The following is a 57,671-nucleotide window of genomic DNA, read 5'->3' as shown; positions in this document are numbered from 1 at the left end:
ATGAACGTACGTCTTGACTGGCCGATACCACTCAAGAGATGTGGCATCTGCTCAAGCAAGAGCGCTTCATCGTCATTTAATTCGATCGGCGGATTGTCGGTGCAGTCAGGGGCCATAGCCTGTTCCTTCATCGAGAGCGTTTGATTGCATGCCCACCCGGCATGTTCGCAAGGCCGCAATTTAACCCGCCGGCTGCTGCACGTCGTAACGCTACGGCGAATGGCTACATGAGCCAGATCGATAAATAAGAAAAAGCTGGAACGCTAAGCGAACAAGCATCAGGATCGCGTTTGCCTCTGTCCCCCTTGTTTTACCAAAGCAACAACCGCGCAGGCAGTCACTCTGGTTACAGCGCTTAGTTACAACTTGCAACATTCATGCACTGGATCGATAAATGCGCAAAACCCCCTACGTCGACCTGCTTGCCCTGATCGCAGTGGCTCACGAACGCAGCTTCACGCGCGCAGCGGCCCGGCTCCAGGTTTCACAATCAATGCTCAGCCACACCATCGGCAAGCTCGAAGAGCATCTGGGCGTTCGCCTGCTGACCCGCACCACACGCAGCGTGTCAGTGACCGAAGCCGGCCAACGCCTGCTTGATGGCGTGCAGCCCAGATTGCAGGCCATCGAAGCCCAGTTGCGCTTGATCGCTCAGTCCGGGCAGATCGTGGCCGGCACCTTGCGCATAGGGGCGACCGAGCACGCCATCGACACCCTACTCTGGCCCAGGCTGTCGCCGCTGCTGGCCGCCCATCCGCAACTGAGCATCGAACTGTATGCCGATAACAGGACTGTCGAAAACGAGGCACGTTATGACTTCACTGTGCGCTTGGGCGATGAACCGCCCAAGGACAACACGGCGGTGCGTATAGGTCCCAACCTACCGATGGCGCTGGTGTGCGCGCCCGCTTGCAGGGTCGGTCGGTCCCTGCCGGACACGGCGCACGAGCTGGCCGGTCAGCCGTGCATTGCCTTACGCGCAGGCCCCGGCGGCCCCCGACCAGGTTGGGTATTGAACCAGGCCGGACAATCTTTGCGGATCGAGATCGAGGCACGCCTGAGCTTCGACAGCTTCAATCAGGTGCTGCGCGCCGCACTGGCAGGTCACGGACTGGCGTATGTGCCACTGGATCTTGCCCAGGCTCATCTGGATTCAGGCGCCTTACTGGCGGTAATGAGGCATGGCTGGCATGCACCAGGCGGGTACCACCTTTACTCGACGCAGCGTGGTGAAGCGTCCCCCCTCACTCACCTGTTGATCCAGACCCTGCAGTACAACGGCTGAAGACACACCTGTTGCATCGCCGGTGGCTTACCGGCATCATTTGATAACAATTTTCATTACCTTTTAAGCCATGACGCCACTCGCTTCCACTGCCACGCCTCTCAGTGCCCGCAACCGTGTGCTGCATCAATTATTTGGCGATCATCATAACTGGCTGTTGGGGCGGTTGCGGGCGCGGCTGGGCTGCCGGGAAGAAGCCGCCGACATGGCGGCGGAAACCTTTGCCCAAGTGGTGGCTGCACCTGACCTGCAGGCCATCCGCGAGCCGCGGGCCTTGTTGACGACCATCGCCAAGCGCCTGGTGTTTGCTTCCTGGCGCCGCCGTGACCTGGAACGCGCCTACCTTGAAACCCTCGCGCAGCAGCCTTTTACCTATGCCCCTTCGGCCGAGGAACAGGCCCAGGCCCTGCAAGCCTTGTGCGCGCTGGACAGCCTTCTGGAAGGCTTGTCACCCATGGGCCGCAGTGCGTTCCTGTACAGCCAGCTGGATGGCCTGACCTACGCCGAAATCGGCCAGCGCCTGGGCATTTCTGCGCCGCGTGTGCATGCCTATGTGGTCAAGGCGCTGGGCCTGTGCTACCTGGCGCTGGAACCGGCATGAGCGCAGGCCATTTGCCGCAGGCAGTGGCCGAAGCCATCGAATGGCTGGCACTGCAACGCTCAGGGCACATGACCGCCGTCGAGCAGCAGCACTTCGAGCAGTGGTTGCACGCCAATGCCGACAACCGCCAGGCCTGGCAGCGTCTGGAGCAACGCCTGGGCCAGGCGTTCAGCCAGGCGCCCGAGCAATCACGCGAGCTGTTGCTGCGGGCCGGGGCCGGGCGTCGGCACCTGCTGCGCGGGGCGCTGGGTATCGCCGGGCTCGGTCTGGGTGCGGCATGGCTACACAGCCAGGGGCTATGGCCGCACCTGGCCGCCGATCTGCACACCGGGGTGGCGCAGCGCCGGCCGTTCACCCTCGTCGATGGCAGCCGGGTACTGCTCAATGCCGGCAGCCGGGTCGATCTGGATTTCAAGGCGCAGCAACGCACGCTGATCCTGCATGAGGGCGCCTTGAATATCGAAGTGGCCGCCGACCCGGTGCGGCCGCTGGTGGTGCGCACCCGCTTTGGTGAAGCCCGGGCGCTGGGCACGCAGTTCAGCGTCGCCCTGGATCAGCGCGGGGCGCAGGTGTGGGTGCAGTCCTCAAGGGTGCAGGTCTCGGTGGCCCATGCAGCGCCACTTGAACTGCGCACTGGCCAGGGGGCCTGGCTCGATGGCCACAACGTGCGTCGGCTGGACCCAAGCCAGGCCCGCGCTGCCGCCTGGGAAGACGGCCTGCTGGAAGTGCATGATCAATCGTTGGACACGGTCATCCAGGCCTTGCGCCCTTACCGCCACGGCTGGATGCGGATCACGCCCGAGGCCGGCGCCTTGCGCGTTTCCGGGGTGTTCCGGCTCGACGACAGCGAACAGACCCTGCGCACCTTGCAGGAGGTGCTGCCCATCAGCGTCCGGCAACCCCTGGGTTGGTGGACGCATATCGACCTGCGCGCACAATAATTTTTGCAGCCCGTTAATAAACACCCCGCTCGCGCCACAAGGCTGGTATCGACTGACCTCATGAAGACCGCCGCCATGCTTGTGCCCCTGCGCTTGACCCTTTCTCCCCTGGCCCTGGCCTTGAGCCTGACCGCACTCGACAGCGTGGCCGAACCGGCGCCGGCACCCGCCATGCGCCAGCAACTGCTCGATTTTGACCTGCCGCCTGCCGCGCTGGACGCGACCCTGACCGCCATTGCCCGGCAAAGCGGCCGGGGCATCGCCTTCAGTGCGGGGCTGACCCGTGGCCTGAAGGCTTCGGCATTGCGTGGTCGCTACAGCGCCGAGCAGGCCGTGCAACAAGTGCTGCAGGGTTTGCCGTTGCAGTTGAGCCTTACCCCCGGCGGCACCTTGAGCGTCGAGCCGCGACGTGAAGCCAGCGTGCAACTGGCGCCCATCGATATCCAGGGCGCAAGCCCTGCACAAGACGCCTGGGGTCCGGCCTACAGCCGCGTGGCCACCCACAGTGCCAGCGCCACCAAAACCGATACGCCGCTGATGGAAACCCCGCAGTCGATCTCGGTGATCACTCGTGAAGCGCTGATCGAGCGCCAGCACAGCAGCCTGGCCGACGTGCTCAACTACACCCCAGGCGTGGTCGCCCAGCCCAATGGCTACAGCCGCGTGGCCGACGACTACCGCCTGCGCGGCTTCGACATCGGCCCGCGCACCGGCGGCGTGTTGCGCGACGGCATGAAAATGCAGAGCACCCAGTTCGAAGGCGGCCAGGAGCCCTATGGCCTGGAGCGGGTCGAGGTGCTCAAGGGTGCTTCCTCGGTGCTGTACGGCCAGTTGGCGCCCGGCGGCCTGATCAATACCGTCAGCAAGCGCCCGACCCTCGGCCCGCTGCATGAAATCAACCTGGAATACGGCAATCACCAGCGCCGCCAGGTGTCCACCGACCACAGCGGTGCGCTGGACGACGAAGGCCGTTTCAGCTATCGCCTGACAGCGCTGCAGCGTGACAGCGGCACCGCCTTTGATGCCATCGACGACGACAAAACCTATATTGCTCCGGCACTGGCCTGGCAAATCGCCGACGACACGCGCCTGACCCTGTTGGCCACCGCGCAACGCACCCGCACCACCCTGACCCCGCCGATGCGCTATGACCTGACGGTGTACAGCCCCAACCCGGGCTACAAGGTGCCGTACGACCTGTTTGCCGGCGAGCCGGATTACGACGATTACGACGGTACCGTGCACACCGCCGGCTACCTGTTCGAGCACCGCTTCAACGAGCACCTGCAACTGCGCCAGGCGGTGCGTTACTTCGAGTCACGCGTCGACTACGACTACATCACCCTCAACACCAGCCGCATCAGCGGGCCGAACCTGTCGCAACTGTCGCGCAGCTATAACAGCCGCGAAGACCTGGCCACCGGCTGGACCAGCGACAACAGCCTGCAACTGGACCTGGACGCCGGCCGTTGGCAACACACCGTCCTGGCGGGCCTGGACTACTACCGCAAGACCTACGATAGCCACCGCTACAGCGGCAATGCCCCGGCGCTGGACCTTGCCAACCCGGTGTACGGCAACCTGCCGCAGGTCGATCGCAGCATTGATCGCGGTTCGGACCTGCATGCGCGGCAACTGGGCCTGTACCTGCAGGAGCAGGCAAAATTCGACCAGCACTGGGTGGGTTTGCTGGGCCTGCGCCAGGACTGGGCCGACAGCACCACGCGCACCTACCGCGACGGCGCCCGGACCACCACGGACGACAGCCAGCTCACCGGCAGAGTAGGCCTGGTGTACCTGACCGACAACGGCGTGGCGGCCTATGTGAGTTACAGCCAGTCGTTCCTGCCGGCCAGCGGCAGCGGCAGCGATGGCAAGGCCTTCAAGCCCACCGAGGGCGAACAGTACGAGATCGGCCTGCGTTACCAGCCCGCAGACCGCGAGCTGCTGATCAGTGCGGCGCTATACCAATTGACGCAAAGCAATGTCACCAGTTCGATTCCAGGCTCGGACTTCGACGAGCAGACCGGCAAGGAGCGCAGCACAGGCCTTGAAATCGAGGCCAAGGGGCAACTGAGCGAAAACCTGGGGTTCAGCGCCGGCTACGCCTACACCGACGCCCATGTCATCGCCGACAACGACGCGCAGCTGGAGGGCTCACGCATCGAAGGCACGCCTTACCACAGCGCCTCGTTGTGGCTGGACTACCGCCTGGCAGCGCTGGGCCTGCGCGACGTCAGCGTCGGCGCCGGCGCACGCTACAACGGCACCACCCACACCCTGCCCAGCATCAGCGACCGCAAGATTGCCGCCTACACCCTGTTCGATGCGCGCATCAGCTACGCACTGGACGCGCACTGGCAACTCAGCGCCCGCGCGCAGAACCTGACCAACGAGCGTTATATGTACTGCGCCAACTCCTGCCGCTATGGCGACGAGCGCAGCCTGGTGGGCGCCGTCAGCTATAACTGGTAGCACTCACGGTCACGCTGCCAACGCGGGGCTGGCTGTAGGAGCGCGCTTGCCCGCGACCGAGTGCGCTAGCGCTCGCAAAATCTCGTAAACGCTGAAAATCTACAGCGAATGACCGCAAAATCTCGGAAACGCTGAAAATTTACGACTGCTACGCACTCGGTCGCGGTGGTCCGGCATTCCGGCAAGCGCGCTCCTACCTGGCCCCATGTCTGCTGCACCACGGCATACCGCCTTGGCGCGGCGCCAAGGCGGCAGGTGGTTACGCACTGGACGCGCACTGGCAACTCAGCGCCCGCGCGCAGAACCTGACCAACGAACGCTATATGTACTGTGCCAACTCCTGCCGCTATGGCGACGAGCGCAGCCTGGTGGGCGCCGTCAGCTATAACTGGTAGCGCTCACGGGCACGCTGCCAACGCAGGCTGGCTGTAGGAGCGCGCTTGCCCGCGACCGGCTGCGTTAGCAGTCGTAAATTTGTGGCGTTTCCAAGATTTTGCGGTCATTCGCTGTAGATTTTCAGCGTTGCGAAAATTTTGCGAGCGCTTCGCACTCGGTCGCGGGCAAGCGCGCTCCTACCTGGCCCCATGTCTGCTGCACGACAGCGCGGTGTCAGCGACACAGGATACCCAATAAGGCATTAAGTCAGATCCTGAACTGCCCCAATAACTGCTGCAGGCGATGGCCGATGGTGTGCAGCGCCTCACTGGTCTGGACACCGGTACGGGTCTGTTCGGCGACGCTGTCGATGGCGTCGGCAATCTGATGCACGCTGTGGTTGATCTCGTGGGCCACCGCGGTCTGCTCTTGGGCCGCGCCGGCAATGTGTGCGTTCATTTCGTTGATAGTGCCGATCAGCCCGACGATGGTGCCCAACGCCTGGCCGGCCTGGGCCGCCTGGGTGCTGGCGCCCTGCCCGGCGTCGCTGGACTGCTGCATCGAGCCCACCACGCTGGCGGTGGTCCGCTCCAGGGTTTCGAGGGTGGCCTGGATTTGCTGGGTGCTGCGCTGGGTGTGGCTGGCCAGTGCACGCACCTCATCGGCCACCACGGCAAAGCCGCGCCCCGCGTCCCCGGCCCGGGCGGCCTCGATGGCGGCATTGAGCGCCAGCAGGTTGGTCTGGTCGGCAATCGAGCGGATCACATCCAGCACGGTGACGATGGCCGCCACATCGTTCTGCAAACTGTGCAGCGAGCCGCCGGCCTCGGACAGGCTGGCGGTCAGCGCCTGAATGCGGGTATGGCTGTCGTCCACCACCTGGCGGGCGTAGCGCGATTGCTGGTCGGTTTCCAGGGCCGCACCCGAGGCACTGCGCGCACTGGCCGCCACTTGCAAGGCGGCAGTCGACATCTGGTTGATCGCAGCGGCCACCTGCTCGGCTTCCTGACGCTGCACGGTCATGGCCTGGTCCATCCGCGCGCTCTGCCCGGCCACCTCGCCCACCGCCTGGTCCAGTTGCCCGGCCATGGCGACGATCTGGCTGACCAGCCCGTGAATCTTGTCGACAAAGGCATTGAACGACACCGCCAGTTGACCCAGCTCATCACGGCCGGTGACCGGCAGGCGGCGGGTCAGGTCGCCTTCGCCGGCAGCGATTTCATCCAGGTGCGCACGCATGCGCATCAAGGGCCGCAAGCTGTTGTTGGTCAGCCAGAGCGCCAGGGTCGCAATGACCAGCAGCAATACCAGCGCGGCAAGCGCCACCCCGGTCACCAGGCTGCGCACCCGCTCGGCCATGTGTTCGCGGACTTCGGCGACCTGGCTTTCGATACGGTCCAGATTCACCGCCGTGACCACCACCATGTCCCATTTGGCCAGGTAGAAACTGTAGGCGAGCTTGGGCACCACCTGATCGGTGTTGACCAGGGCCCCGGCATAATTGACGTAATGTTGCTGGTTCTTGGCCGCCGCAACCATGTCGCGGTTGAGGTACACGCCGTTGCGGTCCTTGCGCTCGCTCATGTTGACGCCAACACCCTCGCGGCTGTCGCCGCGAAACAGGCGCACCACCTGGCTGTCGTAGCCAATGAAGTAGCCGTCGTCGCCGTACTTGATCTTTGACAGCCGGGCAATGGCCTGCGCCCGGCTGGCCCGGTCACCCTCGGCGGCCGGTTCGTACAGGTCGGCCACGGCGGTGCGGGCGATGCTGGCGTAGTCCTTGAGCTGCGCCCGGCTTTGCTCAAGCAGCCGCTCACGGGTTTCAAGCACATCCTGTTCGGCGCGCTCCATCAGCGTGGAACGGATGGCGACACCGATCAGCAGGGCAAAAAACAGCACCGGCAATACGGTCAGCAGCAGTATTTTCGATTTGAATGACACCGTTTGCGCTCTCTGTCCAGGCGGATGAATACTTGCTCCCTGCCGGGCACGCACCGCGGTGCATGCCCTGGACTGCGCTCTACCAGAGGGCAATGTCGTAGGTCAGGTAAAGCCGGTTGCTGTCGCGTCCGCGCGAGAAGTCGGAGCGGTAGACGTAGTTGCGCAACTTCACGCCCAGCCCCTTGAAGCTGCCGGACGGCACGACGTAGGCCAGCTCGGCATCGCGCTCCCATTCCTTGACGGTGGTGTTGGACTTGCCGTCATTGCCGCTCAGGTAACGGGTCGAGAAGGTCAGGCCCGGCACGCCCAGTTGCTTGAAGTCGTAGGCATAGCCGAGCATCCAGGTTTTCTCGTCTTCCTCGATGAACTTGCCGATGCCGACGTTGCTGAAGGAGTACACCGTGGCGCCGCTGATATACGGCAGGCCGGCATCGCCACTCAGGGCCTGGTAACCGGCGTTGAAGGTGTGGCCGAGCAAGGCGTACGACAACTGGCCGCTGAGCATGTGGTTGTCGACCTTGCCATCGTAGGCCGCGCCGGTGTCATTGCTCTGGAAGTAGCGCAGGTCGCTGGTCAGCACCCCGGCGCCCAACGGCAGGTCATGCTGGATGCCCGCAAAGTGCTGCCGGTAGAAGTTTTCCAGCTCGCCGAAGAAATAACTCAGGCGTACGGTCTTGCCCAGCTTGTACTCGGCGCCGGCATAGCTGAAGTCATCCGTATGGGCACCGCTGTAGCCATCGGGCCTCAAGCCCACACTGTCACTGGAATCACGCAGTTTGAAGCGATCAAGATGGCCGCCCGACAGGGTCAGGTTCTCGATGTCGGTGCTGCTGACGCTGGCGCCCTGGTAGGTTTGCGGCAACAGGCGTGCATCGTTGTAAATCAGCACCGGCGTGCGCGGCAGCAAGGTGCCGTACTTGACCGTGGTTTTGGCAAATCGGGCCTTGGCGGTCATGCCGGCACTGGAAAACTCATCGGCCGCACGGCCATCGGCGTGCACCGGCAACAGCCCGGTGCCGCTGCGACCACGGCCGGAATCGAGCTTGACGCCCAGCAAGCCGATTGCATCAAGGCCAAACCCCACGGTGCCCTGGGTGAAACCGGACTGGTAATCGAGCAGAAAGCCCTGGGCCCATTCGGTGCGTTCGCTCTTGGCAGTGCGTGCCGCGTTGGCACTCAGGCCGTGTTCATCACGAAAGTTCTCGTTGAAATACACATTGCGCAATTGCAGCTTGAGCTTGCTGTCATCGATAAAGCCTTCGGCGCCGGCGGTGGCCACCGGCAACAGCGCCAACAGGGGGTACACGGCACCACGGGTGAGCAAAGTGTTCATGGCAAACGACTCATTGTTGTTATTGAGGACGCAGCCCACCGCACGCCTTCTATATAAAGAAGGCGTTTTACGGAGGGATCAAAAAGGCAGGTGAATCAGACGAACAGGCTGATGGCGCCGGTCAGCAGGGCCAGGGCGGTAATCACCAGGGAGGTGAGCACCGCCCACTTGACCGTGGCCCGCTGGAAATCACCGATGTCGCGGTCGACCATGCCGACCAGCAACAACGTCGAGGCCACCAGCGGGCTCATCAGGTGCACTGGCTGGCCGAGGATCGAGGCGCGGGCGATTTCCAGCGGCGAAATACCGTAGGCCGCGGCGGCATTGGCCAGAATCGGCACCACACCAAAGTAGTAGGCATCGTTGGACAGCACGAAGGTCAGCGGCATGCTGGTAATCGCCACCACCAGCGGGAACAGGTGGCCCCACGACGGCGGAATCCATTCGACCAGGGTTTGCGCCATGGCATCGACCATCTTGGTGCCCGAGAAAATGCCGGCGAAGATACCGGCGGCAAACACCAGCAGCACCACGGTCATGGCATTGCCCGAATGCGCCAGGATGCGCTCTTTCTGGATGTCCAGTTGCGGGTAGTTGATCATCAGGGCGATGACGAAGCCGATCAGGAACAGGACGGCCGAGTGCATGACGCCCATCACCAGCGCGATCATGACCGCGATGACCAGCGCCAGGTTGACGTAGGCCAGCTTCGGACGCTTGTGCGGGGTGTCGCCGAGGATCTCGTTGATGTAGCAGTTGCCGCCGCCGCTTTGCAGCTCGATATTGCCAATGCGCTTGCGCTCGGCACGGCCCAGCAGGAAGGCGGTGAACACCACCCACATCGCGCCGCCGATCATGGTCGGCAACAACGGCACGAAGTATTCACCGGCATCCAGCCCCAGCGCTGCGATGGCCCGTGTCGCCGGCCCGCCCCACGGGGTCATGCCGCTCATGATGCTCAGCGACAGCATGGCGATAGTGGCCAGGATCATCGGGTTCATGCCGATGCGCTTGTACAGCGGCAGCATGGCCGCACAGGTGATCATGTAGGTGGTAGTGCCGTCGCCGTCCAGGGCGACTACCAGCGACAGCAAGGCGGTGCCGATAGCGATTTTCATCGGGTCGCCGTTGACGCGCTTGAGGATCTTGCGGATCAGCGGGTCGAACAGGCCGGCATCAATCATCAGGCCGAAGAAAAGGATGGCAAACAGCAGCAGCGCCGCCGAGGGCGCCACCATTTTCAGGCCGTCGAGCATCATTTTGCCGGTGGTCGGCGCAAAGCCGCCGATCAGCGCGAACACGATGGGCACCAGGGTCAGGGCGACGATGGGCGACAGGCGTTTACTCATGATCAGGTAGGTGAACACCACGACCATGGCCAGGCCGAGCAGAGCGAGCATAGGAAATTCTCTTTTTGTTATTGGCTGCTTGGCCGATGCGCAGGCGCACGGCCTCCCGAGCGCCAGGCTTCCCGATGATGGGAGCCCGGCGCCTGTGTTTTCAAGGCGTTATTGGGGGTAAGGCGGTTAGCTGTGTCGGGCAGACGCCTGGGTGTCCCAGGACTCAGCAGTGGTGTTGACCGGTTCAGTGATCTTGCCGTCGAGCGTGTCCTGCAGCACCTGGCGGTCGCAGCCCTTTTCCGACAGCGCGATGACCACGGTGGCCACAGCATTGCTGGCCAGGCTGGTCAGGGCCCGTGCTTCGGACATGAAGCGGTCGATACCGATCAGCAAGGCCAGGCCTGCCAGAGGAATGTCGTGGATCACGGTCAGGGTCGAGGCCAGTGCCACGAAGCCGCTGCCGGTCACCCCGGCGGCGCCTTTGGACGACAGCAGCATGATTGCCAGCATGGTGATCACCTGCCCGGCGCTCAGGTCGATGTTGCAGGCCTGGGCAATGAAGATGGCCGCCAGCGACAGGTAAATGGCCGTGCCGTCGAGGTTGAACGAGTAGCCGGTGGGCAACACCAGGCCGACGATGCTTTTCTTGCAGCCCAGGGCCTGGAGTTTTTCCAGCATGCGCGGCATCACCGGCTCCGTCGAAGAGGTGCCCAGGACCACCAGGAACTCTTCACGGAAATAACGCAGCAACTTCCACAGGCTGAACCCGTGGGCCCGACAAATGCTGCCCAGCACCACAAAGACGAAGAAACCGCAGGCGACGTACAGGGTCATGATCAGCTTGGCCAGCGACCCCAGCGAAGTGATGCCGTACTGGCCCACGGTAAAGGCCAGGGCACCGAATGCGCCGATCGGGGCGAAGCGCATCAGGTAGGCGAAGATCTTGAACACCATGTGCGAGGCCGATTCGAGCACCGTCAGCACCGGCTTGCCGCGCTCGCCCAGCGATGACAGGGCAAAGCCGCTGAGCACGGCAATGAACAGCACCGGCAACACTTCACCCTTGTTGAACGCACCGATGAAGGTGTCGGGGATGATGTGCATGAAGAACTCCACCACGCTCAACTTCGCCGCCGAGTCGGTGTACTGCGACAAACCCTGAGTGCTCAGGCGGCTGGGGTCGATGTTCATGCCCGCGCCTGGCTGGAACAGATACACCGCACCCAGGCCGATGAACAGGCTGACCACCGTCAGCCCCAGAAACAGCAGCAGGGTCTTGCTCAGCAGGCGGCCCAGCGAACGCTTGTCGCTCATGCCGGCAATGCCGGTGACGATGGTGCAGAACACCACCGGCGCGATCATCATCTTGATCAGTTTGATGAATGCATCACCCAGCGGCTTCAGGGCCACGGCCTGCTGCGCCCAGAAGTGCCCGACCAGCACCCCCAGGATCACGGCGCAGACAATCTGGAAGTAGAGCGATTTGACAACTTTCATGGCATCACCCGTTTTTTAGAATTGTGCTGATGCAAAACCGTACTGGCAGCCTCAGCCGGCCAGGCGTTGCGAAGCAGGTGCATAGACGAAACCGGAGAACAACCGGCGTGCCGTGCGCACCACAGAGGCGCGAATGGTATCGGCGTTTTCACCCGTGTACGACAAAACAACATCGATGCCGCCACTGGGGTGTTCGATGCGCACCTGTTGCAGGCGCGGTTCATCCGCCAGGTCCAGCATGGCGGCCACGACACTGCCGGGCGTCACGCAGGCGGTGGCAAGACCGATGGAACCGGTAATGGCCAGTGCCCGATGGCAGTTGTGCGGCATGAAATAACGCACCGACAAGGTGCCGTCAGCGAACGGCCGTGACACCAGTACCGGCTTTGGAATCACTTTCTGGCTGACATCGCCCAGGCCCATGGCCAGGCCCGCTTGCAGGCGCAGGCTTTCCAGACGCTTGAGAAATTCGCTGTCGGCGTCCAGCTGTGCCGGTGTTTCATCTCCACGCTTGCCCAGATGAGCGGCTTCGATCAGCATCATCGGCATGGCCATGTCGATGCAGGTTACCGGCACACCGTCGATGACATCCTGGGTGTTGCCGGTCGGGAACAGTTTGCCGGTCTTGCTGCCGGCGGCATCGAGAAAGGTCAGTTTTACCGGCGCTGCGGTGCCAGGCACGCCATCAATGGCGGTGTCGCCTTCATAGCTGACCAGCCCGCTGGGGGTGTGAACCTCGGAATTGACGAAGGTGCCGGTGTTGAGGTTGCGGATGCGCACCAGGGTCGAATCGCCCGTGGCCTTGACCAGACCCTGCTCGACGGCAAAAGGCCCGACAGCGCACAACATGTTGCCGCAATTGGGCGCGGTGTCGACACGACGCTCGGCGACCATCACTTGCACGAACAGGTAATCGACATCGGCGTCGGCATGCAACGACGGGCTGACAATCGCCACCTTGCTGGTCTGCGGGCTGCCACCGCCAATGCCGTCGATCTCCAGTTCATGACCGGAGCCCATCAGGTTGAGCAGCAGCTCGTCGCGTTCTTCGACGGCAACCGGCAAGTCCCAGGCCAGGAACACAGGCCCTTTGGAGGTGCCGCCACGCATCAGTACACAAGGAATTCGTTGCATGACTACTGACTCTTGCTAATCAATCGAGGTTTTTGATGTGCTTTGAGCAAGAATGTCAGGGAAGTTAGCCTCATTCAAATGCAAAGATCGGAGCGATTATTGCGATCCATGCATGATTACTTTAGTGTGGACATCGTCTGCCTGCCCGCTTCGACCTTGAGGTCAAACCATGGAATATGAGCTTCAGGACATCCGATCTTTCGTGAAAATCGCCGAACTTGGCAGTTTTCACGAGGCTGCCGATGCCCTTCACTTGTCACAACCGGCGTTGAGCCGACGGATCAAAAAGCTTGAAGAGGGTCTCGGTACGACCCTGCTTGACCGCACGACACGCAAGGTCAGCCTGACCAGCGTCGGGCGGGATTTCCTGCCCAAGGCGCGGCGGCTGCTGGACGATTTCGACGACTCGATCCTGAATATCCGCGAGCTGGCCGAGCGTCAGGTCGGTCAGGTCACCCTCGCCTGCATTCCCACGGCGGCGTTCTATTTTCTGCCCTCGGTGATTCGCCTGTACAACGAGCGCTACCCGAAGATCCGCATTCGCCTGCTCGACCTCAGCGCCAACGAAGGCCTGGAAGCGGTATTACGCGGCGAGGCGGATTTTGGTATCAACATGATGAGTGGCCAGCACCCGGACATTGAGTTCGTACCACTGGTCAACGAACCTTTTGTCCTGGCCTGCCGGCGCGACCATGAACTGGCCAGCCGCACGTCCATCACCTGGTCGGAGCTCAGTGATTACCGGCTGATCGGCGTGGGTCGCCTGAGCGGCAACCGCATGCTGCTGGACCACGCGTTGTCCGCCCTGAGCTGGCGCCCGCAGTGGTTTTATGAAGTTCAGCACCTGTCGACTTCGCTGGGCATGGTCGAGGCCGGGCTTGGGGTGTCGGCCATGCCCAGCCTGGCCATGCCGGCCGCCGATCACCCGACCCTGGTGAGCATTCCGCTGAGCGACCCGGTGGTCAACCGCACACTGGGCCTGGTGTACCGGCGCGGCGCCTCGCTGTCACCGGCGGCGGAAAAGTTCGTGTCGATTCTGCTGGAACAATGGCCGCAGTGAGGTACAAGGCCGCCTTGTAGGAGCGCGCTTGCCCGCGACCGGCTGCGTAGCAGTCGTAAAATTTCAGCGTTTCCGAGATTTTGCGAGCGCTTCGCACTCGGTCGCGGGCAAGCGCGCTCCTACAAGCGTTGAGTCTAATATTCAATAAAATCAATCATTTATTTTTCAGCTGATAAGAAATAACAGCACGGTCAAGTGCTGACTGTCACCCTTGGAAACGGCGGGAATCACGTGGGCCTGAATAAATCCCGACACTATTTGTAGTAATCACTATAGAATTTGATGGCAGCTTATCGATCACTACAGATATACCCACTCAGGAGCCCTACCATGACCCACCCCACCTATGTGCAGGAATACAACGCCATCGTTACCGTGCTCAACCAGTACAACGAAGGCGGCAAACAGGCACAGAGCAGCCTCATGAAACCGGCATTCAGTGAGCAGGCCACTCTCTTCGGTGTCGATGCCGAACAAAAACTCACAGGCGGCCCCATCCAGGGCTTGTTTGACATCATCGACAATGCCTTTCGCCCTTCTCCCGAAGCACAGAGTGCCATCGTCAATATCGATATCGTCGGCACCGCTGCCAGCGCGCGTATCGACACCAATGACATTTCCGGCTTCTGCTTTACCGATTTCTTCAATTTGCTGAAAGTCGAAGGCCGCTGGACGGTAGTCAGCAAGATCTACCACACCCACGTCGCGCCCTGATCCCAAGCCTGCGACAGACCACTGCCCGGAGAAGCCGGGCAGTGGTTCGGGCTCAGCAAGCTGGCATCATCAATAGTTGCCCGGCGGCCAGTCGGTGTAGCCCTTGGCACCGCCGCCGTAGTAGCTCTCATGCGGGGCAATGGCCAACCCGGCACCCTGGCGCAGACGCTCGACCAGGTCCGGGTTGGAAATGAACAGGCGTCCGAAGGCGACAGCGTCGATCCGGCCTTGCGCCCGGCGCTGGATGGCCATCTCCAGGTCGTAGTTGTTATTGCCAATGAACGGCCCGTTGAACTGCCCGCTCAACGCGTCCAGGTCCACACCGGCCGGTACTTCGCGCGAGGTGGCTGTGGCGCCTTCGACAACGTGCAGATACGCCAGATCGAACGCATTGAGCTGCCGGATCAGATAGCCGTACATTGCCATGACATTGCTGTCCGGCGGCGTATTACCGGCATCCGGTGTCACCGGCGACAGGCGAATCCCCACCCGCTCATGGCCCCAGACCTTCAAAACGGCTTCGGTCACTTCTAGCGTCAGCCGGGCGCGGTTCTCGATCGAGCCACCGTATTGATCAGTACGCCGGTTGGTGGAGTCGCGCAGGAACTGGTCGAGCAGGTAGCTGTTGGCCGAGTGCACCTCGACGCCATCGAAACCTGCGCGCCTGGCGTTTTCGGCGGCATGCCGGTACTGGTCGATGATGCCGGGGATTTCATCCGTTTCCAGGGCTCGGGGCGTCGACACCGGGACAAAACCCTCGGTGGTGTAGGTATTGCCTTCGGCCTTGATGGCCGATGGTGCTACCGGCGCCGCACCATCGGGTTGCAACTGCACACTGGAAAACCGGCCTACGTGCCAGAGCTGGCAGACGATTTTACCGCCAGCGGCGTGTACCGCATCGGTCACTTTCTGCCAGCCAGCCACCTGTGCATCGTTCCAGATACCCGGTGTGGCGGCATAGCCACGGCCTTGCGCAGAAATATTGGTCGCCTCAGCGATGATCAGCCCGGCGCTGGCGCGCTGGGCGTAGTACAGCGCATGCAACTCACCCGGCACACCGTCCTCGGCATAGCGGCTACGGGTTACCGGTGCCATGACGATGCGGTTGGCCAGCGTAAGGGCACCCAGGCTGACGGGGTTGAACAGATCAGTGCGCCATGCGTTATCAGTCATGTCTGAACTCATATGAATAGACCAGTCGTCTAATTTATTGCCAAAAAAAAGGCGCAGGGCCTTGGCCACCTCGCCATTTACAGAAGATCGTCATGCTAACCATGAATAGACCAGTCGTCTACAAAAAACCAAAGGTGCTTTTATCAAGATCCGACAACAAGGGCATAGGGCAAATGGTCTGAAACGCTATGACAGCAACCGCTGGCTCATCTGCATCGCCGCTTCGAACGGCTGTGCCGAATGCTGCAACTTGACCATCAACGAAGCGCCCAACCACAGCTGATAAAGCGAGTCAGCCAGCAGCGCCGCCTCCAGGCCAGAGTTGATCGAGCCGTCGGCCTGACCTCGCTCGACGCCTTGGCGGATACGCTGGATGATCATGGCCGTGCCTTTTTCCAGAACACCCCGCATGTCTTCGGACAGGTCGCAGACTTCGGCACCTAGCTTGACCACCAGGCACTTCTGATCGGTGTGGTCGAGCACTTGGGTCTCGGCCCAGTAGCGCAGATAGCCCAGCAAGCACTCGGCCCCTGTGCCCGTGGCGTTCAGCAGCGCGTCTACGCGACCGATGTAGTCCTGGAAATACGCTTCGAGCAAGGCCTGCCCGAAGACTTCCTTGGATGCAAAATAATGGTAGAACGAGCCCTTGGGAACGCCGGCCGCCCCGAGCAGTTCGGTCAGGCCGACAGCGGTATAGCCTTTATGGGTCATGAGCGTGCGAGCAACATCGAGGATGTGCTGACGCATATCGGGTTGGTTTTTTTTCATGGTGGCCCGGATGCTATCAAAAAACCCCCGCACCGTCAGTGACGGCTCGATAACCGACCACACAGGGCGCACCGTGCAGCCCGTTCGCAGAAGCGGTTTTGTGTATGATCAACGCCTGTGTTTCAAGGCCATCAGATCCATGACCGATACCCCCCTGCCCTCTGCGCCTCGCAGCAAGGGCCGCCCCCGTGCCTTTGACCGTGACCAGGCTTTGTTACAGGCCTTGGCGGTGTTCTGGAAGCGCGGCTATGAGCCGGCGTCGATCGCCGAGCTGTGCACCGCCATGCACATCAACCCGCCCAGCCTCTATGCCGCTTTCGGCAACAAGTCCAGGTTGTTCCTGGAGGCGGTAGAGCACTATGAAGCCACGTTCTGGGACGCGACCTGGATGCGCATGGACAGCGAACCGGACGTGGTGCGTGCCATGGGCGATTTTTTCCACTCATCAGCTTCGATCCTGACCGAGCCCCTGGCACCCTGCGGGTGCATGGTGGTGCTGGCGGCGGTCAACGTCTCGGACGATGCCGCCTCGGTCAGCGCCGCCCTCAAGGCTCTGCGCCAAGAGGGCCGCGACTGCCTGCAGCAGCGTCTGGACCGTGCCATCGCCGACGGGCAACTGCATGCGCAGACAGACACCCGCCTGCTGGCCGCCGCGCTTAACACGCTGTTGGAAGGCATGTCGCTGCAGGCCCACGACGGCATCAGTCGTGAAGACCTGCAGAGCATCGGTGCAACGGCCGTGGCCATGCTTGCCCCCCATCGAGTGACGGCTCGCTGAAGCAATGCTCAGCCCGGCTGCCCGGTTTTTTCGGGGACATTGCGAACCAGCTCGACCTTTTCCCAGCGGGCGATCACCAACGGTGCAATGGCGTTGCCCAGCACGTTCAGGGTCGTGGTACCGCTGTCGATGATGCGGAAGATGCCAGCAATCAGGGCCACGCCCTCAAGCGGCAGGCCGGCCGAGGCCAGGGTCGCGGACAGAATGATGATCGCAAACCCCGGCACGCCGGCGGCGCCCTTGGAGGTCAGCACCATGGTCACCACCAGCAGGACCTGCTGCGACAACGACAGGTCGATGCTGTACAACTGCGCCACAAAGAGGGTTGCCACCCCTAAAAAGATCGACGCGCCATCCAGGTTGAAGGCATAACCCACCGGCACCACGAAGCTGACAATACGCCGGGGTACGCCATAGGCTTCAAGTTTGTTCATCAATTGCGGCATGACCGCCGCCGAGGCGGCACTGGAAAAGGCCAGGATCAATTCGTCGCGGAAATACCTGATCAAGGCAAAGATATTTTCGCCCAGCCAATAGCAGATCCCGCCCAGCACCACCAGCGCAAACATGATCAGCGCCAGATACACCACTGCGATCAGTTTCAACAGGGGCAACAGCGAAGCGAAACCAAAGGTGGCCACGGTTGCACCGATCATGCCGAACACCCCGATCGGCGCATACGCCATGACGAAACTCACAACCTTGAACATGGCGTCGCTCAGTCCCTGGACCACCGTAATGACCGGTGCACTTCGTTCTCGTGGCAAGGCATTGAGCGCCATGCCCAACAGCACTGAAAAGAACAAAATCGATAACAGTTTCGCCTCGGTCAAGGCAACAAAGATATTGTCCGGGACAATGTTCTGCACAATCACCAGCGCGCCCTTGGAGGGCTCGGTTTTCAAGGCCACCGTGGCCGTGGTCATTCCGGAGATGTCAGTGCCGGCACCTGGCTCGAACAGGTTGGCCAGGCACAGGCCCAGCACGATCGCCAGGCTGGTAATGGCAAAGAAGTAAGCCATGGCCTTGGCGCCCATGCGGCCAAATGACGTGTTATCACCGCCGCCGGCGATCCCCAGGATCATGCAACAGAACACAATGGGCACCACGACCATCTTCATCATGCGAATAAAGATATCGCCCAGGGGCTTGAGGATCTCTGCACTGACCCATTGCTGGTAAAGAGGATGGTTGTTCAAATACCAACCGACAAGCACGCCAAGCAACAGCCCGGCAACGATTTGCCAAACCAGGGGTATACGCTTCATGTCCAGTCTTCTTATTGGAGTGGGAGAGCGGCGTTAGTTAAAAGCCGTAGCGCGACAGATAAAGCGCCCCACGCCGTGGGGCGCTTTATCAGAAGAGGTGACTTACCTGGCAAACAATTGGCTCATGTCCTTGAATGCCTTGAACTCAAGGGCATTGCCGCACGGATCGAACAGGAACATGGTCGCCTGTTCGCCCACCTGGCCTTTGAAACGAATATAGGGCTCGATCACAAACTCGGTGCCGAACGACTTCAAGCGCTCCGCCAACGCTTCCCATTGTTCCCATTGCAGGATGATGCCGAAGTGCGGCACCGGGACATCATGGCCATCGACCGGGTTGCTGTGCACGCTTTCTTGGGAGGCGGTCTTGGGGTGTTCGTGGATCACCAGTTGGTGGCCGTAAAAGTTGAAGTCGACCCATTGCGCGCTGGAGCGACCTTCTTCCAGGCCGAAGACTTCACCGTAAAAAGCGCGGGTCGCGGCCAGGTCATAAACAGGGATTGCCAGGTGAAAAGGAGAAAGGCTCATCGGGAACTCCACGGTGTCGTTTTTATCGAGGGCGTGATTCAGCCGCCTGAACGTCATGACGCTGCGGTGCTGATAGGTAAAAGAGTAAGCTTCACCACTCAATAAAAAAAACAATATGATTTTGTGATTAGCACAAAGGAAATTTGTACATGATCCGTGAGCTCAAGACCCTGATTGCCGTTGCGCGTGAAGGCACGTTTGCCGCCGCCGCCCACCGTGTCGGTCTGACCCAGGCAGCCGTCAGTGCGCAGATGCAGCGGCTGGAAGCGGAGTTGGGGTTTGAACTGTTCGACCGCACCGGGCGGGCGGCGCATTTGAATGGTCGTGGCCAGGAAATGCTGTTGAAGGCGCAAACACTGGTGCAGATGTACAACGAACTGGGCCACAGCAGCCCGGGTGTGCCGGCCTCGACCCTGCTTACCATTGGCGCGATCGTGTCGATCCAGCGCAATGTGCTGCCCGATGCACTGGCGCTCTTTCACACGCAATTTGCCCAGTGCCGTACGCGGATTGTGCCGGGGGTGTCGATGGCGCTGGTCGACCTGGTGGATGCTGGCGAGATCGACATGGCGGCGATCATCCGTCCGCCGTTTGCACTGCACCGTGACTTGACCTGGACGGCGCTGGCCAGCGAACCCTATTGCCTGATCGTGCCCCAGGGCACGCCGGGTGATGACTGGTTGACCCTGCTGTCGACCCAGCCGTTCATCCGCTACGACCGCACCTCGTTCGGCGGTCGGCAGGTCGAGCGCTTCCTGAAACAAATGCATCTGCGGCCCCGCGAGGTGTGCGAGCTGGATGAACAGGAGGCCATCGTCAAGCTGGTGGCCAAGGGGGTGGGCGTGGCGCTGGTACCGCATATTCACGGCACGGTCTGGCCGGCCTCGGTGCGGGTACTGCCCTTGGGCGTGCACACCTTTCACCGCGACGTGGGTCTGGTGCACCGCGCCAGCGCCCGGCTCGATCCCCAGGCCGACGCGCTGGCGGCGCTGATTGTCGAGGCGGCAGGCCTGGCATGCTAACGAGCCTCTTCCCTCGTTTTACAAACAGTTGCATTTACGCTCATCAGACAGGCAGAATCGAGTCGTTGTACGATGACGTATAAGTACGATCATCTGCGACGTTTCGTTTCCGATAAATACAACAAAAGGATCTGAGCATGAAAAAGCTGAAATTGCTGGTAGGTTTCCTGTGCCTGTTCACGGGCTATGTCGCCGCCGCAACCAGTGATGAAAACGATGTTGCCACCGCCGTGGACAAACTGACCCAGGCCATGTGGCACAAGGATATACCGCAGCTCAAGGCGCTGACCGCCGACAACCTGACGTATGGGCATTCAAGCGGCAACATTCAGGACAAGCAGGCGTTCATCGCTGATATCGAGACCGGTAAAAGCGCCTTCAACGAGCTGAAAATGCTCAACCAGAAGATCATCATGTCCGGGGATGTGGCGCTGGTGCGTAACCACTTTTCGGCTCAGGCAGTAAACAGCGGAAAAGTCGTGCCCACTGAAATCGAAAACTTTCAGATCTGGCAGAAGCAGAGCGGCCAGTGGCTGTTGATCGGTCGTCAGGCCTTTCGCTTCTGATAGCTGCGTCTAACCGGACCTGTGTCGCCAGCACTGACTCAAGGGTGCTGGCGACATTGCCAGGCAATGCCAGCCAATACCGGTCAGTCGGCCTGCACCGCCATTTGCCGTTGCTCACCCAGCCCATCGATGCCCAGGCGGATGGTCTGCCCGGCCCGCAGGAACACCGGGGTCGGCTTGATGCCCAGGCCGACGCCCGGTGGCGTGCCGGTGGAAATCACATCCCCCGGTTGCAGGCTCATGCAGCGGCTCAGGTAGGCAATCAGGTACGGCACGTTGAAGATCAGGGTGCGGGTGTTGCCTTGCTGGTAACGATGGCCGTCCACTTCCAGCCATAGATTCAACGCATGCGGGTCGGGAATTTCGTCGCGGGTCACCAGCCACGGCCCCAGCGGACCGAAGGTGTCAAAGCCCTTGCCCTTGTCCCAGCTGCCACCACGCTCCAGTTGCCACTCGCGCTCGGAGACATCATTGATCACGCAATAACCGGCGACGTGGTCCATCGCATTGGCCTCATCGATGTAACGCCCGCCCTTGCCGATCACCACGCCCAGTTCCACTTCCCAGTCGGTCTTGAGCGAGCCTCGGGGGATTTCGATGTCGTCGTTGGGCCCACAGATGGCGCTGGTCCATTTATTGAAGATGATCGGCTCTGCCGGAATGTCCATGCCCGATTCGGCGGCATGGTCGGCGTAGTTCAGGCCGATGCAGACAAATTTGCCGACCTGCCCGACACAAGCGCCCAGGCGTGGCGCCCCCGACACCAGCGGCAGGCTGGTCGGGTCGATCCTGGCCAGCATGGCCAGGCTGGCAGGACTCAAGGCCTGCCCTGCGATATCGGCCACATGGGCAGACAGGTCGCGCAGCTGGTTATCGGCATCGAGCAGTCCGGGTTTTTCAAAGCCTTTGTCGCCATAACGAAGCAGTTTCATGGGTTCTCCTGGTGTGGCTGAAGACAAAACGGGGGTCAGATACTCATACCGCCATCGATCACATGCAGGCTGCCGGTGGTGTAGGCACTGGCGTCGGAGCCGAGGTACAGCACCAGGCTGGCGATTTCTTCGGCGCTGCCGATGCGTCCCATGGGCTGACGGGCCAGGAACTGCTGGTACACCTGCTCCTGGCTCACGCCCTGCTGCTCGGCCTGTGCGGCAATGCGGGCGCGCAACGACGGGGACTCCACGGTGCCAGGGCAAATGGCATTGCAGCGTATGCCCTGGCTGACGAAGTCGGCCGCCACCGCCTTGGTCAGGCCGACCACCGCCGCCTTGCTGGCCGCATAGGCAAAGCGGTCGGGGACGGCCTTGACGCTGGAGACCACCGACGCCATGTTGATGATCGAGCCACCGCCGCGCTTGAGCATACCGGGCAAGAACGCACGGATGGTGCGGTACATGGCGGTGACATTCAGGTCCATCGAGCGCTGCCAGGCCACTTCATCGCAGGCCATGATGCTGCCGGCATGCACGAAACCGGCACAGTTGAACAGCACATCGATCGGGCCCACCTGCTCACTCAAGGCCAGGATCGCAGGCGCCGAGGTGACATCCAGCGTCAACGCCTGCAACCCTGCGATGCCGTGCAGGCCGGTAATGTCCACGTCGGTGGCAATCACCTCGGCACCGGCGGCGACAAAGGCTTTGGCGCTGGCCAGGCCGATGCCCTGCCCCGCAGCGGTAATCAATACGCGCTTGTTGTTCATGTTCATGCCTTTTCCATCGCCAGTGTGGAAGGAAGGGCCGACGTCGTGTCGGCGTGCCTGCTGAGCATGCTGCGCGGAATGCTCAGGATCAGCCCGCCGCAGATGAACAGGCTCACTGCCAGCACATAGGTGCCATTGTTGATGTTGCCGGTCAGGGTTTCGGCCGTGGCGGTGATCATCGAACCGGCAAAGCCCGACAGGTTGCCAAAGGCATTGATCATGCCGATGCCGGCGGCGGCTGCGACGCCCGACAGCAAGGTGCCCGGCAGGGTCCAGTAGATGGGCATCAGGCTGAGAATCCCGGAGGCCGCCACGGTCAGGAACAGCACCGACAGCACCAGGTCATGCGCGAAGTACGCACTGAGCATCAGGCCGATACCCCCTATGAAGGCGGGGATGGCCGCATGCAGGCGACGCTCGCCGGTGCGGTTGGAATGGCGGGCATTGAGCAGCATCACCACCATGGCCACGCCATACGGAATAGCGGTCAGCAGGCCGATCTCCAGGCTGCTGGTGACCCCGGCGCTCTTGATGATCGAGGGCATCCAGAATGCCAGCCCGTAGAAGCCGGTATTGAAGGTCAGCAGGATCAGGATGAGCAACCACACCTTGGGGTTGAAGAACACGTCGCTCAGGCGCGAGACCTTGCCGGCATTTTCGCGAACGAGATTGGCCTTGAGCAGCGCCTTTTCCTTGTCGTCGAGCCACTTGGCCTTGTCGATGCCATCGCACAGGAAAACGATCACCACAAAGGCCATGATGATCGAGGGCACGCCTTCGATCAGCAGCATCCATTGCCAGCCGGCCAGGCCATGCACGCCTTGCATGTCGGTCATCAGCCAGCCCGAAAGCGCGCCGCCCAGGGTCAGGCTGATCGGCAGGGCAATGAGAAAGCCGGACATCACCCGGCTTTGCCGATGGGTCGGAAACCAGTAGTTGAGGTAGAGGATCACGCCCGGGAAAAAGCCCGCCTCACACACCCCCAGCAAAAACCGCAAGGTGTAGAACATGGTGCTGGCCTGGACGTTGAAAACCCCGGCCAGCGGCACGGTGAAAGCCACCGCCATGGAAATGACCGCCCAGGTCAGCATGATGCGCGCGATCCAGAAACGCGCGCCAAAGCGATGCAGCAACAGGTTGCTTGGCACTTCGAACAGGAAATAGCCCCAGAAAAACATACTGGCGCCCAAGGCATAGACCGTATTGCTGAATTGCAGGTCGTTGAGCATGTCCAGCTTGGCGAAGCCGATGTTCACCCGGTCCAGGTAGGCGGCGATGTAACACAGCAACAACACCGGCAGGATTCTGAAGATGACCTTGCGGTAGGTGCGTTCCTCGAAGGCCGGATCGGGGGCGTGCGAATGCGCTGAATCTGGTTGCATGGAGTTAACCCTTGGGCATGCGTGCATGCCTGATTGTTTTTATTGAGTCGGGTTGTCGCCAGGCCCTGTACCCGGCGTTGTCACCGTTACAGGGCAGCCATGCGTGTGTGCCTGGCCGTGCGGCAATGGCCAGTAATCTATGCCATGCACTGATTCGATCCCAATGGCATTTGTGGATTAAACGATAACGCCTGGTTATTGAATCAATCCTGCTTGTCCTGCACATGCGCAGCGTTATGCAGCAGGATATCGGCGAATTCGCGCACTGGTCCGGCCAGTGGCTCGCCTTTACGGGTCAGGATGCCGTAGTACTGCGGCGTCAGGTAAAGCGGCGTATCGAGGCGCTTCAATAACCCACTCTCGACCTGCGCCTGGACCATGGCGTCAGGCAGCATGCCGATCATGGGGCCGCTCTGCAGGACTTTGAGGAAGGTCTGCATCGAGATGGTCTCGATGGTATTGCGCGGCACCTCGACATTGGCCTCGGCAAACACCCCTTCCATCTGCCCGCGAATCGGCGTGCCCTTGGGGTAGAACATCCAGGGCCAGTCCACCAGTTGCTGCAAGGTCATGGGTCCGGCCTCGCACAAGGGGTGCCGGCTGTTGACCACAATGCAGAACGGCTCGGGTGCCAGCGCCTGGAAATCGTAGCGCTGGCGCTGGCTTTGCTCGGTAAAGCGCCCGATCACCAGGTCCAGGGTGCGTTCTTCGAGCATGGCCATCAGGTGGTCGCTGGTCTGCTCTACCACCTCGATGGCCAGCAGCGGCCAGCGCGCCTTGATCTGCACAATGGCCTCGGGCAGCACCACGGCGGTGGCGGCAAAGATGCCGCCCACCTTGAGATGGCCATGGCCACCGGCACTGAGGTTATTGATGCGCTCGACAAAGGTGCGGGCATCGTTCAAGGCCAGTTGCGCATAACGCACCACCTCGGCGCCCAGCGGCGTGGGGACCATGCTGCGCGGCAGGCGTTCGAACACGGCAAAGCCCAACAGGCTTTCGATTTCCTTGAGCATCTTGCTCAGGGCCGGCTGGCTCAGGTTCATCTGCTCGGCCGCATGGTGCATGTTGCGCGTGCGCTCCAGCGTGTCGATCAGGTTCAGGTGGCGAAACTTGAACCAGTTGCAGAAATTGGAAAAGGACACGTCCGACATGAAGGGCTCCAGCAGCTCAATAACTTGAGGTTATCGAATATTGAAAATATGCCATTGGAGTTTATCCACGCCTCCCCCTAGCGTGAAGCCTTCATGAATCAGGAACACCCATCATGTCGACTCGACTGACCCTGCAAAACACCCTGCCCGAGGACGCTGAACGCGCGACCCTGATCGGTCGTGCCTGGATTCCGGGGCCGATTGCCGGCCCTTCGCCTGTCGTGCTGCGCGCGGACGGTGTTTTCGATCTGTCCGAGCGTTTTGCCACGCTCAGCGAACTGCTGGAGCTCGACGCACCCCTTGAAGCGGTGCGCACCACACCGGGCCGGTTCATTACCAGCGTCGAAGCACTCCTGGCCAATACCGGCACACACGCCGACCCCGGACAGCCCTTCCTGCTGGCACCCATCGACTTGCAAGTGATCAAGGCGGCGGGCGTGACCTTCGCTGCCAGCATGATCGAGCGGGTCATCGAAGAAAAAGCCGGCGGTGACGCTGCCAGGGCTGAAAACGTGCGGGCCATTGTACGGACGGCCATCGGCGACAACCTGCGGGCCGTCAAGCCCGGTTCCGACGCCGCCCTGCGGCTCAAGACCCTGCTGATCGAACAGGGCATGTGGTCGCAATACCTCGAAGTGGGCATTGGCCCGGATGCCGAAATATTCACCAAGGCGCCCATCCTGTCGGCGGTCGGCAGCGCCAGCGAGATCGGTATTCATCCAGGCTCGCAATGGAACAACCCCGAGCCGGAAGTGGTGCTGGCCGTCAACAGTCGCGGGCAGATTCACGGCGCCACGCTGGGCAACGACGTCAACCTGCGTGACGTTGAAGGCCGCAGTGCGCTGTTGCTGGGCAAGGCCAAGGACAACAACGCCTCCTGCGCCATTGGCCCGTTCATTCGCCTGTTCGACGAACACTTCGACCTGGACGCGGTGCGCACCTGCGTCGTCGACTTGCAGGTCAGCGGCCCTGAGGGCTACCAGTTGCGCGGTTCCAGTTCCATGGACCAGATCAGTCGCGACCCGCAGGACCTTGCCCGCCAGACGCTCAATGCCTGCCACCAGTATCCTGACGGTTTCGTACTGTTTCTCGGCACCTTGTTTGCGCCCACCGAAGACCGCGATCACCCGGGTGCCGGCTTTACCCACAAGCCAGGTGACCAGGTGTGCATCAGCAGCCCGTTGCTGGGCAGCCTGCGCAATACGGTTACCACCAGCGATGCGGCCGCGCCCTGGACCTTCGGGGTCGGCGCGCTGCTGCGTAACCTGAGTGCCCGGCAGTTGCCAGGCCCTCAACAGCGCTAGACTCCGTCGCGGTTCGGCGACCACCGGCCCGACGATTGCCCCCAACAATAAAGAGAACACCACCATGACCCCCTCCAAGCGCCCGCTGCGCAGCCAGCTCTGGTTTGATGACCCCGACCACGCCGACATGACCGCCCTGTATGTCGAGCGCTACATGAACTACGGCCTGACCCGCAGTGAATTGCAATCGGGACGCCCGATCATCGGCATTGCCCAGACCGGCAGCGACCTGACACCGTGCAACCGGCATCACATCGAACTGGCGCAACGGGTCAAGGCCGGCATTCGCGATGCCGGTGGCATCCCCATGGAATTCCCGGTGCACCCGATTGCCGAACAGAGCCGGCGCCCCACTGCGGCGCTGGACCGTAACCTGGCGTACCTGGGGCTGGTCGAAATCCTGCATGGCTACCCGCTCGACGGGGTGGTGCTGACCACCGGCTGCGACAAGACCACGCCTGCCTGCCTGATGGCAGCCGCCACCACGGACCTGCCGGCTATTGTGCTGTCGGGCGGCCCCATGCTGGACGGGCACCACAAGGGCGAGTTGATCGGCTCGGGCACGGTGTTGTGGCATGCCCGCAAACTGATGGCCGCCGGCGAGATCGATTACGAAGGCTTCATGGAAATGACCACGGCGGCGTCGCCTTCGGTGGGTCACTGCAACACCATGGGCACCGCTCTGTCGATGAATGCGATTGCCGAAGCGCTGGGCATGTCGCTGCCGGGCTGCGCGAGCATTCCCGCCCCCTACCGCGAACGGGGGCAGATGGCCTATGCCACCGGCAAGCGCATTTGCGAACTGGTGATGCAGGACGTGCGTCCCTCGCAGATCATGACCCGGGAGGCCTTCGAGAATGCCATTGCCGTCGCCTCGGCCTTGGGCGCCTCCAGCAACTGCCCGCCGCACCTGATCGCCATCGCCCGGCACATGGGCGTCGAATTGAATCTGGAAGACTGGCAGCGCATTGGCGTGGACATTCCGCTGCTGGTCAACTGCATGCCGGCCGGCAAATACCTGGGTGAAGGCTTCCATCGTGCAGGCGGTGTGCCGGCGGTGATGCACGAACTGCAAAAGGCCGGACGCCTGCACGAACACTGTGCCACGGTCAGCGGCCAATGCATCGGCGAGATCGTCGCTGCGACGGTGACCAGCAACACCGACGTGATCCTGCCTTACGACCAACCGCTCAAGCACAGTGCGGGGTTTATCGTCTTGAGCGGCAACTTCTTCGACAGCGCCATCATGAAGATGTCGGTGGTGGGCGAAGCGTTTCGCAAGACCTACTTGTCCGAGCCGGGCGCCGAGAACAGCTTCGAGGCACGCGCCATTGTCTTTGAAGGGCCTGAGGACTATCACGCCCGTATCGACGACCCGAGCCTGGACATCGACGAGCGCTGCATCCTGGTGATCCGCGGCGCCGGCACCGTGGGTTATCCAGGCAGTGCGGAAGTGGTCAACATGGACCCGCCCAAGGCGCTGATCAAGCAAGGCATCACCTCCCTGCCCTGCCTGGGGGACGGTCGTCAGAGCGGTACGTCAGCCAGCCCGTCGATTCTCAACATGTCACCTGAAGCGGCCGTTGGCGGCGGCCTGGCGTTGTTGCAGACCCACGACGTGCTGCGTGTGGACCTCAATGCCCGCTCGGTCAACCTGCTGATCGACGAACAGGAAATGGAGCGCCGCCGCGCCGCCTGGACACCGAACATTCCGGCCTCGCAAACGCCCTGGCAGGCGCTCTACCGGCAACTGGTCGGGCAACTGTCCACCGGCGGCTGTCTGGAACCGGCGACCCTGCACATGCGCATCATCGCCCGCAGCGGCGGAATTCCCAGGCATTCGCACTGACCCCGACACCCTGTCGCGCAGCAAACATGGGGCGGTGGTAGGAGCGCGCTTGCCCGCGACCGGCTGCGTAGCAGTCGTAAATTTTCAGCGTTTCCGAGATTTTTGCGAGCGCTGCGCACTCGGTCGCGGGCAAGCGCGCTCCTACAAGAGTGAATTTAATATTCAATAAAATCAGTAAGTTATTTTGTTGAAGAGCGTGGTTTCAGCCACGAAAAAGCCGGGCCTTCATGCCCAGTCCTTGCGTTTGCTGGTCTTGCCGATGCCCGGATTGCAGCTATTGGTCGGGTCCAGTGCATGAAAATGCTGCCGATGCGCCTCTGAGGCGTGGTACAGGTGGCCGATATTGTGTTCGGCCGGGTACCGGGCCCCGCGCTGGTCCAGATGCGCCAGCACCGCCGCCTTGAACGCTACGCCGTCAACGCCGGGCTTGAGGATGTAGTCCTGGTGGTTAACCAGGCAAAAGAAGTGGCCGCAGCAGCTCTGCTCCTGAACCTGCGCAGCCAATGCCGGCGGCAACTGGATCATCCACTGGTCGTCGTTGCGCCGCAGCGCCACATCCAGCGAGATCAGCCGGCTGTCGCTGTCGATACGGTAGTAATCGCAATAGAACACCGGCGTGCCGCCCACCGCGAAGCGAACCAGGAAGGCATCGGCCTGTTCGGCCTCGCTGCAATGGAACCAGTCACCGCGGCGCTCGGCAAAAAACGACGCTAACAGGCTATTCAACTGTGGCCCGTCGGCACGGTCGACCTTGATCATCAGGTGGTGCTCGAAACGCTGGTGAAACGCCATCAGGCGCGGCGCCACCGTGGCCGGCACCACCCGGTTGCCCCACTGGATCAAGCGGTCGACCAGATTGGCCGGCAGCACCCTCAGACGTTTCACCCGGGTGTCCCACAGCGCCTTTTTCTGCATGAGGCCCGGCAACGCAGAAGGCCCCAGGCGCTTGATCGCCAGGTACATGTGCCGCGCATACCGCAGGGTCAGGCGAAAGGCATTGTGGTCGATGTACTCGGCCTGGATCGGCAAGTGATCGAGGTGCTCGATCAGAAAGCGCCGCAGTTGCAGCAGTTCCTGTTCATCGTGGGTGCCGATATAGAAAGTGTCCTGGGCCTTTACCGCCTCGAAGGTGGCCAGCCGCACCGCAAATACAATGACCTTGCCCGCACAGCCGGCACTTTCATGCAGGTACTGCGGGTTGCCGTTGAAGCGAGCCGGCGTCGGGGCGTCGACGTCCTTGATCACTGCCGCATAATCGTCGGCCCAGATTTTACCCGTCCAGTCGCTGGCGCTCCCGGTGGTATAACGCCCTGCCTCCAGGTTATCGATCATCTGCTCGGGCGTATCGCCCAGTTCGATGCCCAGGTGGTTGACCAGCGCCAGGCTGCCGTCTTCGTTGATTCGCGCAAACAGGGACTTTTCGGTAAAGGCCGGGCCCCTTTGCAACAGCGAGCCGCCGGAGTTGTTGCAAATGCCGCCGACCACCGAAGCGCCGATGCAGGATGAGCCGATCACCGAGTGAGGCTCACGGCCGAAGGGCTTGAGGCCCTCTTCCAGCTCAGTCAGGGAGCTGCCCGGAAAGGCGATGATCTGCCGGGCCTCATCGATCACCTGCATGCCCTTGAGCCGGCGTGTGCTGATAATCACGACCGGTCGGTCATAATCATTGCCCTGCGGGGTCGAGCCGCCGGTGACGCCAGTGTTGGCCGCCTGCATCAGGATAATGACGCCCTGTTCCTGGCAGATTTTCAGTACCTGCCACAACTGCGCCAGGGTCTGCGGCAACACCACTGCAAGGGCCTCCCCACGACCGTAGCGAAACCCCTTGCAGTACCAGGCTTTGTGGTACGGGTCAGTGATCAGATGGTCGCTGCCGACCTGCTGGCTCAGGCGTTGTAGCGTTGACGACTCCTGCATGGATGACGCTCCTGATTTCTTGTCGTTATGGCTTCGAGTCTGTCCAGTCTATTGGGGTAGGCTGATAAGCACTAATGAGCAATAGCCATGACTCGATAACCGCCTGCTATCGACGATAGAAATGCCTGGCCGCCAAAGCAGGCACCTCCTCCATCGCACTCCATAGCTGTTCATCCAGCTCGCCACTGATCACTTCATGCTGCTCATCGCTGAGCAGCTGCATGATGTCCCAAAGCGTTTCAAGTTGCGGATGGTCTTCAAGGGGCGCGATCAATTGCCGCTGCCGGCTGACCACCGCATGGCTTTCGTGCGCACCGATGGCGGCCAGCGCCTGCAAGGCCAGGGTGCAGGTCTGATCACCCCAGTTGCAGAAAAACTGCAGGAAGCCGCCATTGTAGCCGTCAGCTTCCAGGCGCCAGAGCGCGACGATGGACTGGCCCACCGGCGTCAGGCGCTCAAGGTCCCAGTCCAGGGCGTGCAGGCGCTGCATGGCCGCATCGCACAGGTGTTCCCAGACCCAGTCGACGGCCTCGACCTTGATGCCCAGCTCGGGCCAGCTTACCGAAGTGCCCTGCTCCAGAACCTCAAAACCGGCGCGCGCCTGCGGGCTGGCATCCTGCAGCCGGCTGTAGCGTGTCAGCGGCTGGTTCAGGCTCAGGCCGTCGGCCCACTCAAGGCACAGGGTGTCGGCGTCGAAGCGGACGTTGATAATGGCGCTATCTTTCATGGCGTGCAGGGGTTCCTGAAATCAACGGGAAGGCTTTCGCCACTCATGCAAACGGTCGAGCAGTGTACACAGGCCGCCTGCCACCAGACCGAGCAGCAGGAATGGCACCATCAACCACGACAGTAGAAAGCTCCACGGCCCCAGCACGTTGGCCAGTGCCTGCGGGTCGGTGGCGATCACCGGCGCCCCGAACACCAGCCAGATCAACCCACCGCTGATGCCGCCGCCGAGCACATAGCGCCAGCGGGTCGAGAAAAAGCGTTCGATCAGCCACAGCACCGGCCAGCCGAACAGCATGCTCAGCAAGGTGCCGACCAGGGTGAAGAACATGAACATGCCGGCACTTTGCGCCAGCACCGCTGCCGCACCGCCCAAAACCAGGCCGCCTGACAGGGGCACGGCGACAATCGTCGTCCAGCGGGAACGCTCGCCCTTGGGGCGGACTTCAAGACGCTCGATGGCGCTGACCACGGCGGTGTACAGCACGCCCAGCGCCAGGCCACCCACGGCCCACATCAGCCAGGTACTGCGTGCCAACAGCACCGCCACCAGGCTCTGGAGCAGCGCGCTGATCAGGTGCCGACTCTTGAAGCGCTCGAAACGCCGGTCACCCCAGAGCAACAGCGGAATACCCACCACAATGGCGATGACCACGCCAAACAGAAACCCGGAGAACAGATTGCTCGCGTTCCAGCTCAGAGCCAGGCCTTTGGCCGTGCCATACACCAGGCCTGCACACAACGGCACGGCGCACAGGCGCAGTTCGGCATGGGGCTTCATAGTCGCTCCGCAAAGGCATCGTCTGTCGACAGAGCTATACAAGACCGCTTGGACGCGAAGAGTTCAATTCACCAGAGGCAAGAGCAGGTCGGCGCAGTGACGACCGTGACAGGCTCAAGGCTTGATACGGTCTGTGTTCATGGATGCCGCCCATTGCAGAGCGGCACCCTGAGTATCAAGTCGACCGATCAGACACCGGCCTCGCTTACGCCAGGCTTCCCAACGCCAGGGCCAGGTCCAACAACTTCTTGTTTTCCACGGCCTTCATGCTGTCCAGTTGCTGGTTCAGGGTCAGGGCACCGCTGGAAAAGCTTTGCACCGAACCGGACACGGCCCGTGTTGCCGCAGGCTGCACGGTGTCGATGGCGTAGTTGTTGGACACTGTGGTGCCGCTGCCGATATTGCCGGCCGCATCACTGACGCCGGCCTTGTTGAGGCTGATCAGGTTGGTGCTGTCGCTGATCGCGGCCTTTGGCGTGAAAGTGGCGGTCCAGGTCAGGCCACCGTTGGTGCTGGTCACGGTGCTCAAGGTGCCGTTGGCCACGCTCAGGTCGGCGTTGGTGAAGCCGCTGACGGCCTCGTTGAAGGTGATGGTCACCCGCGAGGTTTCGCCGACTTTGAGTGCTGAATCAGCCACGACGATGCTCGCCGTCGGCCTTATGGTGTCGATGGCATAGTTGCTGGATGGGGTCATGCCGCTGCCGGTATTGCCAGCCGCATCAATAACACCCGCCTTGTTAAGGCTGATGACGTTAGTGCTGTCACTGATCGCAGCATTTGGCGTGAACGTCGCGGTCCAGGTCAGCCCACCGTTGGTGCTGGTCACAGCACTCAGAGTGCCGTTGGCCACGCTCAGATCCGCATTGGTGAAACCGCTGACGGCCTCGTTGAAGGTGATGGTTACCAATGAGGTCTCGCCGGCTTTCAGGGCCAGGTCACTCATGGCGATGGTCGCCGTTGGCCGCAGCGTGTCGATGGCGTAGTTACTGGATACCGTGGTGCCGCTGCCGGCATTGCCCGCCGCATTGCTGACACCGGCCCGGTTGAGGCTGATCAGGTTGGTGCTGTCGCTGATCGCGGCCTTTGGCGTGAAAGTGGCGGTCCAGGTCAGGCCACCGTTGGTGCTGGTCACGGCACTCAAGGTGCCATTGGCCACGCTCAGGTCGGCGTTGGTGAAGCCGCTGACGGCCTCACTGAAGGAGATGGTCACCAACGAGGTCTCGCCGGCTTTCAGGGCCGTATCCGCCATGATGATGGTGGCCGTGGGTCGTACGGTAAGAATGGCGTAGTTATTGGAGACCGTGCTGCCGCTGCCCGCATTGCCGGCAGCATCGCTGACCCCGGCCTTGTTGAGGCTGATCAGGTTGGTGCTGTCGGTCACCGCACTGGTGGGTGTCAGGGTCGCGGTCCAGGTGAGCCCGCCGTTAGCGCTGGTTACGGTACTCAAGGTGCCGTTGGCCACGCTCAAGTCAGCATTGGTGAAACCGCTCACCGCTTCGCTGAAGGTGATGGTCACCAATGAGGTTTCGCCGGCTTTCAGGGAGGTATCGGCTACGACAATGGTCGCCGTCGGCCGCACGGTGTCGATAGCGTAGTTAGTGGACACCGCCGTGCCGCTGCCGATATTGCCGGCTGTATCGCTGACCCCGGTCTGATTGAGGGTGATCAGGTTGGTACTGTCGCTGATTGCCACTTTTGGCGTAAAGGTAGCGGTCCAGGTCAATTCACCGTTGGCACTGGTCACGGTGCTCAAAGTGCCGTTGGCCACGCTCAAGTCAGCGTTGGTGAAACCGCTCACCGCTTCGCTGAAGGTGATGGTCACCAATGAGGTTTCACCGGCTTTCAGCGCCGTATCGGCCAGCACGATGGTGGCCGTGGGCCGCAGGGTGTCGATGGCATAACTATCGGAGGTGGTGCCTCCACGGCCGGCATTGCCGGCAGCATCGAGCACACCGGCGTTGTTCAGAACAATCAGGTTACTGGCATCGGTCACGTCGGCCGCCGGGGTGAAGGTCGCCGTCCAGGTCAAGCCGCCGTCAAGGCTGGTCACTGCACTCAGCGTACCGTTCTCGACACTCAGGTCATCGTTGCCAAAACCGTTGACCGCCTCGCTGAAGATGATGGTCACTGTCGTGGTGTCGCCGGCCCTCAAGGCCAGGTCACTCATCTCGATGCTTGCCATTGGCCGCAGGATGTCGATGGCGTAGTTGTTGGACACCGTGGTGCCACTGCCGGCATTGCCGGCCGCATCGCTGACGCCGGCGTTATTGAGGCTGATCAGGTTGGTGCTGTCGCTGGTCGCCGCTTTCGGCGTAAAGGTAGCGGTCCAGGTCAGTCCACCGTTGGCACTGGTCACGGTGCTCAAAGTGCCGTTGGCCACGCTCAAGTCAGCGTTGGTGAAACCGCTCACCGCTTCGCTGAAGGTGATGGTCACCAATGAAGTTTCACCGACTTTCAGCGCCGTATCGGCCAGCACGATGGTGGCCGTGGGCCGCACGGTGTCGAGGGTATAGTTATTGGACACCGTGGTGCCGCTGCCGGTATTGCCGGCCGCATCGCTGACGCCGGTATTGGTGAGGCTGATCAGGTTGGTGCTGTCGCTGATCGTGCTTGCAGGTGTGAAAGTTGCAGTCCAGGTCAACCCGCCATTGGTGCTGGTCACGGTACTCAAGGTGCCATTGGCCACGCTCAGGTCGGCATTGGTAAAGCCACTGACCGCTTCACTGAAGGTGATGGTCACCAACGAGGTTTCGCCGGCTTTCAGTGCTGAATCAGCCACGACGATGGTGGCCGTCGGGCGCACGGTGTCAATGGCGTAGTTATTGGACACCGTCGTGCCACTGCCGGTATTGCCGACGGCATCGGTGACCCCGGCCCGGTTGAGGCTGATCAGGTTGGAGCTGTCGCTGGTCGCAGCCTTTGGCGTGAAAGTGGCGGTCCAGGTCAGACCGCCGTCAGTGCTGGCCACGGCACTCAGGGTACCGTTGACCACGCTCAGGTCGGCATTGGTAAACCCACTGACCGCTTCACTGAAAGTGATGGTGACCCGTGAGGTTTCACCGACAACCAACGCGTTGTCAGCCATCACGATGGTCGCGGTCGGGGCCCGGGTATCGATGCTGTAGCTGGACGAACCGGTCGTGCCTGTGCCGGCATTACCGGTTGCGTTGAGCACACCGCTGTTGGCCAGGGTGATGACGTTGCCGGTGGCCTCGATGTTGGTGTTCGGGGTGAAATCAGCAGTCCAGGTGATACCGCCATCGCCGCTGGTCGCGGTACCCAGGGTGCCATTGGCCACGCTCAGGTCGGCATTGCTGAAGCCACTGACCGCCTCGCTGAAGGTGATGGTCACAGTGGCGGTGTCACCGATCTTCAAGGCCCGGTCGCTCATCGTGATGCTTGCCGTTGGCCTTACCGTGTCGATGGCGTAGCGGTCAGAATCGGTCGTGCCGCTGCCGGCATTGCCGGCGGCATCAAGCACGCCGGCATTGTTCAGGCTGATGACATTGCTGGCATCGAGCAGATCGGCCGTCGGGGTGAAGGTCGCCGTCCACGTCAGGCCGCCGTCGCTGCTGCTCACCGCACTCAGGATGCCGCTCTCGACGCTCAGGTCGTCGTTGCTGAAATCGCTGACCGCTTCGCTGAAGGTGAGGGTGACCCGCGAGGTTTCACCGGCAATCAGCGCGCTGTCGCGCATCACAATGGTCGCGGTCGGGGCCAGGGTGTCGACGCTGTAGCTGGCCGAATCGGTCGTCCCTGCACCGGCATTGCCGGTTGCATTGACCACACCGCTGTTGGCCAGGGTGATGACGTTGCCGGTGGCCTCGATGTTGGTGTCCGGGATGAAATCAGCAGTCCAGGTGCTACCGCCATCGCCGCTGGTCATGGTACTCAGGGTGCCATTGGCCACGCTCAGGTCGGCATTGCTGAAGCCACTGACCGCCTCGCTGAAGGTGATGGTCACAGTGGCGGTGTCGCCGACCTTCAAGGCCCGGTCACTCATCGTGATGCTCGCCGTTGGCCGCACAGTGTCGATGAAGTATGGCGTGGACGCCGTGGTCCCGCTGCCCGCATTGCCGGCGGCATCCAGCACACCGGCAGTGTTCAGGCTGATGACATTGCTGGCATCGAGCAGATCGACCGCCGGGGTAAAGGTCGCCGTCCAGGTCAGGCCGCCGTCGCCGCTGCTCACGGCGCTGAGCGTGCCGTTCTCGACCGTCAGGTCGTCGTTGCTCAAACCGCTGACCGCCTCGCTGAAGATAATGGTCACTGTCGCGGTGTCGCCGGCTGTCAAGGCCAGATCACTCATCGCGATCGTCGCCGTGGGTCGCCGGGTATCGATGACGTAAGTGGTGGACGCCGTGCTGCCGCTGCCAGCATTGCCGACGGCATCAAGGACACCGGCGTTGTCCAGGCTGATGACATTGCTGGCATCGAGCAGGTCGACCGCCGGGGTGAAGGTCGCCGTCCAGGTCAAGCCGCCGTCACTGCTGCTCACCGCGCTGAGCGTGCCGTTCTCGACCGTCAGGTCGTCGTTGCTGAAACCGCTGACCGCCTCGCTGAAGGTAATGGTCACCGTCGCGCTGTCGCCAGCCTTCAAGGCCAGGTCGCTCATCGCGATGCTTGCCGTGGGCCGTAGGGTGTCGATGACGTAGGTATTCGATACCGTGCTGCCGCTGCCGGTATTGCCAGCCGCATCGCTGATCCCAGCGTTGGTGAGGCTGATGACATTGCTGGCGTCGAGCAGATCGACCGTCGGGGTGAAGGTCGCCGTCCACGTCAGGCCACCATTGGCGCTGCTCACCGCGCTCAGGGTGCCATTCTCGACGGTCAGGTCGTCGTTGCTGAAACCGCTGACCGCCTCACTGAAGGTGATGGTGACTGTTGAGCTTTCACCGACACTCAACACACTGTCGGCCATGACAATGCTGGCGATCGGCCGCAGGCTGTCAATGCTGAAGCTGTTGGAGGTCACAGACACGCTGCCGGTATTGCCCGCCAGGTCTTTGATATGGGCAGTGTTGAGGACAAGGGTGCTGGCGACGGCGATGACGTCGTCGGTCGGGGTGTAGCTCGCCGTCCAGGTGGTGCCACCGTCGGCACTGCCGAGCCCACTCACGCTGCCGTCCGGCGCCAGCAGGTCGGTCACATCAAAGTCGGTCACCGCCTCGCTGAAGGTGATGGTCACGGTGGTGGCCTGGCCACTTTTGAGCGCCGTGTCGGTCACGGCGATGGTCGCGGTCGGCGCCAGGGTGTCGATCGCGTAGCTGGCCGTGCTGCTGCCCGCCCCCGTATTGCCGGCCGCATCCAGTACACCGGTGTTGTTCAGGGTGATCAGATTAGCGGCCGTCTGCACATTGGCGGCGGGTGTTAAGGTCGCGGTCCAGGTCAGGCCGCCATCGCTGCTACTCACAGCGCTGAGCGTGCCGTTCTGCACCGTCAGGTCGGCCAGGGTCAAATCGCTGACGGCCTCGTTGAAGGCAAAGGTCACCCGGGTCGTTTCGCCGGCTTTCAGGTCAGCATCAGCAACGGTGATGGCCACTGTCGGGCGCAGGGTGTCGACAGTGTAGTTGCCGGAACTTGCATTGCCGGTCCCCGCCGTGCCGCCGAACAGCACCTTGGCCAGGTCCAGGGTGATGACGTTGCTGGTGTCGTCGATGTCCACGTCCGGGGTGAAGGTGGCGGTCCAGGTGATCCCGCCATCCGTGCTGCTGACCGGGCCAAGCGTGCCGTTGGCCAGCACCAGGTCGCTGCTGTCGAAACCGGTCACCGCCTCGCTGAACGTCAGGGTCACCTGCGTGGTCTGGCCCGCCTGCAAGCTGCTGTCGGCCAGCGCAATGGTGGCCCTGGCGTAGTCGAGGTTCAGCGTGCCCAGGTTGTGAAGCGTGTCCACACCTGCAGGGGTGGCACCGTCAAGCGCTACATACCTCTCGCCGATGACACCTCCCTTGCCGCCGTTACCGCCAGCGCCATCGTTACCGGTCATGCTTGCGTAGCTGGTGGTATTGATATTGAGGGTGCCGGCGTTCCAGATCGCTCCGACGCCAAGCCCGCCAGCGCCGGCAGCATATCTCGGGTCGTCGGGCTCATACATGTCATAGATGTATGTGCTGCCGCCGGCACTGCCACCCCCACCGGCGCCGGCGTTGTCGGTAATACTCGAACGACCGATGATGGTCAGCACCGCCCCGCTGCTGTTGAAGATGCCACCATTGGCATCTCCGCCTTTGCCGCCGCCTGACAGATAGCCACCGACGGCGCCGCCGCCGCCCCCAATCCTGATGGACGCGCTGCTGGCCGAGCCACCGGTGCCACCGGATGCATATAGACGACCATTAGACTGCCCCCCTGCGCCGCCTGTAGTAGAACCACCGGATGCGCTCCAGGCAGAGTAGAACCTAGTTGTACCGCCCTTGCCGCCGGTTCCAGAGCCACCAAGGCTTCCGGGATCACCGTAGCTGTCACTGCCGCCAGAACCGCCCCCGATGCCAGGTCCAGTATCACCCTTGACACCGCCACCACCACCGCCACCATTACCGTAAATACGGTAGGGTGAAGTGGGTTGATTCGCCCCCCCGCCCCCCGAGGCGGCATTGGCTGTCACCGTGACGTTATTGAGTGTCAGGTTGCCACTATTGGCAATCCCTGCCCCCAAAGATGAGGCAGGCAAGGTTTGAAAGTCGGCACCATTACCGGCAATCAGCCCCCTGGTGACGACCAGGCCATCGAGCGTCACCGTGCTGCCCGAGGTCACTTCCAGCACGCGGCTCTTGTACTGGGCGTCGAGCGTAATGTCAGCGGTGCCGTTGTTGTCCAGGTCGCCATCGAGGGTGATGTTCTTGCTGATGGTCAGTTGGCTGTCGAGCAGCACCGTCGCGCCGGGGGTGCTGAAGGTGATGATGTCACCGGCCTGGGCGCTGGCCAGGGTGTTGCGCAACGAGGCGCTGTTGCCGGTGTCGGCGTAGTTGCTGACCACCAGGGTCTGCAGGCCCCACTGGTAACCGTCCCTGACCTGCTGCGAGAGGGCACTGGTGCTCTCCAGGCTGCCGGTGGCCACTTCCAGGCTCCAGTCGCCGCCCATGCCGGTGCGGTTGCTCGACGCGGCGATGTCGCGGCCGGTGCTGATGGCCAGGGCGTTGACAAAATCGAGCCCCTCCTCGCCTTCGGCGGTGTTGCAGGCGTAGATCAGGATATCGCCACCGGCGTTCATGTCCTGGCCGATCTGCGCCAGCACGCCGCTGTACTGGTTGAGGTTGTCGCTCGACAGGTGGGTGCTGCCCAGCCACAGGTCGCCGGCATTGCCGTGAGCGATGATCTGCACCGAGCTGACGCCCGAGTGCGCGTCCAGGTACTCGGCAATCTGTTGCAGGCCTTCGCGGCTGGCATCCAGCCTGACCACGTCGGTGCCGGCGGCCACGCCGGCGATCAGGCTGTCACTGTCCTTGACCCGTGCGTCGACGAACACCACGGTCTGGCCCGGCTCGGCAGGGCCGGTGGGGGTGATGTCGGCGGTGGCATGCGCACTGTCCTGGCCGGCATTGCTGTCGGCGGTGGTGTTCGCTGCGGCCTCGGCCGCTGCCGGGTGCTCGGTCGCGGTGTCGGCCACGGTCGCGGCCACCGCGCCGTCGAACAGCATGCGCGGCTCCAGGCACAGGATCATGGGCGGAACGGGAACGGTCTGAGCTGAACCGGCAGGCTTGACGGTCCGAGACGCTTTTTTATTCCACCACATGCTGCTCACCCAGGATTGATCGTTGCAACGGATATGAAAACGGCGGTCAGATGACCGCAGCGTCTGATTTCATGCGAATAACGTGGGCGGCACTGCCTGCGGCGTCATTCCAGAAGGACAACTTTGAATACTGCTCGAACAGGTCGGGCGGCAGAATCGTGCGCCGGGGTTCATGCGTGACCCTGGGCTTGACCTTGTGCAGGCCGGACACGCCCAGCGCTTCGTCGAACTGCGGCGCGTCATAGACGATGTGATTGAAGTCGTGCTCGAACCAGGGCTCGCCAATGAATTGATACACCAGGCGCAGGACCTGCTCGGGCGACTGCGACAGCAGGTCGTAGTCGATCAGCAGCAACGAGTCGGCCTGTTCGCCGTAATAGGCTTCCTTGAGCGCCGCCCAGGCAAAGCCGACCATGCGGTTGCGCTGCGCCAGGGTATCGACCCGGCTATAGACGGTATTGCGCTCGTCGGCATCGCCAAACAGCTTGGTGTTCTCGAACGGATTGGCGCGGTAGACGCGCTCGATGCTGTCCATGATCCAGGCCACATTGCGCACACAGGCAATGACTTTGGCCTTCGGGAACAGGTCATTGACGGCGGACATGCGCGAGCACCAGCCGCGGTTGGTGTCGAAGATCAGCGAGGTCTCGGGCTTGTCGGCGTAATAGGAACTGAACAGGCCGCCCAGCAGGCGGCGACGCAGGTCGGTGTCGATCACCGAGGCAAATTCGCTGCCGGCGCTGCACTGCCCCAGCACGCCTGAAAACAGGCTGAACACCGGACTGCTCATGCCCGCATGAAAACGCGGGTTCTGTAAAAGAATGGCCGACAGCAGGGTCGAACCCGAGCGCGGCAAACCGGAAATGAAATGAAAGTTCGGCAAGGGCTGGGCTCGCGGGTCGACCGTGAAAGAAGGCGAGCATAACCGAATGAAAATAAGACGGATAGCATATTGCTATGAACCGTACATAAGCTTAGGAAAAAACTGAAAATACCCACTGACAATAAAAAGGCGGCAGTTTTATAACACGATGAAAAGCGGTTAATAAAAAACTTTTTATTAATAGTGGGATCCAAAAAATAGCCTATAAGCCCGATATGACTTAGTGCACGTTGCCACGGATGCCGACCATCAGGAACGGCACCGCAGCAACCCCGGACTTCAACTACCCCATCGCCCCCAACGCCCGCGCCAGGTCACTCAACTGTTTGTTCTGCGTGGCCTTGAGGCTGTCCAGTTGCTGGCTCAGGGTCATGGCACCGACGGTGGTGCTCCGTGCCAACGCAGGCTGCACCGTATCGATGGCGTAGTTACTGGAGACAAGAGAGCCGCTGCCGATATTGCCGGCGGCATCGCTGACGCCGGCCCTGTTGAGGGTAATCAGGTTGGTGCTGTCGCTGGTTGCGGCCTTTGGTGTGAAGGTGGCGGACCAGGTCAGCCCGCCGTTGGTGCTGGTCACCGCGCTCAGGGTGCCGTTGGCTACGCTCAGGTCGGCGTTGGTGAAACCGCTGACGGCCTCGTTGAAGGTAATGGTTACCCGCGAGGTCTCGCCGGCTTTCAGGGCCGTATCCGCCATGATCAGGGTGGCCGTTGGGCGTACCGTGTCGATGGCGTAGTTATTGGACACGGTGGTGCCGCTGCCGGTATTGCCGGCGGCATCGGTGACCCCGGCCTTGTTGAGCGTAATGAGGTTGGTGCTGTCGCTGATCGCCGCTTTCGGCGTGAAAGTGGCGGTCCAGATCAGGCCGCCATTGGTGCTGGTCACAGCACTCAGAGTGCCGTTGGCCACGCTCAGATCCGCATTGGTGAAACCGCTGACGGCCTCGTTGAAGGTGATGGTTACCAATGAGGTTTCGCTGGCTTTCAGGGCCAGATCACTCATGGCAATGGTCGCCGTTGGCCGCAGCGTGTCGATGGCGTAGTTACTGGATACCGTGGTGCCGCTGCCGGCATTGCCCGCCGCATTGCTGACACCGGCCCGGTTGAGGCTGATCAGGTTGGTGCTGTCGCTGATCGCGGCCTTTGGCGTGAAAGTGGCGGTCCAGGTCAGGCCACCGTTGGTGCTGGTCACGGCACTCAAGGTGCCGTTGGCCACGCTCAGGTCAGCGTTGGTGAAGCCGCTGACGGCCTCACTGAAGGTGATGGTCACCAATGAGGTTTCGCCGGCTTTCAGGGCCGTGTCGGCCATGATGATGGTGGCCGTGGGTCGTACGGTGAGAACGGCGTAATTATTGGAGACCGTGCTGCCGCTGCCCGCATTGCCGGCTGCGTCGATGACCCCGGCCTTGTTGAGGCTGATCAGGTTGGTGCTGTCGGTCACCGCGCTGGCGGGTGTCAGGGTCGCGGTCCAGGTGAGCCCACCGTTAGCGCTGGTCACGGCACTCAAGGTACCGCTGGCCACGCTCAGGTCCGCATTGGTGAAACCGCTCACCGCCTCGCTGAAGGTAATGGTCACCAATGAGGTTTCGCCGGCTTTGAGGGAGGTATCGGCTACGACAATGGTCGCCGTCGGCCGCACGGTGTCGATGGCGTAGTGAGTGGACACCGCAGTGCCGCTGCCGATATTGCCGGCTGCATCGCTGACACCTGCTCTATTGAGGCTGATCAGATTGGTGCTGTCGCTGGTTGCGGTCTTTGGTGTGAAGGTGGCCGTCCAGGTCAGGCCGCCGTTGGTGCTGGTCACGGCACTCAGCGTGCCATTGGCCACGCTCAGGTCGGCGTTGGTGAAACCGCTGACGGCCTCGTTGAAGGTGATTGTCACCAAGGAGGTCTCGCCGACTTTCAGCGCCGTATCCGCCATGACGATGGTGGCCGTGGGGCGCACGGTGTCGAGGGTGTAGTTAGTGGACCCGGTGGTGCCGCTGCCGGCATTGCCAGCGGCATCAAGCACACCGGCATTGTTCAGGCTGATGACATTGCTGGCATCAAGCAGATCGACTGCCGGAGTGAAAGTTGCCGTCCACGTCAGACCGCCGTCGCCGCTGCTCAAGGCACTCAGCGTGCCGTTCTCGACGTTCAGGTCGTCGTTGCCAAAACCGCTGACCGCCTCGCTGAAGGCGATAATGACTGTTGCGGTGTCACCGGCTTTCAAGGCCAGGTCACTCATCTCGATGCTTGCCATTGGCCGCAGGGTATCGATGGCGTAGTTGTTGGACACCGTGGTGCCACTGCCGGCAGTGCCTGCCGCATCGCTGACGCCGGCGTTATTGAGGCTGATCAGGTTGGTGCTGTCGCTGGTCGCCGCTTTTGGCGTGAAAGTGGCGGTCCAGGTCAGCCCGCCGTCGGTGCTGGCCACGGCGCTCAGGGTGCCGTTGGCGACGCTCAGGTCGGCATTGGTAAAGCCGCTCACCGCCCTGCTGAAGGTAATGGTCACCCGCGAGGTTTCGCCCGCGGCCAGGGCCGTATCGGCCACCACGATGGTGGCCGTGGGCCGCACGGTGTCGAGGGTATAGTTATTGGACACCGTGGTGCCGCTGCCGGTATTGCCGGCCGCATCGCTGACGCCGGTATTGGTAAGGCTGATCAGGTTGGTACTGTCGCTGACTGCCTGGGTGGGTGTCAGGGTCGCGGTCCAGGTGAGCCCGCCATTGGTGCTGGTCACAGCGCTCAACGTACCATTGGCCACGCTCAGGTCGGCATTGGTGAAACCGCTTACCGCTTCGCTGAAGGTGATGGTCACCAACGAGGTTTCGCCGGCTTTCAGGGAGGTATCGGCTACGATAATGGTCGCCGTCGGCCGTACGGTGTCGATGGCGTAGTGAGTGGACACCGCAGTGCCGCTGCCGGTATTGCCGGCTGCATCGCTGACCCCGGCCTGGTTGAGGGTGATCAGGTTGGTGCTGTCGGTCACCGCGCTGGTGGGTGTCAGGATCGCGGTCCAGGTGAGCCCGCCATTGGCGCTGGTTACGGCACTCAAGGTGCCATTGGCCACGCTCAGGTCGGCATTGGTAAAGCCGCTGACCGCCTCATTGAACGTGATGGTCACCAAAGAGGTTTCACCGGCTTGCAGCGCTGAATCAGCCACGACAATGGTAGCCGTGGGCAGTACGGTGTCGAGGATGTAGTTATTGGACGCTGTCGTGCCGCTGCCGCTATTGCCGGCCGCATCAATGACACCCGCCTTGTTAAGGCTTATGACGTTAGTGCTGTCGCTGATCGCACTGGCCGGCGTGAAGGTGGCCGTCCAGGTCAGCCCGCCGTCAGTGCTGGTCACGGCACTCACGGTGCCATTGGCAACGCTCAGATCCGCATTGGTGAAACCGCTGACCGCCTCGCTGAAGGTGATGGTCACCCGTGAGGTCTCGCCCGCTTTCAGCGCTGAATCAGCCACGACGATGGTGGCCGTGGGCAGCACGGTGTCGAGGGTGTAGTTATTGGACGCTGTCGTGCCGCTGCCGCTATTGCCGGCCGCATCAATGACACCCGCCTTGTTAAGGCTTATGACGTTAGTGCTGTCGCTGATCGCACTGGCCGGCGTGAAGGTGGCCGTCCAGGTCAGCCCGCCGTCAGTGCTGGCCACGGCACTCAGGGTGCCATTGGTCACGCTCAGGTCGGTATTGCTCAAGCCACTGACAACCTCGCTGAAGGTGATGGTCACGGTGGCGGTGTCACCGACCTTCAAGGCCTGGTCGCTTATCGCGATACTCGCCGTTGGTCTTAGCGTGTCGATGAGGTATGGCGTGGACGCCGTGGTCCCGCTGCCCGCATTGCCAGCGGAATCAAGCACACCGGCGGTATCGAGGCTGATGACATTACTGGCAGCGAGCAGATCGACCGCCGGGGTGAAGGTCGCCGTCCAGGTCAGGCCGCCGTCGAGGCTGGTCACGGCACTCAGGGTGCCGTTTTCGACCGTCAGGTCATCGTTGCTGAAATCGCTGACCGCTTCGCTGAAGGTGAGGGTGACCGGCGAGGTTTCACCGGCAATCAGCGTGCTGTCCGCCATTACAATGGTGGCGGTCGGGGCCAGGGTGTCGACGCTGTAGCTGGCCGAATCGGTCGTCCCTGCACCGGTATTGCCGGTTGCATTGACCACACCGCTGTTGGCCAGGGTGATGACGTTGCCCGTGGCCTCAATGTTGGTGTCAGGGGTGAAATCAGCAGTCCAGGTGATACCGCCATCGCCGCTGGTCACGGTACCCAGGGTGCCATTGGCCACGCTCAGGTCGGTATTGCTCAAGCCACTGACCGCCTCGCTGAAGGTGATGGTCACGGTGGCGGTGTCGCCGGCCTTCAAGGCCTGGTCGCTTATCGCGATGCTCGCCGTTGGTCTTAGCGTGTCGATAAGGTATGGCGTGGACGCCGTGGTCCCGCTGCCCGCATTGCCAGCGGAATCAAGCACACCGGCGGTATCGAGGCTGATGACATTACTGACAGCGAGCAGATCGACCGCCGGGGTGAAGGTCGTCGTCCAGGTCAGGCCGCCATCGCTGCTGCTCACGGCGCTGAGCGTGCCGTTCTCGACCGTCAGGTCGTCGTTGTTGAAATCGCTGACCGCTTCATTGAAGGTAATGATCACCGTCGCGGTGTCACCGGCTGTCAAGGCCAGATCACTCATCGCGATAGTCGCCGTGGGCCGCAGGCTGTCAATGCTGAAGCTGTTGGAGGTCACAGACGCGCTGCCGGTATTGCCCGCCAGGTCCCTGACATGGGCAGTATTGAGGACAAGGGTGCTGGCGACGGCGATGACGTCGTCGGTCGGGGTGTAGCTCGCCGTCCAGGTGGTGCCACCGTCGGCACTGCCGAGCCCACTCACGCTGCCGTCGGGCGCCAGCAGGTCGGTCACATCAAAGTCGGTCACCGCCTCGCTGAAGGTGATGGTCACGGTGGTGGCCTGGCCACTTTTGAGCGCCGTGTCGGTCACGGCGATGGTCGCGGTCGGCGCCAGTGTGTCGATCGCGTAGCTGGCCGTGCTGCTGCCCGCCCCCGTATTGCCGGCCGCATCCAGTACACCGGGGTTGTTCAGGGTGATCAGATTAGCGGCCGTCTGCACATTGGCGGCGGGGGTGAAGGTCGCGGTCCAGGTCAGGCCGCCATCGCTGCTACTCACAGCGCTGAGCGTGCCGTTCTGCACCGTCAGGTCGGCCAGGGTCAAATCGCTGACGGCCTCGTTGAAGGTAAAGATCACCCGGGTCGTTTCGTCGGCTTTCAGGTCAGCGTCAGCAACGGTGATGGCCACTGTCGGGCGCAGGGTGTCGACAGTGTAGTTGCCGGAACTTGCATTGCCGGTCCCCGCCGTGCCGCCGAACAGCACCTTGGCCAGGTCCAGGGTGATGACGTTGCTGGTGTCTTCGATGTCCACGTCCGGGGTGAAGGTGGCGGTCCAGGTGATCCCGCCATCCGTGCTGCTGACCGGGCCAAGCGTGCCGTTGGCCAGCACCAGGTCGCTGCTGTCGAAACCGGTCACCGCGTCGCTGAACGTCAGGGTCACCTGCGTGGTCTGGCCCGCCTGCAAGGTGCTATCGGCCAGCGCAATGGTGGCCCTGGCGTAGTCGAGGTTCAGCGTGCCCTGATTGTAGAGCGTGTCGATGCCGGCAGTTGTCACTCCGGACGCCCCCGAACTCACTGAGCCAGCGGTACCACCGGCGCCATCGTTACCGGTCAGGCGTGCATGGCTGGTGGTATTGATATTGAGGGTGCCGGCGTTCCAGATCGCCCCGACGCCAAGCCCACCCGCACCGGCCGCCCCTGAGTAAAGTCTGTTGCCAGCACCGGCACCGCCCCCACCGGCGCCGGCGTTGTCGGTGATGCTCGAATGGCCAGTGATGGTCAACACCGCCCCGCTGCTGTTGAAGATACCGCCACTGGCATCTGCACCCTTGCCTCTGCTACCGGTCAACTGGTAGCCAACAGCGCCGCCACCCCCGCCAATACTGAGGGTTGCGCTGCTGGCCGAGCCACCGGCACCGCCGGCCACTCTATAGGACAGATAAGAGGCCGCCCCTGAGCCACCGACGTTAGAACCGCCGGAGCCTCCCACGGGGACGTCATAAGATGAGGCGCCGTTGCCTCCGTTCCCGGAGCCGCCAGGATTTCCAGCTCTGTCAGGATTGCGACCTCCAGAGCCTCCGCCGACGCCCGTAGAGGCACTGGTCTTGATACCGCCCCCCCCACCGCCGCCGCCTAGATAGTAATTGCCCTGAGTCGCACCCCCGCCCCCCGAAGCGGCGTTGGCTGTCACCGTGACGCTGTTGAGTGTCAGGTTGCCATTGTTGGCAATCCCGGCCCCCAGAGACGAAACAGCCAGACCTCGAGCATCTGCACCATTACCGGCAATCAACCCCCTGGTGACGACCAGGCCATCGAGCGTCACCGTGCTGCCCGAGGTCACTTCCAGCACACGGCTCTTGTACTGGGCGTCGAGCGTAATGTCAGCGGTGCCGTTGTTGTCCAGGTCGCCATCGAGGGTGATGTTCTTGCTGATGGTCAACTGGCTGTCGAGCAGCACCGTCGCGCCGGGGGTGCTGAAGGTGATGATGTCACCGGCCTGGGCGCTGGCCAGGATGTTGCGCAACGAGGTGCTGTTGCCGGTGTCGGCGTAGTTGCTGACCACCAGGGTCTGCAGGCCCCACTGGTAACCGTCCCTGGCCTGCTGCGAGAGGGCACTGGTGCTCTCCAGGCTGCCGGTGGCCACTTCCAGGCTCCAGTCGCCGCCCATGCCGGTGCGGTTGCTCGACGCGGCGATGTCGCGGCCGGTGCTGATGGCCAGGGCGTTGACAAAATCGAGCCCCTCCTCGCCTTCGGCGGTGTTGCAGGCGTAGATCAGGATATCGCCACCGGCGTTCATGTCCTGGCCGATCTGCGCCAGCACGCCGCTGTACTGGTTGAGGTTGTCGCTCGACAGGTGGGTGCTGCCCAGCCACAGGTCGCCGGCATTGCCGTGGGCGATGATCTGCACCGAGCTGACCCCCGAGTGCGCGTCCAGGTACTCGGCAATCTGTTGCAGGCCTTCGCGGCTGGCATCCAGCCTGACCACGTCGGTGCCGGCGGCCACGCCGGCGATCAGGCTGTCGCTGTCCTTGACCCGTGCGTCGACGAACACCACGGTCTGGCCCGGCTCGGCAGGGCCGGTGGGGGTGATGTCGGCGGTGGCGTGCGTGTTGTCCTGGCCGGCATTGCTGTCGGCGGTGGTGTTCGCTGCGGCCTCGGCCGCTACCGGGTGCTCGGTTGCGGTGTCGGCCACGGTCGCGGCCACCGCGCCGTCGAACAGCATGCGCGGCTCCAGGCACAGGATCATGGGCGGAACGGGAACGGTCTGAGCTGAACCGGCAGGCTTGACGGTCCGAGACGCTTTTTTATTCCACCACATGCTGCTCACCCAGGATTGATCGTTGCAACGGATATGAAAACGGCGATCAGGATGACCGCAGCGTCTGATGTCACGTAAAGAACAGCAATATCATTTCAGAAATGACACGTTCCGAGAAAAATCGAACAGGCAGGATCGTCGTCAAACAATACGGGCGGCGAGCGCTCTGCCATGAATATTTCTCATGCGCCCACCGGGCAAGCACTGCACTTACAGGCCGGAGGATTTAAAACGCCAGCATAACCGAATGAAAATAACGCGGATAGCGTATGGGCAAAGACAGCAGAGGCCTTTGGAGAGAAATATTAAAAAGCTGATCAGAGCGAAAAATAAAAAAATTACGCACACGCGTGGGAAATTTTTAAAAGTAAAGTATGACCACAATGCGATTGAGCCCCAGGCCCAGGAACCTGAATAAAGACGCCTAGCGGACAATGAATTGCCGTAGCGCGCCTGGCCCGGGCTGCGTCAGCAGTCGTGAATGTCAGCGTCTCACCGATGCCTGTGAGCGCTTCGCGCTCAATCGCGGACAAGCCCCCCTCTCACAGACAGTCGAGGGGGGCAGCCGCCTGCACAGGTGGCGCGTGTCTGGATACGCCTGAAACGCCTAGGCTCTGTACGTAAAGTGGCTGCGCTCGGCCATGCGGCGTTAAAAATCGACTCGCAATGCTCATTGACACGTGTCAACTGCGCTTGCTCGCCGCTTTTTGCCTTGCCTGACCTTCGCTCACCGACGTTTCGTACAGCGCCTAAGGTTCCAGAATCGCCACTGCTCGCACGAACCCGGCCGAGGCATGGCGGATCTTGTACGGAAAGCAACTGATCAGAAAGCCGTGATCCGGCAACTGTTCCAGGTTGGCGAGCTTTTCCATCTGCCCGTAGCCAATGTCGCGCCCGGCCTTGTGGCCTTCCCAGATCAGCGAGGCGTCGCCGGTTTCGGCAAAGCGTTCACGGGTGTACTTGAACGGTGCGTCCCAGCTCCAGGCGTCGGTGCCGACCACGCGCACGCCGCGCTCGAGCAGGTACAAGGTGGCCTCGCGGCCCATGCCGATGCCGGCATCCAGGTAGCCAGGCTGGCCGAACAGGCTGCCGGCGCGGGTGTTGACCAGCACGATGTCCAGCGGTTGCAGCACATGGCCGATGCGCGCCAGTTCGGCCTCGACTTCGGCGGCGCTGACCAGATGGCCGTCGGGCAAGTGACGAAAATCCAGCTTCACCCCCGCTTGCAGGCACCACTCCAGCGGCAGCTCGTCGATGCCGAAGGCCGGCTTGCCGCCGTCAGTGGTCGAAGCATAGTGCCAGGGCGCGTCCATGTGTGTGCCGCTGTGGGTGGTGATCTGCAGGCGCTCGGCGGCCCAGGACTCCTGCCCTGGCAGGTCTTCCAGACGCAGGCCGGGGAACATGGCGGCCATTTCCGGCCAGCCTTGCTGGTGGTCCATGTAGTCGATTTTCGGCAACAAGGGCGGTGGGTCGGTGTAGGGGTTGTTGTCCAGGCTGACAGAGAGGTCGAGCAAACGGCGGCGGGTCAGGTTCATGCAGAGCGATTCCTTGGCAGGAGGGTTACGCGGCGGCGTGAGGGAATGTCGAGGGCGTTGCGCAGCAAGGTGGCGGCAGAGCCGTCATGGCGAAACCCCAGCGCGCGGGCAATGGGGGTGTGCAAGGGGGGGAAACGACCAAACAGGGCCTCCAGTGACGGGTCAGGTTCAAAGCGAATGCGCGCACCGTAGTCGGCCCCGTAACAGGCGGTCAAGGCGTCCAGAACCTGGCCCATGGACAGATGTAACACAGGCAGTTGCCAGACCCGCGCGCCGTCCAGGCCGGACAATTGCGCAGCATGCAGCAGGTTATCGACGCAGCAGCGTGCCGACATCCACCACGCCGTCGCCTGAGGCGAAACCGGGCAGGTGTAGCTGTCACAATTGGCAAAGGCATGTAACACATCACTCATGAAAGCCGAGCGCAGGCCATTGGCTTGCCGGGGCCTGGCGACGATGCCGGGCAGGCGCACGCTGCGGCCATCGATCAGGCCCAGGCGCGTGAGGTCCTGCACGGCGGTTTCGATCATCAGCTTGTGGGCGGCATACGACAGTTGCGGACGCGGCTGATGGCTTTCGTCCATGCGCCGGGGCAGTTCGCTGCCATACACCGCGATACTGCTGGCATACACCAGCACCGGCGGGCGCTCGCGGTGGCGCAACTGCTGCAGCAATTCCAGGCTGGCCTGCAGGTTGACCTGGTAGCCCAGCTCGTAGTCCGTCTCGGCGGCCCCACCCGGCAGGCTGGCCAGGTGAAACACCACGTCCACACCGTCGGCCAGCGCCCGGCGCAGCAAGGCCGGATCGCACAGGTTGCCGAGATGACGCCGCACCCGGCGGTCATCGGGCAGATCGGTCAGTGCCTGATCCAGCAGCAACAGGGCCTCGATACGTTGCCCGCGCAACTGGCCGGCCTCCAATAGCCGCTGCACCAGTGCGCGGCCGACAAAGCCGTTGGCCCCGGTGATCATCACGCGCATGGCCAGCCCCCCTGCACTACTTGTTGATCGATGGCGCCAAACAAGACCTCGCCTTCCTGGCCACGGGCTTCCATGCGCACCCGGTCGCCGAAGCGCATGAAGCCGGTGCGCGGCTGGCCGTGCTCGATCATCTCGATGGCCCGCCGTTCCGAGATGCACGCCGAACCGACCTGGCGATCGGCATTGGACACCGTGCCCGAGCCGATCAGGGTGCCGGCGCACAAGCGTCGTGTCAGCGCTGCATGGGCGATCAACTGGTCAAAGCCAAAATGCATGGCACCGCCGTGCGGGTGGCCGAACCACGCCCCGTTCCATTCGACGTTCAAGGGCAGGTGCACGCGCCCGTCATGCCAGGCGGTGCCCAGCTCATCGGGGGTCACCGCCACCGGGGCGAAGCTGCTGGCCGGCTTGGCCTGCACGAAGCCGAACCCGGTCTGCATTTCACGCGGTGCCAGGGCGCGCAGGCTGACATCATTGAGCTGCACCAGCAGGCGCACATGCGCCAGTGCCTGCGCAGCCGGGCAACCCATCGGCACGGCATCGAGCAGCACCGCGAACTCGCCCTCAAAATCAATGCCGTGCGCCTCGCTGGGCAGCACGATGTCGGCGCGGGGCCCGAGAAAGTCATCGCTGGCGCCCTGGTACATCAGCGGAATGCGCTCGGCGCCTTCGATGGGGTCGAGGTTGAAGGCCTTCTGCATCAGTTCGCCGTGGCTGAGAAAGCACGAGCCGTCCAGCCATTGCCAGGCGCGGGGCAAGGGCGCGGCCAGTTGTGCGATGTCCAGGTCGAACGCCTGTTCGGCCTGATGGGCATTGAGCTGGCGATAAAGGTCCTGCAACGGCGCCTCTACCTCGCACCAGCGCTCCAGCGCTGTTTGCAAGGTGGCGGCAATGCCGCCCGCCTTCACGGCGCGGCTCAGGTCGCGGGACACCACCAGCAGGCAGCCATCGCGGCTGCTGTCGTCGAGCGTGGCCAGCTTCATGGCAGCACCGCCTTGAGCGCAGCGTCATAGCGGCCGTCAAGCAGGATGAAAACCATCCTCGCCATCTGATCGGTGCGGTTGCTCCAGGCATGGTTGGTGCCGCGCTGCACGACCACGTCGCCGCGCTTGAGGTGGACCTCCTCGGTGTCGAGCACCAGCCACACCTCGCCTTCGGTGACGATGCCGTAGTCCAGCGTCTCGGTGCGGTGCATCAACCGGTGCCGCGCCTCGGCGTGGCCGGTGCCGGCCTGCGGCTGGCCGATCTCGGCGAACACCGCTGCGGCGTCCTCGACACTGAGCGACGGCTGTGCGCTGTCGGGCGCAATGTCCACCACGCGAATGACGCTGCCCAGGGGCGCGGGGCTCAGTTGCAGCGGTTGCGTGGACGGATCGGCGCCGTTGTCCAGCGGCGCCGGACTGTGTGGGCTGTTCCAGAGTTCATGGAACACCGTGCCGGGCACGGCCTTGAGTGCCACGCTGTTGGGGGTGGCGCCGCACAGGGCGACCATGGCCTGGCCATGCGGGTCATGACCGGTGACGACACGTTTGAATTCGGGCAGCGGTTGCATGGTTTCTCCTGGAAAATCAGTGGCCATCGCCCAAGGGCATGGCAGGGGCGGACGTGGCCGGGCGCGATGAGCGGCGCAGCAACAGCAGGCACAGCGGTGCCAGGATCAGTTGCACCAGGGCAATCAGCAGCAAGGCCCTGGGCAGGTGGGAAAGCTCGCCGGTGGTGATGGCCAGCACCAGCAAGGGGCTGGCGAACTCGCCGGCGAAAATCGCCGCCGTGAACCCGCCAGTGGCCCGGCCGCGTTGCTCGAAACCGACGCAGGCCATGACGCGGGTGATCAAGGTGGGCAGCAACAGGCCGATGCCCAGGCCATTGATCAGCACCGCCAGTGCCATCAGCTCCAGGCGGGTCACGTACGCCATCAGTGCCCCGCCCAGCCCGGCAATGGCAAAGCCCAGCGCCAGCACGCGCGCCGCCGGCTGGCGCGACAGCCAGCGAAAGCTCAGCGCGCCCAGCAGCACGCCCAACTGGTTGGCGCCCATGACCAGGCCGATCTGTTGCGGGGCGTGGATGTCGAGCAATTGCAGGCGGTAACCGGCCTGCACCGGAACGATGAACAAGCTGACGCCGGCCAGCAGGGTCAACAGGTACAGCGGGCTCAGGGCGCGCCAGGCAAAACGCTCAGAGGCATGCCCGGCCGGACGGACTTGCACCTGAGGTTCCCACAGCAACAGGGCCAGCAGCGGCAGGCACACCAGCCCTGCCGCATACAGCACGAACGGCGTGCGCCAGCCGTGCTCGCCCAACGCCCCGCCAAGGCCCATGAACAGCGCCGCCGACAACGAGGTGACCACCATCTGCAAGGCAAACAGCCGCTCGCGGCGCCGGCCGTCGAAGTAGTCGCCCATCAGCGTGGTGCAGCAGGTCATGATTCCCGCCTCGGCCAGGCCGATGCCGGCGCGGCTGGCGACGATCAGGTGCAGCGAATCGAGCCACAGCGGCAAGACCCCGCACAGGCTGTAGAGCAGCATGCTGCCCAGCAGCAGGCGCCGCCGGCCGATGCGGTCGGCCAGCACCCCGGCCAGCGGCGCCAGCAAGGCGATCACCAGCGCCGGCAGGGTCAGGGCCACCGGCACCAGCACCGCCGCGCCCGGGGTGTCGGCAAAATGCACTTGCATGCGCGGCAGCACCGGGGCGATCAGCACCGCTCCCAGCACCGGCAGGCAACTGCAGAACAGTAACAACGCCGCCTGGGCGCTGCCTGCACGAGCGTGATTGTTCATGGGACGATTCTCCTCAGGCCCGGACGGGCTTGCCGTCGCCGGCAGGATTGGGCGCGCGCTGCACGGGCAGTGCCGGACGGGCGGCCGTTTGCGCCGTGTCAGGCACACCGGTGGCGTCATGCGCCGGCGCCAGGCGCTGCGGCAACAGGAAGTAGGCCAGCGCCGGCAGCAGCACCAGCGCACCGACCATGTTCCAGACGAACATGAACGCCAGCAGCACGCCCATGTCGGCCTGGAACTTGATGGGCGACAGCACCCAGGTGCCCACGCCGATGGCCAGGGTCACACCGGTCAGCATCACCACCTTGCCGGTGAACAGCAGCGCCCGGTAATAGGCCTGCGACAGGCTGGCGCCCTTGCGCAGTTCGGCCAGCACGATGCTCATCACGTACAGTGCGTAGTCCACGCCGATGCCCACGCCCAAGGCAATCACCGGCAGGGTCGCGACCTTGACGCCCATCCCCAGGCCGACCATCAGCGCCTCGCACAGAATCGACGTCAGCACCAGCGGCAGCACTGCGCACACCACGGCCCGCCAGGAGCGGAAGGTCACCAGGCACAGGATGATCACCGCGCCGTACACCCACCAGAGCATGTCGCGGTTGGCCTGGCGTACCACGATATTGGTGGCGGCCTCGATCCCGGCGCTGCCGGCGGCCAGCACGAAGCGCGCCTGGTCGCTGTCGTTGGCTTTGGCAAAGGCTTGCACGCTGTCGACCACCCGGGTGAGGGTGTCGGCCTTGTGGTCGGTGAGGTAGGCGTAGAGGGTCAGCAGGCTGCAGTCGTCGTTGTACAGGCCACGCGGGGCCCCGGCGGTGACCATGTTCAGGGTCGCCTGGTTATTGACCAGTTCGTACCATTTGGGGTTGCCTTCGGACAGGCCGACCAGCACCCGGCGGTTGAGCAAGGCCAGCGAGTTGGTCGAGTCCACCCCGCTCAGGCCGCGCAGTTGCCAGTCCAGTTGGTCGACGCGCTTGAGCGTGTCATAGGCCGAGCAGCCGCCCGGCGGGGTCTGCACCATCACCGCAAAGACATCACTGCTGGCGCCGTAATGCTGGGTGATAAAGGCATTGTCGCGGTTGTAGCGTGAGTCGGGCCGCAGCTCCGGAGCGCCGGCATCCAGGTCGCCGATCTTCAGGTGCAGGCTGACCATGAAGCCGCCGATCGCCATCAGCGCGGCCACGGCTACGCACAACGCCGCCCAGCGACGCTGGGTGAACAGGTCCAGAAAGCGCCACAGCGCAGGCTTGGCCGCCCCGCTCGCTTCGGCCTCTTCAGCGCGCAGGCTGCGTCGGGCAGCCGTGGGGCTGACACCGATATAAGACAGCAGCACCGGCAGCAGGATCAGGTTGGTGAAGATCAGCACCGCCACCCCCAGGCTGGCGATGACGGCCAGGTCCTGGATCACCGGGATCTTGATGATCATTAGCACGGCAAAGCCCACGGCATCGCACAACAGCGCTGTCAGCCCGGCGAAAAAAAGCCGCCTGAAGGTGAAGCGCGCCGCCACCAGCCGGTGCATGCCACGACCGATGTCCTGCATGATGCCGTTCATTTTCTGCGCGCCGTGGCTCATGCCGATGGCAAACACCAGAAACGGCACCAGCACCGAATACGGGTCCAGTTCATAGCCCAGCAGCGGCAGCAGGCCCAGTTGCCAGACCACCGCCACCAGTGAACAGGTCACCACCAGCGCGGTGCTGCGCAGGCAGCGGGTGTAGCCGTAGAGCACCACGCCGGTGATGATGATAGCCGCCGCAAAAAACAGCAGGATCTGGCGCAGGCCGTCGATCAGATCGCCCACCACCTTGGCAAAACCGGTGATATGGATCTCTACGCCTTGCGCCTGGTAGTGGCTGCGCAGGGCTTCGAGTTCATGGGCCAGGGCGGTGTAGTCCAAGGCCTGGCCATCCGGGGTCTTGTCCAGCAGCGGCACATAGATAATGCTGGAGCGCTGATCGAAAGCCACCAACTGGCCGATCTCGTTGGAACGCTCGATATTGCGTTGCAAGGCCGAAAGGCTCGCGGCTCCGCCGTCATAGCCATCGGGAATCACCGGGCCGCCCTCCAGCCCCTCTTCGGTCACCCCGGTCCAGCGCGTTGACGGTGTCCACAGCGACTTCATGGCGGCGCGGTCCACGCCCGGCAGCAGATAGATCTCGTCGTTGAGCGCTTGCAAGTTGCGCAGGTAATCGCGGTCGTAGATCGTGCCCTGCGGGTTGGCCACTGCGATGCGCACGGCATTGCCCAGCCCGGCCAGCTCCTGGCGGTGCGCCAGGTAGTTATGGATGAACGGATGATCGTGGGGGATGGTTTTCTCGAAGCTGGCATTGAGCGTCAGGCGCGTGGCCTGCCAGCCCAGCAGCAAGGTGGCCGCCAGGCACACCAGCAGCACCCAGGTGCGATGGTTGAACAGGGCGCGTTCCAGCAAGGAGCCGGAGGCGCTGTCGAAGTCGTCGAGGCGACCGCTGGACGGTGCCTTGGAAGTCGAAACGTGCATGGGCTCAGTCCGCCGCAGAAGAAGTGGAAGAAGACGTCAGGCGCCGGGCGCCGGCCATGCCCACGGTGATCAGCGCGCCGTCGGCGGCCTGGGTCACGGCGGTCAGCGGCAGGCCTTCGGACACCGCCTGCGGTGTGGCGGCAAATTCGTTCAGGCCGCTGCGCAGCAACAGGCCGGCCTGATTGGCCAGCAGCACCTGGTTACCGGTCACGCGAATGGCGTTGAGTGACGCCGGTATCGGGTTGGCCAGGGTTTCGAAGCTGTCGCCGTTGTTTCTGGAAACAAACAGCTTGCCGCGCAGGCCGCCCACCAGCAGGCGCCCGTCGGGCAGCAGGGCGAGGCTGAAATAGCTGCCTTCGTACGGCCCGTCCAGCGCCTGGAAATGCTCGCCGCCATCGCGTGAGCGCAACAGTAATCCTTGTTCGCCGGCCATGAACAAATCGCGCCCTTGGCGCGCCAGGGCATACAGGTGCAGGCCGCCAGGGTTGGGCAAGCGGGCGCCTTGCGACTGCCAGGTGCGGCCACCGTCGGCGGTGGCCAGCGCCAGGCCATAAGCCCCCACGATCAGGCCGTGACCGGCATCGCTGAAGCTGAGCGCCAGCCAGGGCTTGTCGGCGCCATCGGCCACCAGGCGTCTGGCCGCGTCGATGCGCGTGCTGTCAGCTGACGCCTCGGCGGCGCGCAGCTCCACAGTTGCCACCCGCTGGCCATCCAGTTGCAGGGCCCAGTGTTCGCCGCCGTCTTCACTGCGCAGCACCACCCCGGCGTGGCCCACGGCCCAGCCGGTGCGGGCATCGACAAACTGCACCGCGTTCAGGCCGACGCTGACCGGCACCGCCGTGGCCTGGCGCCAGTGCAGGCCATTGTCGTCAGACAACAGCACCACGCCCCGCTCGCCCACTGCCACCAGGCGGTTACCTGCACGGGTCACGTCCTGCAGCACCGCGCGCAAAGCTTGCGGGCCTTGCACGGCAGGCTGTTGCAGCGCCTCGGTGGCTTGCACCGTGACCACCGGCGTCAAGCTGCAACAGGCGGCCAGCAGCCAGCGGAAAACCCTTGTATTCATGTGCACGCCACCTTTCAAGGTTGTTGTTATTGAGTCCAAAACGCCTGTCGCACAGCCAACAGGGCGCCGGTGTAGGAGCGCGCTTGCCCGCGACCGGCTGCGTAGCAGTCGTAAATTTTCAGCGTTTCCGAGATTTTTCGGTCATCCGCTGTAGATTTTCAGTGTTTCCGAGATCTTGCGAGCGCTTCGCACTCGGTCGCGGGCAAGCGCGCTCCTACCACGGTCAGGCTGCGGACAGCGCGCCCGCGGCAGCTTCAGCGCACGCCTTCGCCGGCCATGGCGTCGGCGGTGAACACCGAGTCCTTGATCGGCGGCACGATGCGGTACTGCTCGGCCTCGCCGGCAAACAGGTCGCCGGCAAACCAGGCCCCGGACACCAGGTCGTAGAAGCCGTTGGTCAGCGTCACCACCCCCGGCAGGTCGGGCAGGACGACCGGCGATGTCCACACCACCTTGGCCAGTTGCCCACGGGCGTCGTAGCGCTCGCCCAGCACCGCCGCCCAAGTGTCTTCATCGAGGTAGTAGGTGCTCTTGGGCATCACATGGCGCTGGCCGTTTTTCAGCGTGGCCTCGACCACCCAGACCCGGTGCAGCTCCCAGCGAACCACGTCGGACTTCAGGTGATGAGCGTCCAGCAGCGCTTCGGCACTGGGGGCGGTGAACACCTTGTTGGCGTTGTAGGGGATGTACATCTCTTTCTTGCCCACCAGTTTCCAGTCGAAGCGGTCGAGACGGCCATTGAACACGTACAGTTCATCGAAACTCATGACCCCGGCGGTGGCCGGCGTCGGCGTGTCGCAGCAAGCGTTGGGCAAGCGACGCACGCGGCGCTGGCCCGGCAGGTAGGTCCACACCGCCGCCTTGTCGGCATTGAGGTTTTCAAGGCCGGTGATGGCCTCGCCGGCACGCAGGGGCGGGCCGTCGTTGATCATGCGGATCGACCAGAACACGCCCTTCTCGCCCGAACCACCCGGCAGGTACCAGGGCATCTGCAGGTCGGCACGCGAGTCGTTGGTCAACACATGCTTGCCGTCGGCGGTGGTCAGGTACTGGGAGAAGCTGGCGTGCCAGGACGCGCCGCGCCAGCGCAGCAGGTGGTTCCACATGGCTTCGGCGCCGTTTTGCGGAATCGGGAACGGAATACCCCCGGAGGCGCCCTCG

39 protein-coding genes and 1 pseudogene (2 of these 40 cut by a window edge) are annotated in these 57,671 nt (G+C 62.8%); 11 read left to right on the top strand and 29 right to left on the bottom strand.

Going from position 1 to position 57,671, the window contains the following annotated elements; genetic code table 11:
• A protein-coding gene (locus DGA31_RS16550; RefSeq protein ID WP_421957977.1) for a 2Fe-2S iron-sulfur cluster-binding protein crosses the window boundary here: on the bottom strand, positions 1-47 show its 5' portion. 709 nt of this gene lie to the left of the window's left edge; 47 of the gene's 756 nt are visible here — the first part of the coding sequence; the start codon lies at positions 45-47; its stop codon lies off the left edge, out of view.
• A 347-nt stretch (positions 48-394) separates the two neighbouring features.
• Here DGA31_RS16550 and DGA31_RS16545 point away from each other — a divergent pair, with 347 nt between their 5' ends.
• From DGA31_RS16545 to DGA31_RS16530, 4 genes are all read left to right on the top strand, one after another.
• Positions 395-1,285 (top strand): LysR family transcriptional regulator, encoded by an 891-nt coding sequence (locus DGA31_RS16545; protein ID WP_109513293.1) that lies wholly within the window; start codon positions 395-397, stop codon positions 1,283-1,285.
• Between the two features lie 70 nt (positions 1,286-1,355).
• Positions 1,356-1,886, top strand: coding sequence for a sigma-70 family RNA polymerase sigma factor (locus tag DGA31_RS16540; protein ID WP_056836602.1), 531 nt, complete (start codon positions 1,356-1,358; stop codon positions 1,884-1,886).
• The gene (locus DGA31_RS16535) at positions 1,883-2,827 is read left to right on the top strand and encodes a FecR family protein (protein ID WP_109513292.1); all 945 of its coding nucleotides are present in this window, start codon (positions 1,883-1,885) and stop codon (positions 2,825-2,827) included. Before DGA31_RS16540 ends, DGA31_RS16535 begins: the two co-directional genes overlap by 4 nt.
• A gap of 75 nt (positions 2,828-2,902) precedes the next feature.
• Positions 2,903-5,302 carry a TonB-dependent siderophore receptor gene (locus tag DGA31_RS16530; RefSeq protein WP_109513320.1) on the top strand — a complete coding sequence of 800 codons (2,400 nt, stop codon included), beginning with the start codon at positions 2,903-2,905 and terminating at the stop codon, positions 5,300-5,302.
• 642 nt (positions 5,303-5,944) lie between these two features.
• Here DGA31_RS16530 and DGA31_RS30795 read toward each other — a convergent pair.
• The 6 genes and pseudogenes from DGA31_RS30795 to DGA31_RS16505 form a co-directional block, all read right to left on the bottom strand.
• Positions 5,945-6,700: a methyl-accepting chemotaxis protein gene (locus DGA31_RS30795; RefSeq protein ID WP_421957976.1), complete on the bottom strand. Its 756-nt coding sequence runs from the start codon at positions 6,698-6,700 to the stop codon at positions 5,945-5,947.
• 102 nt (positions 6,701-6,802) lie between these two features.
• Positions 6,803-7,528 (bottom strand): annotated as a pseudogene (locus DGA31_RS30790) (cache domain-containing protein); the annotation flags it as partial.
• Positions 7,529-7,697: 169 nt separating this feature from the next.
• On the bottom strand, positions 7,698-8,951 hold the full coding sequence (locus DGA31_RS16520) for an OprD family porin (protein ID WP_109513290.1): 1,254 nt from the start codon (positions 8,949-8,951) through the stop codon (positions 7,698-7,700).
• Positions 8,952-9,046: 95 nt separating this feature from the next.
• Entirely contained in the window at positions 9,047-10,351 is a 1,305-nt protein-coding gene (locus DGA31_RS16515) for a CitMHS family transporter (RefSeq protein WP_056836610.1), read from the bottom strand.
• A gap of 126 nt (positions 10,352-10,477) precedes the next feature.
• On the bottom strand, positions 10,478-11,788 hold the full coding sequence (dctA, locus tag DGA31_RS16510; RefSeq protein WP_109513289.1) for a C4-dicarboxylate transporter DctA: 1,311 nt from the start codon (positions 11,786-11,788) through the stop codon (positions 10,478-10,480).
• A gap of 51 nt (positions 11,789-11,839) precedes the next feature.
• Positions 11,840-12,922, bottom strand: coding sequence for a 4-oxalomesaconate tautomerase (locus DGA31_RS16505; RefSeq protein ID WP_109513288.1), 1,083 nt, complete (start codon positions 12,920-12,922; stop codon positions 11,840-11,842).
• A gap of 169 nt (positions 12,923-13,091) precedes the next feature.
• On the opposite strand from DGA31_RS16505, the gene DGA31_RS16500 reads away from it, so the two are divergent.
• Both DGA31_RS16500 and DGA31_RS16495 read left to right on the top strand, forming a co-directional pair.
• Entirely contained in the window at positions 13,092-13,982 is an 891-nt protein-coding gene (locus DGA31_RS16500; protein WP_056836616.1) for a LysR family transcriptional regulator, read from the top strand.
• Positions 13,983-14,312: 330 nt separating this feature from the next.
• Positions 14,313-14,696, top strand: coding sequence for a nuclear transport factor 2 family protein (locus tag DGA31_RS16495; protein WP_109513287.1), 384 nt, complete (start codon positions 14,313-14,315; stop codon positions 14,694-14,696).
• Between the two features lie 69 nt (positions 14,697-14,765).
• On the opposite strand, the gene DGA31_RS16490 is transcribed toward DGA31_RS16495, so the two are convergent.
• Both DGA31_RS16490 and DGA31_RS16485 read right to left on the bottom strand, forming a co-directional pair.
• The gene (locus DGA31_RS16490; RefSeq protein WP_109513286.1) at positions 14,766-15,869 is read right to left on the bottom strand and encodes an alkene reductase; all 1,104 of its coding nucleotides are present in this window, start codon (positions 15,867-15,869) and stop codon (positions 14,766-14,768) included.
• A 186-nt stretch (positions 15,870-16,055) separates the two neighbouring features.
• Positions 16,056-16,637 carry a TetR/AcrR family transcriptional regulator gene (locus tag DGA31_RS16485; protein WP_109513285.1) on the bottom strand — a complete coding sequence of 194 codons (582 nt, stop codon included), beginning with the start codon at positions 16,635-16,637 and terminating at the stop codon, positions 16,056-16,058.
• 139 nt (positions 16,638-16,776) lie between these two features.
• On the opposite strand from DGA31_RS16485, the gene DGA31_RS16480 reads away from it, so the two are divergent.
• Positions 16,777-17,415: a TetR/AcrR family transcriptional regulator gene (locus DGA31_RS16480; RefSeq protein ID WP_109513284.1), complete on the top strand. Its 639-nt coding sequence runs from the start codon at positions 16,777-16,779 to the stop codon at positions 17,413-17,415.
• A gap of 8 nt (positions 17,416-17,423) precedes the next feature.
• On the opposite strand, the gene DGA31_RS16475 is transcribed toward DGA31_RS16480, so the two are convergent.
• Entirely contained in the window at positions 17,424-18,683 is a 1,260-nt protein-coding gene (locus DGA31_RS16475; protein ID WP_109513283.1) for a cation:dicarboxylate symporter family transporter, read from the bottom strand.
• A 102-nt stretch (positions 18,684-18,785) separates the two neighbouring features.
• Positions 18,786-19,211: a VOC family protein gene (locus DGA31_RS16470; protein WP_056836628.1), complete on the bottom strand. Its 426-nt coding sequence runs from the start codon at positions 19,209-19,211 to the stop codon at positions 18,786-18,788.
• 149 nt (positions 19,212-19,360) lie between these two features.
• On the opposite strand from DGA31_RS16470, the gene DGA31_RS16465 reads away from it, so the two are divergent.
• Both DGA31_RS16465 and DGA31_RS16460 read left to right on the top strand, forming a co-directional pair.
• Positions 19,361-20,233 (top strand): LysR family transcriptional regulator, encoded by an 873-nt coding sequence (locus tag DGA31_RS16465; RefSeq protein WP_109513282.1) that lies wholly within the window; start codon positions 19,361-19,363, stop codon positions 20,231-20,233.
• 137 nt (positions 20,234-20,370) lie between these two features.
• On the top strand, positions 20,371-20,799 hold the full coding sequence (locus DGA31_RS16460) for a nuclear transport factor 2 family protein (protein ID WP_056836633.1): 429 nt from the start codon (positions 20,371-20,373) through the stop codon (positions 20,797-20,799).
• Positions 20,800-20,882: 83 nt separating this feature from the next.
• On the opposite strand, the gene DGA31_RS16455 is transcribed toward DGA31_RS16460, so the two are convergent.
• From DGA31_RS16455 to DGA31_RS16440, 4 genes are all read right to left on the bottom strand, one after another.
• On the bottom strand, positions 20,883-21,731 hold the full coding sequence (locus DGA31_RS16455) for an ureidoglycolate lyase (protein WP_109513281.1): 849 nt from the start codon (positions 21,729-21,731) through the stop codon (positions 20,883-20,885).
• A 35-nt stretch (positions 21,732-21,766) separates the two neighbouring features.
• Positions 21,767-22,507, bottom strand: a complete 741-nt coding sequence (locus tag DGA31_RS16450; protein WP_056836637.1) for an SDR family oxidoreductase — start codon at positions 22,505-22,507, stop codon at positions 21,767-21,769.
• Positions 22,504-23,883: an MFS transporter gene (locus DGA31_RS16445; protein ID WP_109513280.1), complete on the bottom strand. Its 1,380-nt coding sequence runs from the start codon at positions 23,881-23,883 to the stop codon at positions 22,504-22,506. Before DGA31_RS16445 ends, DGA31_RS16450 begins: the two co-directional genes overlap by 4 nt.
• Positions 23,884-24,086: 203 nt before the next feature.
• Positions 24,087-25,037: a LysR family transcriptional regulator gene (locus tag DGA31_RS16440; protein ID WP_056836641.1), complete on the bottom strand. Its 951-nt coding sequence runs from the start codon at positions 25,035-25,037 to the stop codon at positions 24,087-24,089.
• 113 nt (positions 25,038-25,150) lie between these two features.
• On the opposite strand from DGA31_RS16440, the gene DGA31_RS16435 reads away from it, so the two are divergent.
• Both DGA31_RS16435 and DGA31_RS16430 read left to right on the top strand, forming a co-directional pair.
• Positions 25,151-26,341, top strand: coding sequence for a fumarylacetoacetate hydrolase family protein (locus tag DGA31_RS16435; protein ID WP_109513279.1), 1,191 nt, complete (start codon positions 25,151-25,153; stop codon positions 26,339-26,341).
• A gap of 64 nt (positions 26,342-26,405) precedes the next feature.
• Positions 26,406-28,190 (top strand): IlvD/Edd family dehydratase, encoded by a 1,785-nt coding sequence (locus DGA31_RS16430; protein WP_109513278.1) that lies wholly within the window; start codon positions 26,406-26,408, stop codon positions 28,188-28,190.
• 225 nt (positions 28,191-28,415) lie between these two features.
• On the opposite strand, the gene dld is transcribed toward DGA31_RS16430, so the two are convergent.
• The 14 genes from dld to DGA31_RS16350 all read right to left on the bottom strand — a co-directional run.
• Positions 28,416-30,107: a D-lactate dehydrogenase gene (gene dld, locus DGA31_RS16425; protein WP_109513277.1), complete on the bottom strand. Its 1,692-nt coding sequence runs from the start codon at positions 30,105-30,107 to the stop codon at positions 28,416-28,418.
• A gap of 106 nt (positions 30,108-30,213) precedes the next feature.
• The gene (locus DGA31_RS16420; protein WP_109513276.1) at positions 30,214-30,834 is read right to left on the bottom strand and encodes a DMP19 family protein; all 621 of its coding nucleotides are present in this window, start codon (positions 30,832-30,834) and stop codon (positions 30,214-30,216) included.
• A 21-nt stretch (positions 30,835-30,855) separates the two neighbouring features.
• Positions 30,856-31,614, bottom strand: a complete 759-nt coding sequence (locus DGA31_RS16415) for a hypothetical protein (RefSeq protein WP_109513275.1) — start codon at positions 31,612-31,614, stop codon at positions 30,856-30,858.
• 205 nt (positions 31,615-31,819) lie between these two features.
• Positions 31,820-39,250, bottom strand: coding sequence for an Ig-like domain-containing protein (locus DGA31_RS16410; RefSeq protein ID WP_241509607.1), 7,431 nt, complete (start codon positions 39,248-39,250; stop codon positions 31,820-31,822).
• A 142-nt stretch (positions 39,251-39,392) separates the two neighbouring features.
• The gene (locus DGA31_RS16405) at positions 39,393-40,229 is read right to left on the bottom strand and encodes a sulfotransferase (protein ID WP_056836667.1); all 837 of its coding nucleotides are present in this window, start codon (positions 40,227-40,229) and stop codon (positions 39,393-39,395) included.
• A 283-nt stretch (positions 40,230-40,512) separates the two neighbouring features.
• A complete protein-coding gene (locus tag DGA31_RS16400; protein WP_241509606.1) occupies positions 40,513-47,556 on the bottom strand; it encodes an Ig-like domain-containing protein in 7,044 nt (2,347 codons plus the stop codon).
• An 845-nt stretch (positions 47,557-48,401) separates the two neighbouring features.
• A complete protein-coding gene (locus DGA31_RS16385; protein WP_109513270.1) occupies positions 48,402-49,187 on the bottom strand; it encodes a cyclase family protein in 786 nt (261 codons plus the stop codon).
• Complete coding sequence (locus DGA31_RS16380; RefSeq protein ID WP_109513269.1) at positions 49,184-50,167, bottom strand: NAD-dependent epimerase/dehydratase family protein; 984 nt, start codon at positions 50,165-50,167, stop codon at positions 49,184-49,186. Before DGA31_RS16380 ends, DGA31_RS16385 begins: the two co-directional genes overlap by 4 nt.
• Positions 50,158-51,150 carry a fumarylacetoacetate hydrolase family protein gene (locus DGA31_RS16375; protein ID WP_109513268.1) on the bottom strand — a complete coding sequence of 331 codons (993 nt, stop codon included), beginning with the start codon at positions 51,148-51,150 and terminating at the stop codon, positions 50,158-50,160. Before DGA31_RS16375 ends, DGA31_RS16380 begins: the two co-directional genes overlap by 10 nt.
• A complete protein-coding gene (locus DGA31_RS16370; protein WP_109513267.1) occupies positions 51,147-51,719 on the bottom strand; it encodes a cupin domain-containing protein in 573 nt (190 codons plus the stop codon). Before DGA31_RS16370 ends, DGA31_RS16375 begins: the two co-directional genes overlap by 4 nt.
• 16 nt (positions 51,720-51,735) lie before the next feature.
• Positions 51,736-52,944, bottom strand: a complete 1,209-nt coding sequence (locus DGA31_RS16365) for an MFS transporter (RefSeq protein ID WP_109513266.1) — start codon at positions 52,942-52,944, stop codon at positions 51,736-51,738.
• Positions 52,945-52,957: 13 nt separating this feature from the next.
• Positions 52,958-55,444: an efflux RND transporter permease subunit gene (locus tag DGA31_RS16360; RefSeq protein WP_109513265.1), complete on the bottom strand. Its 2,487-nt coding sequence runs from the start codon at positions 55,442-55,444 to the stop codon at positions 52,958-52,960.
• Between the two features lie 4 nt (positions 55,445-55,448).
• Positions 55,449-56,510: a WD40/YVTN/BNR-like repeat-containing protein gene (locus DGA31_RS16355; RefSeq protein WP_109513264.1), complete on the bottom strand. Its 1,062-nt coding sequence runs from the start codon at positions 56,508-56,510 to the stop codon at positions 55,449-55,451.
• 254 nt (positions 56,511-56,764) lie between these two features.
• Positions 56,765-57,671: the 3' portion of a DUF1329 domain-containing protein gene (locus DGA31_RS16350; protein WP_109513263.1), read on the bottom strand. The gene runs 461 nt beyond the window's last position; the window shows 907 of its 1,368 coding nt (coding positions 462-1,368); its start codon lies off the right edge, out of view; the stop codon is at positions 56,765-56,767.

Source organism: Pseudomonas ovata, from assembly GCF_003131185.1.
GTDB lineage: Bacteria > Pseudomonadota > Gammaproteobacteria > Pseudomonadales > Pseudomonadaceae > Aquipseudomonas > Aquipseudomonas ovata.
The sequence above is the reverse complement of the archived record's forward strand: the minus strand, read 5'-3'. Positions and strand labels throughout refer to the sequence as shown.

Coding starts and splice junctions, on each gene's coding strand:
- DGA31_RS16430 (WP_109513278.1), top strand. CDS start 26,406: ATGACCCCCTCCAAGCGCCCGCTGCGCAGCCAGCTCTGGTTTGATGAC.
- DGA31_RS16470 (WP_056836628.1), bottom strand. CDS start 19,211: ATGAGCCTTTCTCCTTTTCACCTGGCAATCCCTGTTTATGACCTGGCC.
- DGA31_RS16530 (WP_109513320.1), top strand. CDS start 2,903: ATGCTTGTGCCCCTGCGCTTGACCCTTTCTCCCCTGGCCCTGGCCTTG.
- DGA31_RS16360 (WP_109513265.1), bottom strand. CDS start 55,444: ATGCACGTTTCGACTTCCAAGGCACCGTCCAGCGGTCGCCTCGACGAC.
- DGA31_RS16520 (WP_109513290.1), bottom strand. CDS start 8,951: ATGAACACTTTGCTCACCCGTGGTGCCGTGTACCCCCTGTTGGCGCTG.
- DGA31_RS16450 (WP_056836637.1), bottom strand. CDS start 22,507: ATGAACATGAACAACAAGCGCGTATTGATTACCGCTGCGGGGCAGGGC.
- DGA31_RS16475 (WP_109513283.1), bottom strand. CDS start 18,683: ATGAAGCGTATACCCCTGGTTTGGCAAATCGTTGCCGGGCTGTTGCTT.
- DGA31_RS16375 (WP_109513268.1), bottom strand. CDS start 51,150: ATGAAGCTGGCCACGCTCGACGACAGCAGCCGCGATGGCTGCCTGCTG.
- DGA31_RS16485 (WP_109513285.1), bottom strand. CDS start 16,637: ATGAAAAAAAACCAACCCGATATGCGTCAGCACATCCTCGATGTTGCT.
- DGA31_RS16465 (WP_109513282.1), top strand. CDS start 19,361: ATGATCCGTGAGCTCAAGACCCTGATTGCCGTTGCGCGTGAAGGCACG.
- DGA31_RS16380 (WP_109513269.1), bottom strand. CDS start 50,167: ATGCGCGTGATGATCACCGGGGCCAACGGCTTTGTCGGCCGCGCACTG.
- DGA31_RS16490 (WP_109513286.1), bottom strand. CDS start 15,869: ATGACTGATAACGCATGGCGCACTGATCTGTTCAACCCCGTCAGCCTG.
- DGA31_RS16455 (WP_109513281.1), bottom strand. CDS start 21,731: ATGAAACTGCTTCGTTATGGCGACAAAGGCTTTGAAAAACCCGGACTG.
- DGA31_RS16460 (WP_056836633.1), top strand. CDS start 20,371: ATGAAAAAGCTGAAATTGCTGGTAGGTTTCCTGTGCCTGTTCACGGGC.
- DGA31_RS16370 (WP_109513267.1), bottom strand. CDS start 51,719: ATGCAACCGCTGCCCGAATTCAAACGTGTCGTCACCGGTCATGACCCG.
- DGA31_RS16480 (WP_109513284.1), top strand. CDS start 16,777: ATGACCGATACCCCCCTGCCCTCTGCGCCTCGCAGCAAGGGCCGCCCC.
- DGA31_RS16540 (WP_056836602.1), top strand. CDS start 1,356: ATGACGCCACTCGCTTCCACTGCCACGCCTCTCAGTGCCCGCAACCGT.
- DGA31_RS16400 (WP_241509606.1), bottom strand. CDS start 47,556: ATGCTGTTCGACGGCGCGGTGGCCGCGACCGTGGCCGACACCGCAACC.
- DGA31_RS16365 (WP_109513266.1), bottom strand. CDS start 52,944: ATGAACAATCACGCTCGTGCAGGCAGCGCCCAGGCGGCGTTGTTACTG.
- DGA31_RS16495 (WP_109513287.1), top strand. CDS start 14,313: ATGACCCACCCCACCTATGTGCAGGAATACAACGCCATCGTTACCGTG.
- DGA31_RS16505 (WP_109513288.1), bottom strand. CDS start 12,922: ATGCAACGAATTCCTTGTGTACTGATGCGTGGCGGCACCTCCAAAGGG.
- DGA31_RS16410 (WP_241509607.1), bottom strand. CDS start 39,250: ATGCTGTTCGACGGCGCGGTGGCCGCGACCGTGGCCGACACCGCGACC.
- DGA31_RS16545 (WP_109513293.1), top strand. CDS start 395: ATGCGCAAAACCCCCTACGTCGACCTGCTTGCCCTGATCGCAGTGGCT.
- DGA31_RS16440 (WP_056836641.1), bottom strand. CDS start 25,037: ATGTCGGACGTGTCCTTTTCCAATTTCTGCAACTGGTTCAAGTTTCGC.
- DGA31_RS16435 (WP_109513279.1), top strand. CDS start 25,151: ATGTCGACTCGACTGACCCTGCAAAACACCCTGCCCGAGGACGCTGAA.
- dctA (WP_109513289.1), bottom strand. CDS start 11,788: ATGAAAGTTGTCAAATCGCTCTACTTCCAGATTGTCTGCGCCGTGATC.
- DGA31_RS16515 (WP_056836610.1), bottom strand. CDS start 10,351: ATGCTCGCTCTGCTCGGCCTGGCCATGGTCGTGGTGTTCACCTACCTG.
- DGA31_RS16445 (WP_109513280.1), bottom strand. CDS start 23,883: ATGCAACCAGATTCAGCGCATTCGCACGCCCCCGATCCGGCCTTCGAG.
- DGA31_RS30795 (WP_421957976.1), bottom strand. CDS start 6,700: ATGACCGTGCAGCGTCAGGAAGCCGAGCAGGTGGCCGCTGCGATCAAC.
- DGA31_RS16420 (WP_109513276.1), bottom strand. CDS start 30,834: ATGAAAGATAGCGCCATTATCAACGTCCGCTTCGACGCCGACACCCTG.
- DGA31_RS16500 (WP_056836616.1), top strand. CDS start 13,092: ATGGAATATGAGCTTCAGGACATCCGATCTTTCGTGAAAATCGCCGAA.
- dld (WP_109513277.1), bottom strand. CDS start 30,107: ATGCAGGAGTCGTCAACGCTACAACGCCTGAGCCAGCAGGTCGGCAGC.
- DGA31_RS16355 (WP_109513264.1), bottom strand. CDS start 56,510: ATGAATACAAGGGTTTTCCGCTGGCTGCTGGCCGCCTGTTGCAGCTTG.
- DGA31_RS16415 (WP_109513275.1), bottom strand. CDS start 31,614: ATGAAGCCCCATGCCGAACTGCGCCTGTGCGCCGTGCCGTTGTGTGCA.
- DGA31_RS16535 (WP_109513292.1), top strand. CDS start 1,883: ATGAGCGCAGGCCATTTGCCGCAGGCAGTGGCCGAAGCCATCGAATGG.
- DGA31_RS16385 (WP_109513270.1), bottom strand. CDS start 49,187: ATGAACCTGACCCGCCGCCGTTTGCTCGACCTCTCTGTCAGCCTGGAC.